General features: G+C 39.7%; 52 protein-coding genes and 4 tRNA genes. 30 read left to right on the forward strand and 26 right to left on the reverse strand.

Going from position 1 to position 55,010, the window contains the following annotated elements; translation table 11 throughout:
- Positions 1-224 precede the first annotated feature (224 nt).
- Positions 225-1,388: an acyl-CoA dehydrogenase family protein gene (locus AC1M9A_RS13205; RefSeq protein ID WP_481610381.1), complete on the forward strand. Its 1,164-nt coding sequence runs from the start codon at positions 225-227 to the stop codon at positions 1,386-1,388.
- Between the two features lie 52 nt (positions 1,389-1,440).
- On the opposite strand, the gene AC1M9A_RS13210 is transcribed toward AC1M9A_RS13205, so the two are convergent.
- Positions 1,441-2,043: a TetR/AcrR family transcriptional regulator gene (locus AC1M9A_RS13210; RefSeq protein WP_035269534.1), complete on the reverse strand. Its 603-nt coding sequence runs from the start codon at positions 2,041-2,043 to the stop codon at positions 1,441-1,443.
- A gap of 154 nt (positions 2,044-2,197) precedes the next feature.
- On the opposite strand from AC1M9A_RS13210, the gene AC1M9A_RS13215 reads away from it, so the two are divergent.
- The 6 genes from AC1M9A_RS13215 to AC1M9A_RS13240 all read left to right on the forward strand — a co-directional run bounded on the left by AC1M9A_RS13215 (position 2,198) and on the right by AC1M9A_RS13240 (position 10,783).
- Positions 2,198-4,003: an acyclic terpene utilization AtuA family protein gene (locus tag AC1M9A_RS13215; RefSeq protein WP_481610382.1), complete on the forward strand. Its 1,806-nt coding sequence runs from the start codon at positions 2,198-2,200 to the stop codon at positions 4,001-4,003.
- A 72-nt stretch (positions 4,004-4,075) separates the two neighbouring features.
- The gene (locus tag AC1M9A_RS13220; protein WP_481610383.1) at positions 4,076-4,957 is read left to right on the forward strand and encodes an SDR family oxidoreductase; all 882 of its coding nucleotides are present in this window, start codon (positions 4,076-4,078) and stop codon (positions 4,955-4,957) included.
- 31 nt (positions 4,958-4,988) lie between these two features.
- Complete coding sequence (locus tag AC1M9A_RS13225; RefSeq protein ID WP_481610384.1) at positions 4,989-6,602, forward strand: acyl-CoA carboxylase subunit beta; 1,614 nt, start codon at positions 4,989-4,991, stop codon at positions 6,600-6,602.
- A 145-nt stretch (positions 6,603-6,747) separates the two neighbouring features.
- Entirely contained in the window at positions 6,748-7,905 is a 1,158-nt protein-coding gene (locus AC1M9A_RS13230) for an acyl-CoA dehydrogenase family protein (protein WP_481588009.1), read from the forward strand.
- A gap of 14 nt (positions 7,906-7,919) precedes the next feature.
- A complete protein-coding gene (locus AC1M9A_RS13235; RefSeq protein ID WP_481610385.1) occupies positions 7,920-8,750 on the forward strand; it encodes an enoyl-CoA hydratase/isomerase family protein in 831 nt (276 codons plus the stop codon).
- An 83-nt stretch (positions 8,751-8,833) separates the two neighbouring features.
- Entirely contained in the window at positions 8,834-10,783 is a 1,950-nt protein-coding gene (locus AC1M9A_RS13240; RefSeq protein WP_481610386.1) for an acetyl/propionyl/methylcrotonyl-CoA carboxylase subunit alpha, read from the forward strand.
- 45 nt (positions 10,784-10,828) lie between these two features.
- Here AC1M9A_RS13240 and AC1M9A_RS13245 read toward each other — a convergent pair whose 3' ends face one another.
- The 6 genes from AC1M9A_RS13245 to rplM form a co-directional block, all read right to left on the reverse strand.
- Positions 10,829-11,479 carry a hypothetical protein gene (locus AC1M9A_RS13245; RefSeq protein WP_481610387.1) on the reverse strand — a complete coding sequence of 217 codons (651 nt, stop codon included), beginning with the start codon at positions 11,477-11,479 and terminating at the stop codon, positions 10,829-10,831.
- Between the two features lie 19 nt (positions 11,480-11,498).
- The gene (locus tag AC1M9A_RS13250; protein WP_481610388.1) at positions 11,499-11,933 is read right to left on the reverse strand and encodes a ClpXP protease specificity-enhancing factor; all 435 of its coding nucleotides are present in this window, start codon (positions 11,931-11,933) and stop codon (positions 11,499-11,501) included.
- Positions 11,934-11,954: 21 nt separating this feature from the next.
- The gene (locus tag AC1M9A_RS13255; protein ID WP_481610389.1) at positions 11,955-12,608 is read right to left on the reverse strand and encodes a glutathione S-transferase N-terminal domain-containing protein; all 654 of its coding nucleotides are present in this window, start codon (positions 12,606-12,608) and stop codon (positions 11,955-11,957) included.
- Positions 12,609-12,830: 222 nt separating this feature from the next.
- Positions 12,831-13,202 (reverse strand): hypothetical protein, encoded by a 372-nt coding sequence (locus tag AC1M9A_RS13260; protein WP_481592322.1) that lies wholly within the window; start codon positions 13,200-13,202, stop codon positions 12,831-12,833.
- 276 nt (positions 13,203-13,478) lie between these two features.
- Positions 13,479-13,865 (reverse strand): 30S ribosomal protein S9, encoded by a 387-nt coding sequence (gene rpsI / locus AC1M9A_RS13265; RefSeq protein WP_035270019.1) that lies wholly within the window; start codon positions 13,863-13,865, stop codon positions 13,479-13,481.
- Positions 13,866-13,877: 12 nt separating this feature from the next.
- Positions 13,878-14,306 (reverse strand): 50S ribosomal protein L13, encoded by a 429-nt coding sequence (gene rplM, locus AC1M9A_RS13270; RefSeq protein ID WP_035270016.1) that lies wholly within the window; start codon positions 14,304-14,306, stop codon positions 13,878-13,880.
- A gap of 211 nt (positions 14,307-14,517) precedes the next feature.
- Here rplM and AC1M9A_RS13275 point away from each other — a divergent pair, with 211 nt between their 5' ends.
- The 4 genes from AC1M9A_RS13275 to AC1M9A_RS13290 all read left to right on the forward strand — a co-directional run bounded on the left by AC1M9A_RS13275 (position 14,518) and on the right by AC1M9A_RS13290 (position 17,722).
- Positions 14,518-14,940: a hypothetical protein gene (locus AC1M9A_RS13275; RefSeq protein ID WP_481610390.1), complete on the forward strand. Its 423-nt coding sequence runs from the start codon at positions 14,518-14,520 to the stop codon at positions 14,938-14,940.
- 118 nt (positions 14,941-15,058) lie between these two features.
- On the forward strand, positions 15,059-16,027 hold the full coding sequence (gene pdxA, locus AC1M9A_RS13280) for a 4-hydroxythreonine-4-phosphate dehydrogenase PdxA (RefSeq protein ID WP_481610408.1): 969 nt from the start codon (positions 15,059-15,061) through the stop codon (positions 16,025-16,027).
- 30 nt (positions 16,028-16,057) lie between these two features.
- Positions 16,058-16,870 (forward strand): 16S rRNA (adenine(1518)-N(6)/adenine(1519)-N(6))-dimethyltransferase RsmA, encoded by an 813-nt coding sequence (gene rsmA / locus AC1M9A_RS13285; RefSeq protein ID WP_035270009.1) that lies wholly within the window; start codon positions 16,058-16,060, stop codon positions 16,868-16,870.
- Positions 16,871-17,722, forward strand: coding sequence for a symmetrical bis(5'-nucleosyl)-tetraphosphatase (locus AC1M9A_RS13290; RefSeq protein ID WP_481610391.1), 852 nt, complete (start codon positions 16,871-16,873; stop codon positions 17,720-17,722).
- Between the two features lie 75 nt (positions 17,723-17,797).
- Here AC1M9A_RS13290 and AC1M9A_RS13295 read toward each other — a convergent pair whose 3' ends face one another.
- The 4 genes from AC1M9A_RS13295 to AC1M9A_RS13310 form a co-directional block, all read right to left on the reverse strand.
- The gene (locus AC1M9A_RS13295) at positions 17,798-18,475 is read right to left on the reverse strand and encodes an LrgB family protein (protein ID WP_481610392.1); all 678 of its coding nucleotides are present in this window, start codon (positions 18,473-18,475) and stop codon (positions 17,798-17,800) included.
- A gap of 9 nt (positions 18,476-18,484) precedes the next feature.
- Entirely contained in the window at positions 18,485-18,856 is a 372-nt protein-coding gene (locus tag AC1M9A_RS13300; RefSeq protein ID WP_481610409.1) for a hypothetical protein, read from the reverse strand.
- A 42-nt stretch (positions 18,857-18,898) separates the two neighbouring features.
- The gene (hflX, locus tag AC1M9A_RS13305) at positions 18,899-20,230 is read right to left on the reverse strand and encodes a ribosome rescue GTPase HflX (protein ID WP_481610393.1); all 1,332 of its coding nucleotides are present in this window, start codon (positions 20,228-20,230) and stop codon (positions 18,899-18,901) included.
- A 68-nt stretch (positions 20,231-20,298) separates the two neighbouring features.
- Positions 20,299-20,436, reverse strand: coding sequence for a hypothetical protein (locus tag AC1M9A_RS13310; RefSeq protein WP_481610394.1), 138 nt, complete (start codon positions 20,434-20,436; stop codon positions 20,299-20,301).
- 172 nt (positions 20,437-20,608) lie between these two features.
- On the opposite strand from AC1M9A_RS13310, the gene AC1M9A_RS13315 reads away from it, so the two are divergent.
- Entirely contained in the window at positions 20,609-21,403 is a 795-nt protein-coding gene (locus tag AC1M9A_RS13315; protein WP_481610395.1) for a lysophospholipid acyltransferase family protein, read from the forward strand.
- 39 nt (positions 21,404-21,442) lie between these two features.
- Here AC1M9A_RS13315 and AC1M9A_RS13320 read toward each other — a convergent pair whose 3' ends face one another.
- On the reverse strand, positions 21,443-23,005 hold the full coding sequence (locus AC1M9A_RS13320; RefSeq protein ID WP_481610410.1) for a phospholipase D family protein: 1,563 nt from the start codon (positions 23,003-23,005) through the stop codon (positions 21,443-21,445).
- 171 nt (positions 23,006-23,176) lie between these two features.
- On the opposite strand from AC1M9A_RS13320, the gene AC1M9A_RS13325 reads away from it, so the two are divergent.
- Positions 23,177-24,187, forward strand: coding sequence for a metallophosphoesterase (locus AC1M9A_RS13325; protein WP_035270000.1), 1,011 nt, complete (start codon positions 23,177-23,179; stop codon positions 24,185-24,187).
- Positions 24,188-24,230: 43 nt separating this feature from the next.
- Here AC1M9A_RS13325 and AC1M9A_RS13330 read toward each other — a convergent pair whose 3' ends face one another.
- Positions 24,231-25,541, reverse strand: a complete 1,311-nt coding sequence (locus AC1M9A_RS13330) for an MFS transporter (RefSeq protein WP_035267948.1) — start codon at positions 25,539-25,541, stop codon at positions 24,231-24,233.
- A gap of 141 nt (positions 25,542-25,682) precedes the next feature.
- Positions 25,683-26,321: a PAQR family membrane homeostasis protein TrhA gene (gene trhA / locus AC1M9A_RS13335; RefSeq protein WP_092768508.1), complete on the reverse strand. Its 639-nt coding sequence runs from the start codon at positions 26,319-26,321 to the stop codon at positions 25,683-25,685.
- A gap of 103 nt (positions 26,322-26,424) precedes the next feature.
- Between trhA and AC1M9A_RS13340 the strand changes: the two genes are divergently transcribed.
- Positions 26,425-27,636, forward strand: a complete 1,212-nt coding sequence (locus AC1M9A_RS13340) for a class I SAM-dependent methyltransferase (RefSeq protein ID WP_481598022.1) — start codon at positions 26,425-26,427, stop codon at positions 27,634-27,636.
- Positions 27,637-27,657: 21 nt separating this feature from the next.
- Entirely contained in the window at positions 27,658-28,086 is a 429-nt protein-coding gene (locus tag AC1M9A_RS13345; protein ID WP_481610396.1) for a GNAT family N-acetyltransferase, read from the forward strand.
- A gap of 38 nt (positions 28,087-28,124) precedes the next feature.
- Here AC1M9A_RS13345 and AC1M9A_RS13350 read toward each other — a convergent pair whose 3' ends face one another.
- The 5 genes from AC1M9A_RS13350 to AC1M9A_RS13370 form a co-directional block, all read right to left on the reverse strand.
- Positions 28,125-28,454 carry a hypothetical protein gene (locus tag AC1M9A_RS13350; RefSeq protein WP_035267942.1) on the reverse strand — a complete coding sequence of 110 codons (330 nt, stop codon included), beginning with the start codon at positions 28,452-28,454 and terminating at the stop codon, positions 28,125-28,127.
- 113 nt (positions 28,455-28,567) lie between these two features.
- Positions 28,568-30,700: a 3-hydroxyacyl-CoA dehydrogenase NAD-binding domain-containing protein gene (locus AC1M9A_RS13355; protein WP_481610397.1), complete on the reverse strand. Its 2,133-nt coding sequence runs from the start codon at positions 30,698-30,700 to the stop codon at positions 28,568-28,570.
- An 11-nt stretch (positions 30,701-30,711) separates the two neighbouring features.
- Entirely contained in the window at positions 30,712-31,917 is a 1,206-nt protein-coding gene (locus AC1M9A_RS13360; RefSeq protein ID WP_035267939.1) for an acetyl-CoA C-acetyltransferase, read from the reverse strand.
- A 196-nt stretch (positions 31,918-32,113) separates the two neighbouring features.
- A complete protein-coding gene (locus tag AC1M9A_RS13365) occupies positions 32,114-32,539 on the reverse strand; it encodes a hypothetical protein (RefSeq protein WP_481610398.1) in 426 nt (141 codons plus the stop codon).
- Between the two features lie 125 nt (positions 32,540-32,664).
- The gene (locus AC1M9A_RS13370; protein WP_092768523.1) at positions 32,665-33,675 is read right to left on the reverse strand and encodes an AraC family transcriptional regulator; all 1,011 of its coding nucleotides are present in this window, start codon (positions 33,673-33,675) and stop codon (positions 32,665-32,667) included.
- A gap of 210 nt (positions 33,676-33,885) precedes the next feature.
- Here AC1M9A_RS13370 and AC1M9A_RS13375 point away from each other — a divergent pair, with 210 nt between their 5' ends.
- Positions 33,886-35,004 carry a CaiB/BaiF CoA transferase family protein gene (locus AC1M9A_RS13375; protein WP_481598018.1) on the forward strand — a complete coding sequence of 373 codons (1,119 nt, stop codon included), beginning with the start codon at positions 33,886-33,888 and terminating at the stop codon, positions 35,002-35,004.
- A 131-nt stretch (positions 35,005-35,135) separates the two neighbouring features.
- Positions 35,136-36,131 carry a DUF2804 domain-containing protein gene (locus AC1M9A_RS13380; RefSeq protein ID WP_481610399.1) on the forward strand — a complete coding sequence of 332 codons (996 nt, stop codon included), beginning with the start codon at positions 35,136-35,138 and terminating at the stop codon, positions 36,129-36,131.
- 54 nt (positions 36,132-36,185) lie between these two features.
- On the opposite strand, the gene AC1M9A_RS13385 is transcribed toward AC1M9A_RS13380, so the two are convergent.
- Positions 36,186-37,055: a metal-dependent hydrolase gene (locus AC1M9A_RS13385; RefSeq protein WP_481609288.1), complete on the reverse strand. Its 870-nt coding sequence runs from the start codon at positions 37,053-37,055 to the stop codon at positions 36,186-36,188.
- A gap of 158 nt (positions 37,056-37,213) precedes the next feature.
- On the reverse strand, positions 37,214-38,089 hold the full coding sequence (locus AC1M9A_RS13390) for a metal-dependent hydrolase (RefSeq protein WP_035267930.1): 876 nt from the start codon (positions 38,087-38,089) through the stop codon (positions 37,214-37,216).
- A 141-nt stretch (positions 38,090-38,230) separates the two neighbouring features.
- Here AC1M9A_RS13390 and AC1M9A_RS13395 point away from each other — a divergent pair, with 141 nt between their 5' ends.
- Entirely contained in the window at positions 38,231-39,286 is a 1,056-nt protein-coding gene (locus AC1M9A_RS13395; protein ID WP_481590896.1) for an AraC family transcriptional regulator, read from the forward strand.
- Between the two features lie 62 nt (positions 39,287-39,348).
- On the opposite strand, the gene AC1M9A_RS13400 is transcribed toward AC1M9A_RS13395, so the two are convergent.
- Positions 39,349-40,686, reverse strand: a complete 1,338-nt coding sequence (locus AC1M9A_RS13400; RefSeq protein ID WP_481610400.1) for a Na+/H+ antiporter NhaC family protein — start codon at positions 40,684-40,686, stop codon at positions 39,349-39,351.
- Between the two features lie 351 nt (positions 40,687-41,037).
- Here AC1M9A_RS13400 and trpA point away from each other — a divergent pair, with 351 nt between their 5' ends.
- From trpA to AC1M9A_RS13420, 4 genes are read left to right on the forward strand one after another with little or no spacing between them, the layout of a single operon-like run.
- Positions 41,038-41,841: a tryptophan synthase subunit alpha gene (trpA, locus tag AC1M9A_RS13405; RefSeq protein WP_180028610.1), complete on the forward strand. Its 804-nt coding sequence runs from the start codon at positions 41,038-41,040 to the stop codon at positions 41,839-41,841.
- Positions 41,838-42,734, forward strand: a complete 897-nt coding sequence (gene accD / locus AC1M9A_RS13410) for an acetyl-CoA carboxylase, carboxyltransferase subunit beta (protein WP_481610401.1) — start codon at positions 41,838-41,840, stop codon at positions 42,732-42,734. Before trpA ends, accD begins: the two co-directional genes overlap by 4 nt.
- Positions 42,731-44,020 carry a bifunctional tetrahydrofolate synthase/dihydrofolate synthase gene (gene folC / locus AC1M9A_RS13415; protein WP_481598014.1) on the forward strand — a complete coding sequence of 430 codons (1,290 nt, stop codon included), beginning with the start codon at positions 42,731-42,733 and terminating at the stop codon, positions 44,018-44,020. The genes accD and folC overlap by 4 nt, the downstream gene beginning before the upstream one ends.
- Positions 44,007-44,969 (forward strand): SPOR domain-containing protein, encoded by a 963-nt coding sequence (locus tag AC1M9A_RS13420; protein WP_481610402.1) that lies wholly within the window; start codon positions 44,007-44,009, stop codon positions 44,967-44,969. Before folC ends, AC1M9A_RS13420 begins: the two co-directional genes overlap by 14 nt.
- A 141-nt stretch (positions 44,970-45,110) precedes the next feature.
- Here the strand turns inward: AC1M9A_RS13420 and AC1M9A_RS13425 are convergent, their stop codons facing one another.
- Positions 45,111-45,752 (reverse strand): peroxiredoxin, encoded by a 642-nt coding sequence (locus tag AC1M9A_RS13425; RefSeq protein ID WP_481610403.1) that lies wholly within the window; start codon positions 45,750-45,752, stop codon positions 45,111-45,113.
- Between the two features lie 330 nt (positions 45,753-46,082).
- Here AC1M9A_RS13425 and secA point away from each other — a divergent pair, with 330 nt between their 5' ends.
- The 8 genes from secA (at position 46,083) to AC1M9A_RS13465 (ending at position 52,417) form a co-directional block, all read left to right on the forward strand.
- Entirely contained in the window at positions 46,083-48,797 is a 2,715-nt protein-coding gene (secA, locus tag AC1M9A_RS13430; RefSeq protein ID WP_035267914.1) for a preprotein translocase subunit SecA, read from the forward strand.
- 134 nt (positions 48,798-48,931) lie between these two features.
- Entirely contained in the window at positions 48,932-49,282 is a 351-nt protein-coding gene (locus tag AC1M9A_RS13435) for a hypothetical protein (protein WP_481610404.1), read from the forward strand.
- A 169-nt stretch (positions 49,283-49,451) separates the two neighbouring features.
- The gene (gene argJ, locus AC1M9A_RS13440) at positions 49,452-50,672 is read left to right on the forward strand and encodes a bifunctional glutamate N-acetyltransferase/amino-acid acetyltransferase ArgJ (RefSeq protein WP_481610405.1); all 1,221 of its coding nucleotides are present in this window, start codon (positions 49,452-49,454) and stop codon (positions 50,670-50,672) included.
- A 113-nt stretch (positions 50,673-50,785) separates the two neighbouring features.
- Positions 50,786-51,853, forward strand: coding sequence for a quinolinate synthase NadA (gene nadA / locus AC1M9A_RS13445; protein ID WP_481610411.1), 1,068 nt, complete (start codon positions 50,786-50,788; stop codon positions 51,851-51,853).
- 156 nt (positions 51,854-52,009) lie between these two features.
- Positions 52,010-52,086: transfer RNA gene (locus tag AC1M9A_RS13450), tRNA-Pro, on the forward strand.
- A gap of 47 nt (positions 52,087-52,133) precedes the next feature.
- Positions 52,134-52,210, forward strand: a tRNA-Arg gene (locus AC1M9A_RS13455).
- 37 nt (positions 52,211-52,247) lie between these two features.
- Positions 52,248-52,323, forward strand: a tRNA-His gene (locus AC1M9A_RS13460).
- A 17-nt stretch (positions 52,324-52,340) separates the two neighbouring features.
- Positions 52,341-52,417: transfer RNA gene (locus tag AC1M9A_RS13465), tRNA-Pro, on the forward strand.
- A 110-nt stretch (positions 52,418-52,527) separates the two neighbouring features.
- Here the strand turns inward: AC1M9A_RS13465 and yfiB are convergent.
- From yfiB to yfiR, 3 genes are read right to left on the reverse strand one after another with little or no spacing between them, the layout of a single operon-like run.
- Positions 52,528-53,007 carry an outer membrane lipoprotein YfiB gene (gene yfiB / locus AC1M9A_RS13470; RefSeq protein WP_481590901.1) on the reverse strand — a complete coding sequence of 160 codons (480 nt, stop codon included), beginning with the start codon at positions 53,005-53,007 and terminating at the stop codon, positions 52,528-52,530.
- 24 nt (positions 53,008-53,031) lie between these two features.
- Positions 53,032-54,249 carry a diguanylate cyclase DgcN/YfiN gene (dgcN, locus tag AC1M9A_RS13475; RefSeq protein WP_481610406.1) on the reverse strand — a complete coding sequence of 406 codons (1,218 nt, stop codon included), beginning with the start codon at positions 54,247-54,249 and terminating at the stop codon, positions 53,032-53,034.
- Entirely contained in the window at positions 54,242-54,757 is a 516-nt protein-coding gene (yfiR, locus tag AC1M9A_RS13480) for a regulatory sequestration protein YfiR (protein WP_481610407.1), read from the reverse strand. Before yfiR ends, dgcN begins: the two co-directional genes overlap by 8 nt.
- Between the last annotated feature and the right edge of the window lie 253 nt (positions 54,758-55,010).

Genomic DNA, 55,010 nt, shown 5'->3' on the forward strand with positions numbered 1-55,010 from the left:
GAGTAAGTCATCGCCAGCTCATTATTCTAAACACCCCCTTCAATACAAGGGGGTGTTTTTTTATATATATAAATTGAATTTGAAAATAATTAAAACCTTGTAATTAAATAAGAAGCTCCATTCAGTTAATTTATGCCAAAAGATTGATGATTCTTGCAATTAAAAAAACAACAATAAATGTCAGTATGCCTATGAGGATTTAAATAATTTCAGGGACATAGTTGATGCAATACAATCCGATCTATTACACAGATGAACACTTTGCATTTGCAGATGCAGTAAAAAAATTTGTAGAAAAAGAAATTATTCCCTATGTAAATGAGTGGGATGAAGCCGAATCTTTTCCACGAGAACTCTACAAAAAAGCTGCAGAAGTTGGATTGATGGCATCAGGTTTTGATGAAAAATACGGTGGTATCCCTGATACAGATGCATTCTATACTTTATTGGGGTGTGTGGAGTTGGCAAAGGCTGCATCAGGAGGGTTAATCGCTTCATTACTTTCACATATGATCGGTGCACCGCCAATCAATAGCTTTGCAAGTGAAGAGGTGAAAGCAGAGGTTTTGCCACAAATCTTATCAGGTGAGAAGATTTCGGCATTAGCAATAACAGAACCGGGAGGGGGGTCTGATGTTGCAGCACTTAAAACAAAAGCAGTAAAAGAAGGTGATTACTATGTAGTCAGTGGCGAAAAAACCTTTATTACTTCTGGTATTCGCGCTGATTACTATACCGTTGCCGTTCGAACTGATCCTGAAGGAAAAGGACCCAATGGTATCTCAATGCTACTGATTGATGCCCATACACCAGGTATTACAAAAACGAAGTTAGATAAAATGGGATGGTGGGCTTCTGATACCGCTCATCTACACTTCGATCAAGTTAAAGTGCCTGCAAGAAATTTGATTGGTCCTGAGAATATGGGTTTCTTTGTTATCATGAATAACTTCAATATGGAGCGTTTTTTCTTGGCTGCGAGTAGTTATGGTTATGCAAAAGTTTGTTATGAAGAAGCTCTAGATTGGGCTCAACAGCGACGTACTTTTGGTAAACGCTTGGTAGATCATCAAGTTGTTCGTCATAAATTGGTAGATATGGCAACACGTTTACAAACGACTCGCGCTTTACTTGAAGATACGGCATATAAAATGGGTCGTCCTGAACTTCAAGGGAATGAAATGATTGCACAAATTTGTATGCTCAAAAACGTAGCAACGCAAACTATGCAATTCTGTGCTGATGCAGCCGTTCAAACACTAGGTGGCATGGGCTTTATGCGTGGCATGAAATCTGAACGTATATATCGCGAAGTTAAAGTGAATATGATAGGCGGTGGAGCTGAGGAAATTATGAAAGATTTGGCAAGCCGACAGCTGGGCTTCTAAAAGAAATAAAAAGGTGGATTAAGCCACCTTTTTTAATTGATCAGATATAAAGTTAAGCATTCATTGCCATATCCCAGACGATATTGGTTAACTCATCAAGTGACATTTTCCCTTCTGGATTGTACCAAGTTACGGTCCAAGCGATTGAACCACCAATCAGTCTTCGCCAGATAAAAGGATCGTGCTTAATTTTGCCTTTGTCATGTAATACCTTGATGACACTCAGCCATATCCCTTCATAATCATTTCTTAATTTTAATAGTTTCTTCTGATTTTCCTCAGAAAGTGAAAACCATTCATAGACCAATACAGCCATAGCGGAACCTGTATCCCCAGAGATCGCATCGAGTTCAGCTTTAATCAGAGCCTTGAGTTGTTGCTCTGGATGGTCTGAAGTGGATATGGCACTTTCAAGGCAAGCGTGATTGTAAATGATGGTTTGTTCCATCACATGCGCCAAAATATCGTCTTTGGTTTTGAAATGATGAAATAAACTTCCAGATTGGATGCCAATAAACTGTGCGAGTTCACGAACAGTGGTTTTGGCATAACCTTGTTTATGGAATAAATAAGCTGCCCCCAAAAGTAAACGACCACGTGGTGTATCGTCAAAGCAGGCTATTGGTTGAATTTGGTCAATAGAGGTCGCGATCATCTTGTTATTTTATCCTATTTTGTTTTCTAAACGCGTTGCTTCCATGCAAATTTTAGCGCAATAAGCAGATTTGCAAATAATAATAACATTTTGCACTTTACAAACCAAGCGCTTGCTTGGTAGATTAAGCTCAAATTCTAAACAGAATAATGAGATGGTTATGACAAATATTCAGGACGAACAAAAAATTGTAAAAATTGGCTGTGCTTCAGGTTTCTGGGGAGATACCAACACAGCTGCATTTCAATTGGTACACATGTCGGATATTAACTATTTAGTATTTGATTATCTTTCAGAAATCACCATGTCTATCATGGCAAAAGCCAAAATGAAAGATCCTTCTCATGGATATGCATTGGACTTTGTTAGTCGTGTTATGACACCGCTCATCAACAAAATTGCGGACAAGAAAATCAAAGTTGTAAGTAATGCTGGCGGTGTAAATCCATTGGCATGCCGTGATGCACTTCAAGAAGTGATCAAAAATGCTGGTTTAGATTTGAAAGTTGCGGTGGTACTTGGTGATGATTTAATGGATCAGCACGTTGAACTTCAAAAACAAAATATAAAAGAAATGTTTAATGGTGAGGATCTTCCTCCACATGTCGCAAGTAGTAATGCTTATTTGGGTGCTGTAGGGATTCGTGACGCTCTGGATTTAGGTGCAGACATTGTGATCACAGGTCGTGTCGTGGATTCGGCTGTGGTGATTGGGCCTTTATTGCATGAATACAAATGGGATTTAGCGGATTACGATAAATTGGCACAGGCGGCACTTGCAGGTCATGTGATTGAGTGTGGTGCACAATGTACTGGCGGTAACTTCACAGATTGGCGTTTGGTTGAAGGCTTTGACAATATGGGCTTCCCAATTGTTGAAGTGAAAGCAGATTCATCATTTGTGGTGACTAAGCCAAATGGTACAGGTGGTTTAGTATCTCCGGGTACGGTAGGCGAACAAATTGTATATGAGATTGGTCATCCACAAGCTTATCTATTACCTGATGTAACGGCTGATTTTAGCCAAGTCAAACTTGAGCAAGTGGGTGTGCATCGTGTACTTGTGACAGGTGCAAAAGGTACAGCGCCAACACAACACTACAAAGTAAGCACGACCTATCCTGATGGTAACCGTGTATTAGTCAGCTTCTTACTTGCAGGCCAAGATGCAGAAGAAAAAGCTTATGCCGTTTCTAATGCAATTTTAAATAAAGTTGAGCGTGTAATGGCGCTTCGTTCAATTCCACCATTTACTGAAAAATCTATTGAGATTTTAGGTACGGAAACAACTTATGGTGCAAACCGACGTGTGCAAAATCCACGTGAAGTTGTGGTGAAAATTGCAGTTAAACATATGTTTAAAGAAGCATGTATGTTCTTTGCTTCTGAAATTGCACAAGCTTCTACAGGTATGGCACCTGCATTAACAGGGATTGTGGGGGGGCGTCCAAAACCATCTCCAGTAATTAAATTATTCTCGTTCTTGGTAGAAAAATCGAAATTAAATATCGAGGTGGATATCAATGGCGAGCGTCATAAAGTTGCTGTACCACATGGTGAGCCACTTGCTGAAATTCCAACCATCCCAGCAGGGGAAGTGGCAACTTTAACTGGTAACGAAATTGAAGTGCCTTTAGTTCAAGTTGCACATGCACGTAGTGGTGATAAAGGTAACTACAGCAACATCGGTGTACTTGCACGTAAACCAGAATTTTTACCTTGGATTCGTGCATCTTTAACTGAAGCCAATGTTGCTGAATATATGAAGCATGTATTTGAAGGCGGTGAAGGGGGCGAAGTACGTCGCTATGAATTACCGGGCTTAAATGCAATGAACTTCTTACTCATTGATGCACTTGGCGGTGGTGGCGTGGCAAGTTTACGTATTGACCCACAAGGTAAAGCCTTTGCACAGCAATTATTAGATATGCCAGTGAAAGTGCCTGCAGATTTACTGTAAGCATAAATTTGGGCATCGCCATGGTGCCCAATCTAAAACAATTTACATCAATTAAAAATGGAAATATGCGCAATGGGTTATCAATCAATTTTTAGAAATGATGCATTCGCTGGCAAAGTCGTGATTGTAACAGGTGGTGGCTCGGGCATTGGTCGTTGTACGGCGCATGAGCTTGCATCACTTGGTGCGCAAGTGGTGATTACAGGTCGTAAGATCGAAAAACTTGAAAAAGTGATTGCTGAAATCACTGAAGATGGTGGTCGTGCACATGGCATCGTGTGTGATAACCGCGAAGAAGAACAAGTTAAAAAAATGATTGCGGAAGTGATCGAAAAATTCGGTCGTATTGATGGTTTAGTGAATAACGCAGGCGGTCAGTTCCCATCAACATTAGAAAGTATTTCTGCCAATGGTTTTGATGCTGTCATCCGTAATAACTTACATTCGACCTTTTATCTTATGCGTGAAGCCTATAACCAGTGGATGGCAAAAAATGGTGGTGCCATCGTCAATATGGCAGCAGATATGTGGGGCGGTATGCCGGGTATGGGGCACTCAGGTGCAGCACGTTCAGGTGTTGATAACCTGACCAAAACGGCTGCGGTGGAATGGGGTAAGTCAGGTGTGCGTGTTAACTGTGTGGCACCAGGTTGGATTATCTCATCAGGGATGGATACCTATTCAGGCCCTGTCGCAGAATTCATTATCCCTAACCTTTCTAGCAATGTGCCTTTACAACGTATGGGAACAGAGTCGGAAGTATCTTCGGCGATTGTTTATCTATTATCTGACGCTGCTAACTTTGTTTCAGGGATGACAGTACGTATTGATGGTGCGGCTTCACAAGGTACACGCGTATTCCCATTATCATCTGCAGAAAATAGTGAGTCTTATAACGGCTTCCACCGTGCATTTATTCCAGATGTACTAAAGAAAAAAGACGAAAAGAATTAATCGAGATTATAAGGAACAAGGAGGAAACGGAATGGCAGTGATTCAGTCCGAAGTTGCAGTAGGAAGCGAAGTATTTGAACAGAATAAAGCGAAATTGCTCGAGCAAATCGAAGAGATTCGAGCGATTCAAAAAAGTGCGCTAGATCGTTCTTATAAAGCTAAGCCTAAGTTTGATAAAAAAGGAAAGATTTTACCGCATGAGCGTGTACGTATGTTGCTCGATGCAGATTCTCCATTTGTAGAGTTGTGTGGTCTTGTGGGTTACAAGATGCATGATGATAAAGATGGTTCAGAAGCAGGTGGCGGGATCATTGCAGGGATTGGTTTTGTAAATGGTACACGTTGTATGGTGGCTGCCAATAACAGTGCGATCAAAGGCGGTACGATTGCCCCAATGGGTGTACACAAAAGCCTTCGTTTACACCAAATTGCGTTAGAGCAAAAATTACCAATCATTACTTTGGCAGAAAGTGGTGGTGCAAACTTAAACTACGCAGCAGAAGTATTTACTGCCGGTGGTACAACATTTGCCAACCAAGCACGTTTATCTGCAAAAGGGATTCCACAAGTTTCTGTAGTCCATGGTAACGCAACAGCAGGTGGTGCATACCAACCGGGTCTTTCTGATTATGTGATTACTGTACGTAAGCAAACTGAAATGTTGCTTGCAGGTCCGCCATTATTATTGGCTGCAACAGGTGAAGTAGCGACTGCTGAAGAATTAGGTGGTGCAGAAATGCATGCTCAATTGGCAGGTACAGCAGAATACTTGGCAGAAAATGATGCCGATGGTATCCGTATCGCACGTGAAATCTTTAAGCATTTAAACTGGAAAGAGCAAGTTAAGCTTGAAATACCAGAATATAAAGAGCCACGTTACTCGGCAGAAGAATTGCTTGGCATCATTCCTTCAGATCCAAAACAACCTTTGGATATGAAAGAAATCATTGCCCGTATTGTTGATGATTCTGATTTCTTCGAGTTCAAAAACGAATATGACTCACATACAGTGTGTGGTTGGTCAAAAGTCGGTGGTATGCACTTAGGCATCATTACTAATAATGGCCCAATTACGCCACAAGGTGCAGCAAAAGCAGCGCAGTTTATTCAATTATGTGAACAAACCAAACGCCCAATTTTATTCCTGCATAACACCACAGGTTTTATGGTGGGTACAGATGCAGAACAAAACGGCATCATTAAACATGGTTCTAAACTGATCCAAGCTGTTGCGAATTGTACAGTGCCGAAGATTTCGATCATTGCACATGGTTCATACGGTGCAGGTAACTATGCGATGTGTGGTCGTCCACTTGGCCCACAATTTATTTTCTCATGGCCGAACTCTCGTGTTGCGGTGATGGGTGGTGCGCAAGCAGGTAAGGTACTTCGTATTGTTGCGGAAGCGAAACAACGTGAATCTGGCATGGAGCCAAATGAGCAAATGTTGGACTTCTTAGAGCAATCGACAGCAATGAAATTAGAGTCGCAATCGACTGCATTATTCAACACAGCGATGTTGCATGATGATGGCATTATAGATCCACGTGATACACGTAAATTGCTGATTTTCTTATTGCAAACCATTAATGAATCACAAGCACGTGAATTGAATCCAACACGTTTTGGTGTACCAAGATTCTAACTTTTATTACCTCACCCTAACCCTCTCCTAAGAGGAGAGGAAATAGCTTTCTTAAATGAAGTGAGAAAGCTCCTCCCTTTTTCAAAGGAAGGTTAGGAGGGATTAAAGATTAAAAACAAATATTGAAATTTTAAGGAAGACAAAAATGAAATTTACTGAAGAACATGAAGCGCTACGCCGTACAACACGTCAATTTGTAGAAAATGAAATCAACCCATATACAGCAGAATGGGAAAAAGCGGGTCGATTCCCAATCCATGAAGTATTCAAAAAAATGGGTGATTTGGGTTTATTAGGTATTTGTAAACCTGAAGAAAACGGTGGTTTAGCACTCGATTATTCTTATAACTTGGTGGTTGCAGAAGAGCTAGGTCGTATCAATGTTGGTGGTGTTGCACTTGCGATGGGTGTACAAACTGATATGGCAACACCTGCGATTGCTCGTTTTGGTTCTAAAGAATTACGTGATGAGTTTTTAACACCAGCGGTTGCAGGTGAAAAAGTTGCAGCGATTGCGGTATCTGAAGTTCAAGCAGGATCTGACGTTGCAGCACTTAAAACGACAGCAGTAAAAGATGGTGATGACTATATTATTAATGGTCATAAAATGTGGATTACGAACTCGCTTCAAGCAGACTTCTTCTGTTTGTTAGCGAATACTTCTGACGGTAAACCACACTTTAATAAGTCAATGATTGTGGTTCCTGCCAATACACCGGGGATTACTTTCTCTGAGCCATTAGATAAATTAGGTATGCGTTCTAGTACCACTGCACAAGTGTTCTTTGACAACGTACGTGTGCCACAACGTAACTTAGTGGGTCAAGAAGGCATGGGCTTTATGATGCAAATGCTTCAGTTCCAAGAAGAGCGTATGTGGGGGGCTGCAAACGCAATGGGCGGTATGTTGCAATGTATCGAAAAAACAATTCAGTACACTAAAGAACGTACGACGTTTGGTCAGCCGTTAATTGATAACCAATATATCCATTTCCGTTTTGCTGAGTTAATGACAGAGATTGAAGCACTGAAAGCATTAACCTATCGTGCTTGTGAACTTCATATCGAAGGTGAAAACGTGACTCAAATGGCGTCTATGGCAAAACTGAAAGCGGGTCGTTTAACGCGTGAAGTTGCAGATAGCTGCTTACAGTTCTGGGGTGGTAATGGCTTTATGGCAGATAACCCAGCTGCACAATTCTACCGTGATGGTCGTTTAGTATCTATTGGCGGTGGTGCGGACGAAATCATGCTTGGCATTATCTGTAAGATGATGGACATCCTTCCTGGTAAGAAAAAATAAGCAGGAGATCTGATATGACATTATCAAGTTCAATTGCCAATTTAGAAGTTGATGGCAGCATCATCCTAGAGCAAGACGGTGGCATCTTAACTTTATGGTTAAATCATCCTGAAAGCCGTAATGCCATGAGCCTAAAAATGGTGGAATCCATTCAGGCTGTATTTACAGCAATTAAAGATGATGTATCTGTACGTGCTGTAATTTTGCGTGGTAAAGGTGGTCATTTCTGTGCAGGTGGAAACATCAAAGATATGGCGGGTATCCGTGCTAAAGCCATGGAAGTCGGCAATAACACACCTTATACCGATTTTAACCGTACCTTTGGTGCAATGATTGAGCAAGTAGATCAAGCACCACAAACCGTAGTTGCTGTACTTGAAGGTGCTGTACTCGGTGGTGGTTTCGGTTTGGCATGTGTCTCTGATGTTGCAATTGCGCATGCAGAAGCACAATTTGGCTTACCTGAAACTGGCTTAGGGATTTTACCTGCACAAATCGCACCGTTTGTGGTGACACGTGTTGGCTTAACTCAAGCACGTCGTTTAGCCTTATTAGGTATGCGCTTTAAGGGTCAAACCGCTTTAGAGGTGGGGATTGTGCATCAAGTGGTTGCAGATGAAGTTGAACTTGCATCAGCACTTGAAGAAACCATTACCCAAATTAAACGCTGTGCGCCATTGGCATCGCGTGCAACCAAAGCATTATTACATCGTACCACCAAAGAAGAATTGGGGCCGTTACTTGATGATGCAGCACGTCAATTTGCAGATGCCGTGGCAAGCGCAGAAGGCATGGAAGGCACAATGGCGTTTATTCAAAAACGCCAACCAAGCTGGGCAGAATAAACCACATTCCAACGCCTGTATGAATGTGAATTAAAAAGGATACGCTCCTCAAGATCAGAGGAGCCTAAAAAATTGGTGGAACTATGGCGTTTACAAAAGTATTAGTTGCAAACCGTGGTGAAATTGCTGCTCGTGTAATGCGTACAGCAAAAGCCTTAGGTTACGAAACCGTTGCTGTGTATTCTGATGCCGACAAAAATGCGCGTCATGTACAAGTCGCAGATGAGGCGGTTTATATTGGCCCTTCAAAAGTATCAGAATCTTATTTATCGATTCCAAATATTATCGAAACGTGTAAGAAAACGGGCGCAGATGCTGTGCATCCGGGGTATGGTTTCTTATCTGAAAATACAGATTTTGCCGCAGCATGTGCAGAAAATGGCATTACCTTTATTGGTCCACCAGCAGGTGCGATTGAGCTCATGGGTAGCAAGCGTTTGTCTAAAATCGCCATGATTGAAGCAGGCGTACCCTGTGTACCGGGTTATGAGGGCGCCCAACAAGACATCGACTTTTTAGCAGATCAAGCAAAAAAAGTAGGTTTCCCATTGATGGTGAAAGCATCAGCAGGTGGTGGTGGACGTGGTATGCGTCTTGTACATCAAGAAGCTGATTTGCTTGAAGCGTTAAAAACAGCACGTTCTGAAGCAGAAAATGCGTTCGGTTCGGGTGAGCTGATTATCGAGAAAGCAGTCATTGCACCTCGCCATGTAGAAATCCAAGTCTTTGGTGATACACATGGTAACTACGTGTATTTATTTGAACGTGATTGCTCGATTCAACGTCGTCACCAAAAAGTAGTTGAAGAAGCACCATGCCCAGTATTGACTGAAGAAACGCGTCAAGCGATGGGGAATGCCGCAGTTGCAGCCGCTAAAGCATGTAACTACGTGGGTGCAGGTACGGTTGAATTCTTATTGGACCAATCAGGTGAGTTCTATTTCTTAGAAATGAACACACGTCTACAAGTAGAGCATCCTGTTACTGAGATGATTACAGGTCTTGATCTTGTGGAATGGCAACTTCGTGTGGCAAATGGTGAGACTTTACCGCTCAAACAAGAAGAATTGACCATGAATGGCCATGCCATTGAAGTGCGTTTATATGCAGAAGACCCACGCCAAGACTTCTTACCACAAACAGGTAAAGTATTGCGTTGGCAACCTGCAGATTTAGAAGGTGTACGTATCGACCACGGCATGATGCCAACTGATGAAGTTAGCCCATTCTACGATCCAATGGTGGCTAAAATCATCGTACATGGTAAAACACGTACTGATGCGATCCGTTTACTTGCTCGTGCCGTAAATGATTCTGTACTGTTAGGTGTAAACAGTAATAAGGAGTTTTTAGTTAACTTATTACGTCATCCACTTGTGGTGGAAGGTGATGTGAACACTGGTTTTATTCAACAGCATTTCCAAAGTGATGTGAGTTTGAATAAACAGAGTCTAAATTTAGAAAGCTTAGCATTGGTTGCAGCGTTGTTGACAAATGCATCTGCGCAAACAGATTGGAACACAGGAGTTTCTTCAGCATTACCACTGAAACTTCGATATGATGATCAAAAGTTAGATCTCATTGTGCATCGTGATGGTCGTTCAGTGAGTGTTGAAACCTGTGGTGAAAGCCAGTCGATTGAGGTTGTAGCGCAAAATACACAGCAATTGATTTATAGCATTAATGGAATTCGACGTCGAATCGACTATGTTCTTGATGGTAATTTTGTTTATTTAGATCGCGCGAATGGCAACGTCATGGTGGAAAATATTACCTATTTACCACCTGAGACTGCCGATGTGGCAGGGGATGGTAAAATTCGTGCCCCAATGGATGGTGCAATTATAAATGTCATTGCTCAACCTGGAGAGCGTGTAACTAAAGGGCAAACATTATTGATTCTTGAAGCGATGAAAATCCAACAGCAAATTAAGTCAGATGTCGACGGTGTTGTGGGTGAAATCGTAGGACAAGTTGGTCAGCAAGTGAAAAAACGTCAAATCTTGATGAATATTGAGGTTGATGCTGAATAAGCAATAAAAAAAGCCATCTAACGATGGCTTTTTTTATGACCAGATTTATGCAAATACTGTTTGTACTGCACAGTAAAGCACCCAAAGAATTGCAATCGCAACTACAGGTTCTAAAACTTTTGCCCAAGTTGGTGTAGCTACTACTTCTGGCTCAGCAACATCGTGGTGATCATGTTGAACTTGATTGACCATGTCATGAAACTCCTTCATCGTTTGGTCTAATGATATCTCTTCTTGAATGACAGGTTGAGAACCAATCAACTCATTTAGGTTATTTGTTAGCCAAACCCAATCTTTTGCTTTACCAGAGAGATGTTCAACTTGACCCTGAAGTAATTCATTCATGCCTTGTAGTTGATAATGACCTGTTACATCAAGTTGTTTAAGTTCATTAAGCTGTAAGGTCAAAATCTCTGATGTCGCGGTTTCAAGTTCTTGATGAGACAGCGTAGACTGATTATGTTGAGATGTCGTCAAATGCCGTGCGACTTCTTGAATATAAAGTTGGTCAGCGGCATGAATTTCTTGGTATATTTTTTTTTCGTCTTTACGCCATAGGCTGATGAGTTTACCTAAAGCTAAGATATTTAATTCATTGAAATATTCATGCCGTTGTTCAGCTGGATACTGTTTCAACAACTGAGGCTTTTGAATTTTGGTCTGCTCAACAAAATATTGTACTAAATCAAAAGCCATTCAACTCTCCTGTAAGTTTTTAATCCAAAATTCTTAAACTTGGTTTTTTCTTTGGTGCTTCATTTTCTTGATTTTGTTGCTGTTTAGATTCTATCGGATTTTCATCCGTTTGTGCATTGGCATATTCATCAGGATCAAAGAATAATCCTTGACCATTTTCTTTTGCATATAACCCGAGTACAGCATTGATTGGCACATAAATATCTCTGGAAACACCACCAAAACGTGCAGAAAAGGTAATCGCTTCATTGCTCATGTGTAGTTGATGTACAGCATGTGGCACGATATTTAAAACAATCTGGCCGTCTTGAACGAACTGTGTAGGTACATCGGTATAAGGCTGTGTGGCATCTACCAGTAGATATGGGGTGAGATTGTTATCGCAAATCCATTCATAAATCGCACGTGCTAAATACGGGCGAGTTGGACTTAATTTGATTTCTTGATCAGACATGTGACTCACTCTTTTGCTTTTTTAAGCGGATTTTAATTCAGGACTATAACGATTTTTTTCCTGAACCGTCATGGACTTAAGGAAGGCTGGACGACTGAAAACACGCTGGCAATATAAATAAAACGGGCGGCATTGTTGCTTTGGAAGCTCAATCCCCATCGTTCTTAACCGTATAAAAATCGGTGCCAACATGCAATCTAAAATTGTAAATTGTTCAGACATGAAATAAGGATAGTGCTGAAACAAAGGTGTCAGCGAGATAAGCGTATCTTTTAACTTTTTTTGAGCTGCCTTTTGTGCGTCAACATCAAGTGTGTCTGGGTGGCGCATCATATCATCTGCAAGTTTTAACCAGTCATTTTCAAAACGCCATATATATTGGCGTTGTTCTGCACGTGGAGCAGGAGCATCTGCATATAACTTATTCTGACGATAGCGATCATCTAAATATTCAGAAATGATGGATGTATTGAAAAGTTTTAACTCATTTTCAATCATCATCGGGAGTCGATTGTATGGATTTAAACTCGCAAGATCCTCGTTGTCTTCGTCGACAATAAATAAATTATGTTTAATTTGTTTTTCTGCCAGTAAGAAGCGAATCCAATGCGATCGAAAGTCATCTGCATGACTATAAATGGTGATGCCTTGTAATGGGGTGGTTTCGACTGACATATTCCAATCAAAGTATTAATGAATAGATAAGGATACTAAAAATGCACGCTAAAATCATCGTTTAATGAGCGGTGCATATTAAAACACTTGGATTTTATATTGATTCGTATTTATGTCTGGAACGTTTTTTATTAAATTCTATCCTTATATTGTTGAAATTCAATCTTTAACTTTTTTATCCAAAGCGATGTAAAAAGCCGATCTTTAAATCGGCCTTGTGCACTAATGTATGATTCCACTCCACCATTGACGGACGTCGCGATTGTTAGTTAATGCACTTGTGTCGCCTGGTCTAAGTTTATAGCCACACTTGTAAACCACTGAGAATTTTTGACCTAAAGATCGATGTACCAGACTGTTATTTTGTACAGGGTATCCATCTGAGCATCCAACTAACTCTAATGCTTTATTTATGTTTTCATATGAAGACATTAATCTTTGTATGGGTCCATCACAAACATGCTTACCCGTATTGGATTGCCAGCACACGGCTAAAGCATCTATCGATTGTGAGTTATTTGCTTGTGCAATATTGGATGTACCTAATATTGTAGCGGCTACGGCGAATGATAAACATATTTCCCTATTTAACATTTTTATCCTCTTAATTTAAAAAACTGCATGTAAGTATTTTTTAATAAAGTTGTAAAAAGTTAACAATCCTCAAATTGGGATAGATGATTAAGCATATATTTGTTTAAGTCAGTCAAAATAGAGCAATAAAAACTAGTGTCTTTTTATTGATATCAGAGTTTAATATTCATTTTAAAGTATCGTGTACGACTGATTTTCATGAGTAAGGGAAAATATAAAGATGAAAAAAAACCTTGGCATAAGCCAAGGTTTTTTTGTCCGAATTCGGAAAACGAATTAACGTTTAGAGAATTGTGGACGTTTACGAGCTTTACGTAAACCAAGTTTCTTACGTTCAACTTCACGAGCATCACGAGTAACGAAACCAGCTTGACGAAGAGCAGGTTTTAAAGTTTCGTCAGCAGCGATCAATGCACGAGTAATACCGTGACGGATTGCGCCAGCTTGACCACCGATACCACCACCAGCAACAGTGATGTAAAGGTCATATTTCTCAGTAGCATCTAAAAGCTCTAGTGGTTGACGTACAACCATACGAGCAGTTTCACGACCGAAGTATTGTTCTAAAGAACGGTTGTTAATAACGAGTTTACCAGTACCAGCAGATAGGAAAACACGTGCAGTTGCGGTCTTACGGCGACCTGTACCATAGTTAGTAGCCATGTGCTGTATCCCTTAGATGTCCAAAACTTGTGGCTGTTGAGCTGTGTGAGGATGCTCAGCACCAGCATACACTTTCATTTTCTTGATCATAGCATAACCAAGAGGACCTTTTGGCAACATGCCTTTTACAGCGCGTTGGAAGATTTCTTCTGGCTTGTGAGCAACTAATTTTTCAAAGTTAGTTTCACGGATACCACCAGGGAAACCAGTGTGGCGATAGTATTTCTTATCAAGTGACTTATTACCAGTTACTTGAACTTGCTCAGCATTGATAATTACGATGTAATCACCAGTGTCAACGTGAGGAGTATAAGAAGTTTTGTGCTTACCGCGTAAACGACGTGCGATTTCAGTCGCAAGACGACCTAAAGTTTTGCCAGAAGCATCAACAACGTACCAGTCGTGTTGAACTTCAGCTGGCTTAGCGCTGAGAGTTTTCATTAACCACTACCTATTATAGTTGGTTTGGACGGTGGAATCTGTCCAAACAAAAAGGAGAGCGAATTCTAGCGGAAAAACACTAGAACCACAATCAAAATATTAAGATTTCGAGGGGCATATTCTATTTAATTTAGATTGAAAAGTATAGCGGTTTATTTAATCAATTTCTTTTAGAATGAGGAAATAATCATAATAATAGTTCGGAGTTTTGATGAGTTCACAAAATAATAATGATCGTTTCTCTCCTCCTGTTCATCATTCAGATTTATCTTCACGCCATGATCAAATCAAAGTGAGCAAGGTGACGAAATTTTTGACCGGATTTTTATTCATTTTTCTCGGAATATATTTAGCGTTAGGCATGGTGTTTGGCACTATTTATGGAATCGATGTTTTAAGTGTCATTCTTATATATTCAATGTATGCACATTTTATGATTTTCCCTTGGATCATCTATTTAATCGGTGGCTTTGGTTTCTTGTGCATTAAAGATTCAGCATTTTATTCAGCGCGTTCAACGATTAGACGGATTCTTTTTTTGGGTTTGTTCTTCGTCATCGTGATTGTATGTGTATCCGAAGTCGCTCATGCTTTTGGTCTATTAGATGCAAGATTTCGTATGGATTGGCGCTAAAAGACTCAAAAGAACGATTAAAAAAATCAGAGGGCTAAGATTTTACCATTTTGGTATTGTTGAACATCGTACATTCGATCTGTATTAAAATAATAAAAATCCTTGAATGATGATCGTTATGCTTCCTTTGTATGTCACCAGCGGTGAGCCTGCTGGAATTGGTCCTGATATCTGTTTAAGCCTTGCGGAACGCCTGGATGAGCGTCCACTCGTCGTGCTTGCTGATATACAAATGCTCAAGCAACGTGCAGAAATACTTCATCTTGAAGTTGAAATGATTGAGTATCAAGGGCAACAAACATCGTCAAAAGTGGGTCAGCTTTATGTGGAACATATTCCTTTAAATGAAAGAGTAGTACTGGGTGAGTTAAATGCTCAAAATGCGAGTTATGTCTTAGAGCAACTCCGCCGTTCTGCAGATTATGCGATGTCAGGTAAAAGCGTTGGCGTGGCGACAGCACCTGTACAAAAGTCAGTGATTAATGAGGCAGGTATTCATTTCAGTGGTCACACTGAGTTTTACCAAGAGTTTGCTGGTGTGTTACGCGTGGTCATGATGCTGGCAACCAAAACCTTACGTGTTGCACTTGCAACCACGCACTTACCCCTTCGTGCGGTTGCGGATGCGATTACAGCTGAGCGCTTGCATCAGGTCATCGACATCCTGATTCATGATTTAAAATCAAAATTTAAAATCGAATCTCCCAAAATTTTGGTGTGCGGTTTAAATCCTCATGCAGGTGAAGATGGTTATTTAGGAGTGGAGGAGATCGAAGTGATTAATCCTGTACTTGAACGCTATCGTGCGCAAGGGATAGACATGAGTTTATGTCTGCCTGCAGATACCTTATTTACACCAGAAAATTTAAAAGATGCCGATGCAGTTTTAGCCATGTATCACGATCAGGGATTACCTGTGTTAAAATCACAAGGATTTGGTGAAGCCATTAATATTACTTTGGGCTTGCCGTTTATTCGCACCTCTGTCGATCATGGCACAGCACTCTCCCTCGCAGGTACTGGACTTGCGAAAAGCTCGAGCTTACATGTGGCTGTGGACTTAGCGCTCGATTTAGCGCGTCAGTGATCTTGTCTTAATTACACGTTGGAAATCTTTATGTATCAGATTAATGCCTTAAACCCGAAAGATGAAGGGCATCACACGCGTAAGCGTTTTGGTCAAAACTTCTTACATGACCAACGTGTCATTGCCAAAATTGTGCGTTCGGTGAACCCGCGTACTGGTGACAATATTGTTGAAATTGGTCCAGGTCTTGCTGCTTTAACATCGCCTTTAATTGGTGAATGTGATGCTTTGACTGTCATTGAATTAGACCGTGATTTAGCAGCTGGATTACCGGGTCGTGTACCGCATCCTGAACGTTTAACTATTGTGGAAACTGATGCTTTACGCTACGACTTCACTGAATTGTTTGATGGTCGTCCGTTGCGTGTTGTCGGTAACTTACCTTATAACATTTCTACGCCTTTGTTATTTCATCTCTTAGAGTTTGGTGACAAGGTCAAAGACATGCACTTCATGTTGCAAAAAGAAGTGGTCGATCGTATTACGGCATCACCAAATACCAAAGAATATGGTCGTTTATCAGTCATGATTCAGTATTACTGTAAACCAACATTCTTGTTTGAAGTGCCACCTGGTTCGTTCAACCCACCACCCAAAGTAACTTCTGCGGTATTTCGCTTAGAGCCGTATGATGTAAAACCAATAGTGGCGAAGAATGAAAAAGCCTTGGCACGTTTAGTCTCCCATGTATTTACACAACGCCGTAAGACACTTCGCAACAGTTTAAAAGGTATGTTGCAAGAGGAAGGATTTGAAAAAGCTGGTGTTGATCCAATGGCGCGTCCAGAAACATTAACACTTGCTCAATTTGTTGCACTTGCAGATCAAATGGTAGATGCATAAATGGCTGGTGAAAACATTCGATATAATTACGTGATTGGTGATGTTCAGGGCTGTTTTGAAGCTTTGAAAATGTTACTCAAGGAAATCAAATTTGATCCTGATCAGGATTTTTTATGGTTTGCGGGTGATTTAGTCGCACGTGGTGAAAACTCGATTGGCGCTTTACGTTTTATCAAGAAACTGGTCGATCGAGGCGTTGCTGCGACAGTCTTGGGTAATCATGATTTGACCTTGTTAGCGGGCGCAAGGGGCATTAAAGAGATTAAAGAGAAAGACAATACTCGTGATGTGATTGATGCGATTGACAGTGATGATTTAATCGACTGGTTACGCAAACAACCCTTATGTTTATGTCCAAATGAAAATATTGTCATTACACATGCGGGTATTCCACATATTTGGACAGTAGAGCAAGTGAAACAGTTTGCTCAAGAGGTTGAAGCGGTTATTGCGCATGATGATTTTGATGTTCTGGATGCATTTTTGAAAGAAATGTATGGTAAAGAACCTACATTATGGTCAGATGATTTAACAGGACATGAGCGCTTACGATGTATTGTTAATTATCTAACCCGTATGCGTTTGACTGATCCTGAGGGACGACTCGAATTTAGTTTTAAAGACGCTTTAGATGAGCCGATGCCAGCTGGCTATCAGCCATGGTTTGAATATGAGTCAAAAGCTGCTCAAACTCATCAAGTCATTTTTGGACATTGGGCTGCCTTACAGGGCAAAACAATATCTGCGCATATTCAGAATGTTGACGGTGGTTGTGTCTGGGGCAATCAATTAATGGCGTATCGTCTTGAAGATCAGCAAATGTTTGCTGTTGATAATCCTATGTTTGCATAGAATCTACTTTTGGTCTTTTTCGTCTAATAAAAAAGCCACTCATCAGTGGCTTTTTTATTTTCAGTTGTGGGTATATCAAGCGGTCGCTTTTAAAAAGTGAATAAAAGTAGGGAGCCAAACGGCTGTAAACGTTGCATTTACCGCCATACCAAATGCAGCATAACGACCAGCTACACTGCCTCGTTGCCAAGCTTGAGCTGTCCCAATCGCATGGGCTGCTAAACCGAGTGCTAAGCCTGAGGCACGCTCATCATTAATATGACGTAGTATGAGTGGTGAAAAAGCTGCGCCAATCACGCCAGATAAAATAACGATTAAAATGGCTAAGCTAATTGGTGCATGGAGTAAGGTCGCAATATTAATTGCGATTGGTGTTGTCACTGCACGTGTAGCGAAAGCCATAATGGTCGAATCTGCCATATGCAGTAGATACGCTAAGCCCATAGGCAATGCGACAGCACTGACACTAGCAAACACTAATATTCCTAAAATGCCTTTTAGTGGTAAATCGTCATAACGCATCGCTGCAAGTGGGATCGCGAGAGCCACTGTGACGTATCCTAATAAATGATCAAAAATCGGATTGACATCTTTCATATAGTGATCATAAGGAATACCAATAATCAGTAAGATGACGATCACAAAGAACATCCCGAACACAATGACAGGAATCTGTGGTACGACACGGTTACAGGGTTTTGAAATTAAATAGGCGAATAACGTAATAGCAAAGCCGATTAAAATTGCGAGCATATTTCTCTCCTATAACCAGCGTTTTGCCATTTTGGCGTAAACCCAAAGTGGAATAAGTGTACTTAACGTGAGTACGAGTAAAAAAAGAGGAATTTCTTTACCCATATGAACCAACATAACCAATGCCCCAGCACTAATCGGTAAAAATGCAAAAGCACTTTCTTTCATGATTTTATTATTTACATCGACAACTCTGGTTGGAAGAGTGCCAAATCTACGCCAAGCAAACAGTACAATCAGTAAGGAAAGCAAACCGACAAGATTGCCCAGTTCGGGATGATTCAATTGAGTCATAAGCCAAACTGAACCTTCTCGGAAGCCAATAATAAGCACTATGGTGCCAATCCATGCTGGCCAATCTATTGTTTTCATCCACTGCATCATGATTATACTTTTAACATTATTTATCACGTTTTAACTGATTTATGATTTGATTTCAAACTCTTCTAAGGGTCTTTTAAATTGTTGCGCTTTATCCCCAAGAATTTGATCAATTGGTAAATGTGCTTGTTTTATAAGCTGCTCTAATTTATGTGGCGCAATTTGAATATTTAAAATCAAATGACCTAGATCATCATAATGTTCAGACTGAATCACATTTAATTCATACAGTTGATTTCGTAATTTGCCATATTCAGGTTTGAGTGTGAGTTCAAATTGTTGTATTTGCCCCATTAAACATTCTTGAACGGCTTGTCGCAGTAAATCTAAACCTTGACTTGAGTGTGCTGAAACATAGACTCGATCGGGCAAATTGGGAGAAGCATAAATGATTTTCGGCTCTTCACCCGTTTGATCAATTTTATTGTATACGCGTAAAATTGGCACCTGAGCCCCAATTTCTTTCAGGACTTTTTCAACAGCATCAATTTGCTCAAGCTTTTCTGGACTATTTGAATCGATAACATGCAAAAGCAAAGTCGCCTCAAGTGTTTCTTCAAGTGTTGCTTTGAATGACTCTACTAAGGAGTGTGCAAGATTGCGAACGAATCCCACTGTGTCAGCCAAGACCAATGTTCCAATGCCATCCCAATTTAATCTTCTTAAAGTTGGGTCAAGAGTTGCGAACAATTGATCTGCTGCATACACATCACTTTCAGCAAGAATATTAAATAGGGTGGATTTTCCTGCGTTGGTATAACCGACAAGAGACACTGTTGGAATAGACGCTTTTTGACGCGCTGCACGACCTTGGATTCGTGTCTGGCGGACTTTTTCAAGTTTGTCTTTAAGCTGGTTTATGCGGAGGCGGAGTAAACGACGGTCTGTTTCTAATTGTGTTTCACCTGGACCACGTAGACCAATACCACCTTTTTGACCATCTAAGCCCATGCGACCACCCACTAAACGCGAAGCGAGATGATCTAACTGAGCCAATTCAACTTGTAGTTTACCTTCATGTGTTCGTGCGCGTTGTGCAAAAATATCTAAGATCAGGCGAGTACGATCGATAACACGACATTGAATAACACGCTCGAGATTACGTTCTTGAGATGGTGTGAGGGAATGATCGAAAATGACAATATCAGCTTCTACCGCTGCAACAAATTCGGCGATTTCTTCAGCTTTACCCGAACCAATAAAAAATTTAGGATCCGGTTTAATACGTTGAGCTTGTATATGTTCAAGAATCTCTGCACCAGCAGATTTGGCCAATAAACGAAATTCTTCTTGATCAAGATCTTCTAATATTTGGACATTAACACTCACCAAGACCGCTCGTTCATTTGCTTGATTTTGTCCAGTAACTTCCACTCAGCTAACACTCCACATCAAAACTCTAGTGTAGAGGAAATTGAACAATTGAGGGAAATAGATTTAAATTAACCTAAAGCAGTTTTGAACATGAGTATAAACGCCAGCATAAATAAAAAGACGCCACCGACAATTGATGCCAATGAGAAGAGTGCCGACCAGATGGGAAGGACTTGATTTGATGATGATTGAGTTGGAGTTTGCATAATTTTTCAATCTATAAATTCGATTTAAAAATTGTATTTTATTGAGTGTTTGAATTGAAATTGAATTTTCAAATCTATGTATACGGTTTTTATAATCAATGCATCTCTGGTGAGCTCAGTATAGAATGGAGCTATAGTGGATAACGCCTGTTATTATTTAGTGAAATAATTTATGACAACATTAACGCCTAAAAAACTCAATTTATTTTCAAAAACAGCGCTATATAGCCAAAAAATCATCTCAGGTACTGCTGCTGTCACTGAAGGGTTTTATTTAATTTTTAGGCATCAAATGTATAAAAATCCGAATAATCCAAACAATACTCGCTATGTACAACATTTTTGCCGTCGCTTATGCAAAGTTTTTAATATCGATTTACAAGTGCATGGCAACATTCCTCGTGAACCCGCATTATGGGTGAGCAATCATATCTCTTGGTTAGATATTCCTGTATTGGGTTCGAGTGCGCGTGTATTTTTCTTAGCAAAAGCAGAAATTGAAAATTGGCCGATTTTTGGGAAACTTGCCAAGGGTGGTGGAACACTGTTCATTAAACGAGGTTCAGGAGATTCGGTCCGTATTAAAGAGCAAATCACGGAATTTTTGAAGCAAAATATCCCTGTCTTATTTTTTCCAGAAGCAACCACGACTGATGGAACTAAAGTCAAAAAAGTGCATGGAAGACTTTTAGCTGCAGCTATCGAGGCTCAAAAACCAGTGCAAGTTTGTTTAATCTGTTATGTTAATCAAGAGGGGGAGTTAGATCAGGTTGCTCCCTTTATTGGAAATATTGGATTTACAGCGCATCTCAAAGCGGTATTGGAAATGCCTCAAGTCGTTGCACATTTAACAGCTTTGCCCACGATTGATGTTACTGGACATACAGTTGAAAGCTTAACGAGAGAAGTGCAACTCAGAATGCAGGAAGGATTGGAAGCATTACATCAAAAAGTACTCAAAGCTTAATCAGTAGAAGCAAAGCAGGGATCATGATGATCCCTGTTTTTACATGAATCCTTCGATTGGTAACCATGAGATAACTTTCAAACTTGCTTTTTGCCACCATTTCATTTTTGGTTCTTTGGTATAGATTTTAATACCATCAGGAGTCGCTTGTTTCCAATTAATATTATTTTGTGAATCTAGAACTAATTTATAGGCATATTTTTTTAGGTTCTGATCCATGGTTTTATGTACAGCTTGCGCTAGGGGCTGGCTGTTTAAAATGACGCCAATTTCAGTATTTAAATTGGCTGAACGTGGATCAAAATTAAATGATCCGATAAATACTTGCTTATCATCCAAAGCCATCATTTTTGCATGCAGGCTTGAGCGACTCAGCCCTTTAAGGCTCACTTTGGACTGCTTAGAAATTTCAATATTATTTTTATTTTGGAATTCTTCTGGCAAAGCAGGGAGGAACTCATATAACTCTACGCCGTTTTGCAGTAAATCCTGACGATATTTCGCATAAAATGCATGTACAAGCGCAACATCATTGGCTTTAAAAGAGTTGGTCAGTACGCGAACTTTAACGCCATCTTGTGCGATCGCACTTAAGCGTTGCTCACCCTTGCGTTCAGGAACGAAGTAAGCGGAAATGATATCGACACTTTTTTCTGGTTTCTCTAAGCGTTCAACCAGTTGAAAGTTGAGATGTTCTTCTTTCTTAGCTTTCGCTTTGATTTTTTCAGGAGAATCTTTGATGACTTCTGCTTTCACCCAATCCAGCTTAATTTCTTGATTGAGCCAACGATCAAAATCATGAGATTCACGAGTAATTTCAACATAACTACGTACAGCACCATCATCAAAGTGCTCTTGCAGTTGCTGTTTTAAACCTTCATAGCGCAATGTATATTGTTGATGATTGACAATATTTTTAACTGGATAGGCATATTCATGATTCCAGTACTCATCAAATGAGTGTGTAATATCACTTACTGCATGACCGACAAGCATGACATCAACATCTGAAAATTGATATCGGTCACTGACATTGTAGTATTGATTACTCATATTTCGGCCGCCAATCAGGGTAATTTGATTGTCAGCTGTAAACGTTTTGTTGTGCATCCGTCGATTGATACGTTTCAGATCCAAAATCATATCAACGGGTCTAAGGCGTCGGAATTTATAAGGATTGAATAACTTTACGTCAATGTTTTGATGTTGATCCAGCGCGAGATAAATACTTTCCATCGTCTTAGCGTTATTGTCATCCATTAACAATCTGACTTTTACACCACGATCAGCAGCTTGAATGATTTTATAAAGAGCCAATGCACCTACACGGTCGTTATCCCAAATGTAATATTGAAGGTCGAGTGTTTTTTCGGCTTTCTCAATTAATTGAAAACGTGCAGCTATCGCTTCGATTGGATCATATAAAACATGAAAACCTGTTAATTCAGGATTCTTAATTTTCAAAGGTTCGACAATTTGCGCCAATGAAGTGTCATGAGTGTCGATGTCATACGCATATTGAGGTGCAACAGCTTGTTGAGTGGGTAAAGTTGAGCATGCGGGTAAAGCAAGAATCAAACATGAACTCATAATGAAGCGCATTTTAAAAGATGTTTTCTTTTGGCGATTCAATTGTTGAGATTGATTCTTTTCCATGTGATTTGCTTGCATAATCTATTCTTTGAACTCAATGTGCTAAAGTATAAAGAGCACCATTTAAAAGATAAATGAACCACTCAGATTATTCGTCTGATTTAATGAAAGAGATTGAATATGTGGACAACAAATAACATCCTTGCTGCGTTCTATATTATTTTCTCGCTCTTCGCTATTTGGGGAGTCACGCAAGCATGGATGAGCCAATCTCGAACTGAAACCATACATCCATTTAAAGCCTTTGTTCATCTCTTGGCATTTTATCTTTCTTATTTACTTGTTCCGTTGTGGTTTTTTAGTATTTTTGCTACTTGGCAAGGTATATTTTCATTGCATGAAGGTGTGTTTATTTTCTTGTTGAGCAGTGTATTGATTTATGCACGTTTCATTGAGCCACATCGTGTAGTAGTGAATAACCTGAGTTACAAGTTAAGTTCGGCGCAACCCTTTAAACATCCGATTAAAGTGGCATTAATTGCAGACTTACATATTGGATTGTTTTCTGGGCATGAAAGACAACTGAAAATTATCGTGAATAAGATTAATCAAGCTCAACCAGATTTAGTGGTTGTGGCAGGTGATTGGACCTATGAACCAGAAAATAAGCTGGCAGAAGAGCTCCGAGTATTAAGAGAAATTCAAGCGCCTGTCTATTCTGTGAATGGTAATCATGATGAGCAATATCCAGGTCCACCGATTCAGGCATTATTAAAAGATGCGCTAGCTTCAAATCAGGTGATGGATATTGAAGGTAAGATTGTTGAGTTTGATGAGTTTAGATTGATTGGTGTGGGGGATTTGTGGGCAGGTAAGGCTGACATGCGGGATATGCCTGATTTACCACAAGATAAGCCGTGGTTAATTCTGTCACATAATCCGGATACGGTGGATATGGTGCCAAAATTGCCAACTCATCCGTTGATGTTGTCAGGGCATACTCATGGGGGACAAGTGGAGCTTCCGTGGTTGACAGATTACATCATGAAAAAAGTGTCTATCTTGGGTCATAAACGTGGTTTATATAAGCATGAACATGCCAATGTTTATGTGTCCGTAGGTACTGGCATGGTAGGTGTCCCATTCAGATTCAGAGTACCACCGATGATTGATATCATTGAGCTCAGCTAATAAAAAAACCGGCTTAAGCCGGTTTTTTTATTAGCTGAAAGCATCAAATTTGATTATTCACATCATCATGTTTCGTTTCGCGAATCATGAGGAAAGCAATCAGCGAAAGGATTGATGCAGCCGTCAAATAATAGCCTACTGCAGACAAACCATATTCAGTTGCCAATTTCGTTGCAATCAAAGGTGCGAAAGATGCACCAAAAATACCAGCAAGGTTAAATGTTAACGCCGAACCAGTATAACGCACCGATGTCGGGAAGATTTCTGAAAGTACTGTACCGATTGGACCATAGGTTAAGCCCATAATCGCAAGACCAATACATAAGAATAAGAACACAATCAGTGTGCTTCCTGACTCCAACATGTCCGCAAAGAAAATACCAAAAATAGCAGAAATTACACACACCGCGATCGAAGTGGTTTTACGACCGAACTTTTCCGCAAAAATTGCAGAAAGGGGAATAAATGCTGCAAAACAAAGCGTTGCAACCAACTGAAGTTGTAGGAACTCTTCACGAGAGTAACCTAATTGTTTTGTACCCCATTGCAAAGCAAATACAGTGGTTAAGTAAAAAACTACGAAAGTACAAATGGCTGCAATCGTTCCGAGTACAAGCATTTTTGAATGCTTTTTAAAAACTTGTACAAAAGGAACATTCACTTCTTTTTGTTTATCAAGCACGTTTTGGAATGCTGGCGTTTCATGCAACTTTAAGCGAATCCACAAGCCTACAATCACCAATAAGGCACTTGAAATAAATGGAATACGCCATCCCCATGACATGAATGCTTCTTCACTCATGAATGCCCCAAGCGTAAGGAAAGAGCCTGTGGCAAGGATGAAGCCGATAGGTGCACCAAGTTGAGGGAACATACCGTACCAAGCACGTTTGCCTTCTGGCGCATTTTCAGTTGCGAGTAGAACTGCACCTGACCATTCGCCACCTAAACCTAAGCCCTGACCTAATCGGCACAAAGCTAAAAGTAAGGGTGCCACAATGCCAATTTGCGCATAGGTTGGAAGTAAACCAATCGCAACGGTAGAAAGCCCCATGGTTAGCAAGGCTGCCACTAAGGTTGCTTTACGACCGATTCGATCTCCCAAATGACCGAATAGTGCGGCGCCGATAGGACGTGCGATGAATGCGATTGCAAAAGTTGCTAATGATTGAATCGTTGCTGTCATAGGATCTGTGCTTGTTGGAAAGAACAAGTAGGGGAAAATTATGACCGCAGCTGTTGCGTAAATATAAAAATCGAAGAACTCGATGGTTGTACCAACGAGGCTTGCAGTTAATACCCGAGTTTTAGAGTTTGCGGGCTGAGCTTGTTGTGATGCTGTATTAGACGCCATGAGAGACCTTACACTTACTAAAAATAAAAAACTTAGATTTAATAGCGTAATCTTTTTAAAAAAGGCGTAATTTCTTAAAAAAATACGAAATACCAGCTTGCTCTACGGTGTTAGGGTTGCTAGACGATGTAGTTAAAGTGGTTATAGCACGTAAAGATAAATAGACAGGAAATGTGATCCTGCACCTATCAATACAAAAATATGCCAGATAGCGTGAGTGTATCTTACCTTTTTTAAGGCATAAAACAATGCGCCTATGGTGTAAGCAAGACCACCAACAATAAGGAAGGTTAAACTTTGATCAGATAAATATGTGCGCATATCATCGATCACAAGTAATGCTAACCATCCCATTGCGAGATAGGCAAAAAGCGATATTTTTTGAAAATGGTGAATAAATACCAATTTAAATAAAGTGCCAATCGCCGCAATTACCCAAAGTGCAATTAATAAATAGTGAGCTTTTTGCGTTGGTAAAGCTATAGATAGAAAAGGCGTGTATGTTCCTGCGATGAGATAATAAATAGCCGTGTGGTCCAATTTTTTAAACCAACCCCGACGCTCAGGTGTTTCCGCAAAATGATAAAGACTAGACGCCGTAAAGAGTAGAACTAAACTAAGTCCATAGACCCAAAGCCCGATCCATTGTGCCATAGGATAAGCAGCACCTTTTATAATCAATAAAATGGCACCGATGACGGCCAAGACAGCACCAATGGCATGACTGATGAAATTAATTTTTTCTTCTAATGGATCATACGAAGCAGGAGATGCTTTCATTGTTCACTTACACATTTAATTATACATCTGTATCGTAATTGAATTTTGCTTTTCGCGTAAGACGCATTAAAATTTAATAGCATTTCTTTTTTTGGCACTGTTTATGACCGTTTCGGCATCCTCCACACCGCAAGAGCAACAATTTCTTGAAGCATTTCATCAAGCATTAGCTTCTCAGCGTTTTGATCGTATGATTCTGAGTCAGTATCAGGGCGAGATAGAAGCTTTAGAGAAGATGACTTTACGCATGATTCGATTACAAGATGAATGGATGCTGAATGTTCTGTATCGCTTTAAAACTCAAGATGTGACCAAAAATTTTCCAATTGATGAAGCTGATCCGTTGGTGAGTAAATTGGTCAGTGAATGCAAACAAGCCAATCTTTTTACATTGGACAGCGAGTTACAGCTCAAGAAAAATAAGAAAAAAGCGATCTTAACTCAAAGTAAAAAGGCTTCAGTCTCCAAGATCATTGAAAAATCACACGACCGTCAAAAACACCGTTTTGTTGAGCAAGAAAGTTATTTTCTTCAACCGTTGGGTATTACGGATCAAAAAGAACAAATTATTCCAAGCATGGCGCGTAAGTGGAAACAGATTAATAAATTTGTTGAGATTTGCTCAGGCGCATTAAACCAAATTCAAGTTGATCAGCAGCTCAACGTTGTCGATTTTGGCTCAGGTAAAGGTTATCTCACCTTTGCACTGTATGACTACTTACAAAAAAATGATTATAATCCTTATGTTACAGGTGTGGAACTGAACGAGAAAATGGTTCATTTCTGTGAAGATGTTGCCCGTAAATCAGATTTTAAGCATTTAGATTTTTTCCAAGGAGATGTACGAACTTACTCGCCTGAAAAACTCGATGTCATGATTGCGTTGCATGCCTGTGATGTAGCAACTGATTTTGCGATTCATACAGGTATTCGATTGAATGCGCAAATGATTATGTGCGCGCCGTGCTGCCACAAAGAGTTAAGACCTCAAATGCAAAGTCCCTCTGTACTAAAGCCAATGTTGCAGTTTGGTATTCATGAGGGGCAACAAGCTGAAATGCTGACAGATACAATTCGAGCGCTATTGTTAAAAGCCTATGGTTACGAGACAAAAGTTTTTGAATTTGTGGCTTTGGAGCATACCAGTAAAAATAAAATGATTTTAGCCACCAAGCGCAAAGACTTTAACGCACCAGATCAGCAAGTGTTAGATCAAATAATTGCATTAAAAAATATGTATGGTATTCAAAAGCACTCATTAGAGTTGCTTCTAAAAGGAGAGTGGGAGCAACAAAATATTGGTGAAAAGTGCTAACACACCTTTGGGAATTAACACATGAGTAATGTCTTCGATGTTCAAGTAGGTTCATGGTCGCAATTAAAGTGCTACGCGATGCAGATACGAGAGCAAGTATTTATTCTGGAACAACAAATTTCACCTGAAGACGAATGGGATATGGAAGATGAGACATCGATTCATTTCGTTGTTTTCCATGAAGGTGAGGCAATCGCCACGGCTCGACTACTTCAAAATCATAGTATTGGAAGGGTAGCAGTCATAAAGGCTTATCGAGGAAAAGGTTTTGGGGTTGAGCTCATGAAATTTATAATTGAGTTTGCTCAAAGGGAAAAGCGACCAACCTTGAATCTTTCTGCTCAAGTTCATGCATTACCATTTTATGAACGTTTAGGGTTTGAGCCCCAAGGTAAGGAATACTTAGATTGTGGTATTCCTCATGTTTATATGACGATGCAACTTGAATAAAAAAACGGAGCCAATGCTCCGTTTTTTCATCACAAATATCAATGACTATGTGAACCTGATTGATCATCATGTGTATGACTGTGTTCGCCCATTGCTGCGTGTTCTTCTTCAGTCATATTGTGTTCAGTTGCACTAGCTTGAGCAGCTTTGTTGGCTTCGATTTTTGCTGCTGCTTCTTCAGACATCACAGGTGATGCTTTGAATGCATGATGTTCACTGGTTTCTGTTCGTTGTTTACTTGGCATATAGTCAGGTTCATTTTCAATGGCTACATAGAAAATCACCATAAATATAATACTTAAAATGATCGCGATAATTAGCGCTTTCCAACCCCAAGGAGATTTTTCTGGTGAAGAATGATCAGTCATAATGCTATACCAAGTTGGGTAAAATGAATCTGAGAATATGTTACTTTATAACACATATTTATCGACAAGACCGAAAAAAACCTCTCCGAAGAGAGGTTTTTAGTTTATATCAATCAGATCGACTGACCAGACTGAACTTTGTCCTTGAGGAGTTGAGGTGCTTTAAAACGCTCACCATACTTCGCTTCAAGCTGATTCGCGCGCTCAAGCGCTTGTGCGAGTCCATATTGATTGAGGAACTGTAAAGCGCCGCCAGTCCAAGGGGCAAATCCTATGCCGAAAATAGAACCGATATTTCCATCAATGACAGACTCTAAAACGCCTTCTTCCAAACAGCGCAGCGTATCCAAGGATTGAACAAATAGGAAGCGATCAATCATTTCTTGTTCAGAAATATCTGTTTCTTTCGTCCAATGGTTTAAACCATCCCAAAGGTATTTTTTACCACTTTCTGGATATTCATAAAAACCAGCACCAACAGCTTTGCCTTTACGCCCAAACTCATGGATCATTTGCTTTAAAACATCTTCAGCAGGGGAGTGTGGTAAATCTTTGCCTTCAGCCTGAAGCGCTTTACGCGTTTCGTTGGTCACATGCTCAGACAAGGTTAATGCGACTTCATCTTGGATTGCTAATGGACCGACTGGCATACCTGCTTTTAAAGCAGCCATTTCAATTTTGGCTGGATGTACTCCCTCAGCCAGTAAACGCAAACCTTCGTTGACAAAAGTACCAAATACGCGGCTGGTGAAGAAACCACGACTATCATTAACAACGATAGGTGTTTTTCCAATTTGTTGAACATAATCATAGGCTTTAGCTAGTGTCTCAGCTGAAGTCTCTTTACCTTTAATAATTTCAACCAACTGCATTTTATCGACAGGGCTAAAGAAATGCAGTCCAATAAAGTTTTTCGCATCTTTACTTGCTGTTGCAAGACCTGTGATCGGTAAGGTTGACGTATTAGAAGCCATCACACCGCCGTCAACCAAATATTGCTCAGCTTCTTGAGTTACTTTGGCTTTGAGTTCTTGATTTTCGAATACAGCTTCAATGATTAAATCACAGCCTTGTAAATCGGATGCATTCGCTGTAGGGGTAATGAGAGATAAAATTTGTTCGCGCTTTTCAGCAGTCATTCGACCTTGTGAAACACGTTTATCTAACAGTTTTTGACTATATGCCTTACCTTTTTCCGCATTTTCAATCGATACATCTTTAAGGACGACTTGAATTCCCTTAATCGCTGTCGAGTAGGCAATGCCAGCCCCCATCATTCCAGCGCCTAAAACACCTACTTTGGTCGCTTGCCATTTTGCAGGCTCTTTAGGGCGGCTTTCACCTGATTTGATTGCATTCAGTCCATGCCAGAAAGTACCAATCATGTTTTTCGCAACTTGACCAGTTGCCAGATACGTAAAATAGCGAGACTCAATAGTTAACGCAGTATCAACATCTACCTGAGCACCTTCAACGGCAGCAGCCATAATGGCTTCAGGGGCTGGATAGCAACCTTTTGTTTTGTCACGCAACATTGCTGGTGCAATCGCAAGGACTTGAGCCACTTGAGGTGATGATGGCGTACCACCTGGAATTTTGTATCCTTTAACATCGAATGGTTGTTGAGATTTTGGATTTGCTTTAACCCAAGCAATCGCTTTATCTATGAGCTCTTGTTCAGAATCAGCCGTATCTTGAATTAAGCCTAAAGATTTTGCTTTTTCTACACCAAATTGTTTACCTTCCATCAGGAAAGGAAAAGCATTCTGCAAGCCGAGCAGTCGTACCATACGCACGATACCACCGCCACCTGGTAACAATCCTAAGGTAACCTCAGGTAGACCAAATTTCGCTTTAGGATCATTTAATGCAATACGAGCATGACAGCCTAGTGCGATTTCCCAACCACCACCGAGAGCTGTTCCATTTAATGCAGCAACAACTGGTACACCCAAGGTTTCAATATAGCGGAATTCCGCTTTCATTTTTTGGATCATGCCAAAGAATTCAGTGGCGTGTTCTGGTTGAGCTTGAATCAACTCATCCAAATCACCGCCTGCAAAAAAGGTTTTCTTTGCAGATTTAAAAATGATACCTGTAATGCCAGATTCGGCTTTCAGTTTTGCTACAGTCTCTTCCAAAGCAACTCGGAAATCTGCATTCATGGTATTGGCAGACTGATTAGGTGAGTCTAAGGTGAGAATAACAATGCCATCAGCATTTTTTTCAAATTGAATTGCACTCATTATTCTTCTCCTTATACCAATTCAATGATCGTTGCGATACCCATACCACCACCTACACACAGTGTAGCCAAGCCACGTTTTTTACCTTGACGCTCAAGTTCATCGAGCAACGTACCTAAAATCATGGCACCTGTCGCACCGAGTGGATGACCCATTGCAATTGCACCACCATTTACATTGACTTTTGCAGGATCGACATTGAGTTCATTAATAAAGCGCATTACTACAGCCGCAAACGCCTCGTTCACTTCAAATAAATCGATATCATCAATGGTTAAGCCAGCTTTTTCCAAAGCTTTGCGTGCCGCAGGTGCTGGACCAGTTAACATGATTGTTGGATCAGTTCCGACAAGCGCAGTTGCTAATACTTTGGCACGTGGTTTTAAGCCTTGTTCTTGAACCGCTTTTTCAGATGCAAGTAGAACAACAGCAGCGCCGTCTACAATGCCTGAAGAGTTTCCTGCATGGTGAACGTGATTAATCTTCTGAGCTTCTGGATATTTTTGTAATGCGACTGCATCAAATCCCATACCACCCATCATTTCAAAGCTTGGATTTAATTTGGCTAAGCCTTCAACGGTAGTCGTTGGTTTGATGAACTCGTCTTTATCTAAAACGACAACGCCAGCTTTATCTTTTACTGGTACAACTGATTTATTGAAGTAACCATTCGCTTGAGCCGCTGCTGCTTTCTTTTGGGAATCTGCAGCAAAAGCGTCTACATCAGCACGAGAGTATCCATCTAAAGTTGCGATTAAATCAGCACCAATCCCTTGTGGAACAAAGGTAGATTTCAGGTTTGTTTCTGGATCGAGTGCCCATGGCCCGCCATCGGAGCCCATTGGAATACGCGACATTGACTCTACACCACCTGCAACGACAACATCTTCCCAGCCTGAACGAACTTTCTGTGCAGCAAGATTGACAGCTTCTAGTCCTGAAGCACAAAAACGGTTGATTTGAACGCCTGCTACATCATCATTCCAGCCTGCAGCAATTGCAGCAGTTTTAGCGATATCACCGCCTTGATCACCAATTGGAGTTACACAACCCAGCACGATGTCATCGACTTTAGAAGTATCGAGTTGATGGCGAGTTTGAAGTTCATTTAACAGCGTTGTGAGTAATGTGATTGGTTTTACTTCATGTAAAGAACCATCTTTTTTTCCTTTTCCGCGTGGTGTGCGAATGGCATCAATGATGTAAGCCTCGCTCATAATAGTTCCTTTTTTATAGGTTGAAATTGTTATGGTGTTTTGAGTGTAGATGATCTATGTGATTGTGCAATGACGAGAACGGATGAGTCGTTTGATATTTTTGGTCACTGAAAAATTAAGTGTTTTAAATTGTGAAATGAAAGTTTTTGACGAATTAAAAAAAATTTGTATTGCGAATGCTTTGATTATAATTTTGCTATATCAAATCTTTGGCGCTTGATATGGCAAGCTTTACACCATAAGAACCTTCATCATCTTTATCAACATACCAACCACCGTTAATTACAGCGGGCACTTTTTTATTGATAATCTGCCCTTTCAGCTTTTCAGCTTCTAATTTACTTAAATAGACAACTGTTAGTCCGTTGATTTCAACTTTGATTGCATTTGGATCGTATTGGTTAAATGGTTCTGACAGAACATGAGCAGTACATTCATGAAATTTAGATACAGCTTTTTTTTGACCAGCTATTTTAAGTAAATTTTTTTGATATGCATTTTCTCCGACAATATTATAAGTGTACTGTATATCAGCTTGAGGTCGAGAGCTGTGCGATTTTACACTGTAAAAATAAATTGCTATTCCAATCAAAATTGAGATTAAGATTGCAGTAAGTGTCATCTTATTATTCCTTTAAATATTACGAATATTTTAATTTCAACTTGAATATTTTTGTTAAATAAGCACTTAAATCCATATGTAAAAAAAAGCCTGAACAATGTCAGACTTTTTTATGTTTGAATAAATTAATGATAACCATGTAATTGACGATACAGTCCTGGTGTTACCCCTGTCCACTTTTTAAATGCTCGGTGGAAGGTACTGGTTTCACTAAAGCCGACTTGTTGTGCCACATCTTCTAAAGTTAAAGATGGGTTTAACAGTAAGTGAATTGCAGCGTCTCGACGTAAGGCATCTTTTACACCTTGATAGCTCTTACCTTCAGCAGCTAAGCGACGGCGAAGCGTCTGTGGTGATAAATAAAGCATGGCTGCAACATCATTTAATGTTGGCATTTCTTCACCAATTTGGCTCTTCAATACTTCACGAATACGTGATGTGAGCGAATTGGTATTTTTGAATTTCACCAACAGTTTCGCTGGAGCACCTTTTAGAAACTCTTCCAAGGTGTTTTCATCTTGGCGAATTGGAAGATCTAAGTAGTCTGCAGCAAATGTGATTTCAGTACGAGCTGAATCAAATTGGATTACTGGCGCAAAAAATAACGCATCATATTCATCTGCATGTTGTGGGCGTGGATATGAAAAATGTACACGCTCTAACGGGATACGACGCTCAATGAGCCACGATGCCAAACCATGCCAGATCATGAGCATACTTTCAGTAATGAAATGGTCAGGATCCATTGTTTTTGGAATGAGTGGAACTAAGCGTGCTTCATGCTTATCGCGCTCTAAAGTCACAGACCACTCATCACCAAATAACTTGTAGAACTGTGATGATAACTCAAGCGCATCACCTAAAGTTTTGGCATGTATGATCAATTGACACATGATCGCAAAGGTCCCTAAGCGACGTGGCTGGATATCAAAACCAACGTGTTCATCTTGGGTGACCATCCACAGCATTTTAACAAAGCGTGTGTACTGCTCAGGAGAAATACGTGCTTTAGGTTGGCGGAGTAGTTCAGCTTCAATGCCGACATGTGAAAGTAAAGTGTCAACATCCATCCCTAGACGTTTTACCCCAGTCAGGGCTGCATTCACAAAATGGATACTTATCGTATCGCGACTCATGTTAAATCCTTCAGTCTCTTTGATGTTCACTGCTACTTGACCTAAATGACACAAAAAATAATTTAATTGGCAATTATCACTAGAGTAATTGCTCTTTTACATCATAAATTGCCGAAATGATCAAGGTAAATGGCTGAACATGACATTGTTAATCTTGTTTTATATTTCTATTATGGGTGAAAAATCAACATATTCTTGGTGAAAATAACAATGACAGCTGCATTAAAGGGATTGAAAGTTTTAGATTTTTCCACATTATTACCCGGACCCTTTGCGACCTTGTACTTAGCAGATCTAGGGGCAGAGGTGGTCCATATAGAGTCACCAAATCGACCAGACCTTGTCAGAATGTTGCCACCTTATGCAAATGGTCAAGCCACGGCGCACAGTTATTTGAATCGTAACAAGCAGTCGATTGCCCTAGATTTAAAAGATAGTCAGAGTATTGAACTCATTAAATCAAAAATTTCAGAATACGATATCGTCATTGAGCAGTTCCGTCCTGAAGTGATGCGACGTTTAGGACTCGACTATCAAACTTTATCTGAAATAAACCCACGTCTGATTTATTGTTCAATAACAGGATATGGGCAAACAGGTTCTTATAAAGATAAAGCGGGACATGACATTAATTATGTTTCACTTTCAGGGATTGCTGGACATTCAGGTCGACAGGAAAATGGACCACCACCAATGGGGATTCAAATTGCAGATGTCGCAGGCGGTTCTTTACACGCAGTGATCGGCATTTTAACAGCCGTGATCGAAAGGCAACGAAGTGGTTTAGGTCAATATATTGATATCTCTATGACGGATTGTGCGGTGACTTTAAACAATATGGCCGCGGCAGCTGTACTTGCAGGTGGGCAGAATCAGTACCCTGAAAATGAACATCTGAACGGGGGAACATTTTATGACTATTATCAAACGCAAGACGGGCGCTATATCTCAATTGGAAGTTTAGAACCTCAATTTATGACAGGTCTGGCAACTGTATTAGAACTGCCTATCTTATTGGAAAAAGGAACTTCATTTGATGTTGAAGATCGAAAAGCAGTCAAGACTGCCATCGCTGATAAAATCAAGGAAAAAAGTTTTGATGTATGGCGTAAAACATTTTCTGAATTAGACGTATGTGTAGAACCTGTGTTAAATCTAGACGAAGCTCTGACGTCAGATTTGGCTCAACAACGTGCTTGGACAGTAGATGTACCTCTAAGGAAAGATGCAAATGAGGTAGAAAAACAGTTGGCTTGCCCAATTAAATTTTCAAGATCCAAGGCACAGTATCATTATATCGGCCAAACCCTGGGTGAAGGGAACTGGTAGTCAAAGTATTGAATATATGAAAAAAAAGAACCGATCTGTATCGGTTCTTTAATCTATGTTTTCATACAGTAAATGAAATACTTTAGACTAAAGTCTATAATTGTCATGGAATGAAATTAGGCTGAGTCCCAATGGATTTAATTCAAGTAAATGGTCAACCGCGCTATGGGCGTTTTACAGAATTGCCAAGTGCAATTTCTGTCTCAAAATATATTTATAAAACGCCATATGGCAAAGTGCTCAAAGGATGGAGAAAAAAACTTAAATATAAGAAATTTAAGTTTTGTAGTATCCAACATGAGCATTACAGCATTGGGATGGCTATCGTCGATATCGCTTGGGCGGGACATGGTTTCATCTATATTTATGACCATAACACCGGACAAGTCGTCGAGTGGAATGCGATTAATGTATTGGCACACAGTACGGTTCTAGATGAACAGCCACTATTTAATCATAGCCATTTTCAACATGGAAAAATCCAACTCGATATCCAACATGCCAATGGTGTTCGTTATATCAAAGTGATCAAACATGGTGAAGAAAAACTGTCTGCACGAATCTTTTGTGCTGGAACAGATCCTTTGTCGATGTGCAGTCCTACTGGTATAAATGGTTGGACCTATACTCAGAAACTAACTACATTGGCCGTTGAAGGGTATTTCATTAATAAACAAAAAGAAAAAATTGAATTTAACTCACGAACTTTTGCTTCGCTTGATGATACTTGCGGTTTTCTAAGACCTGAAACGGCTTGGTTTTGGCTATCTTCTAATTTTTGGGATGCGCAAGGAAACCGTGTGGGTTTGAATCTTGCCTCTGGCGTGAATGAAAGCTTTGGCAATGAAAACTGTTTGTGGATTAATGGACGCCTTTATGCGTTGACGGATGTTCTTTTTGAAATGCAAAATGATCAGATGTGGATCATACGATCTATGGATGACAAATTACAATTGACCATTGAAACAGGCTGGCGCCGTTATGAAAATCTTAATCTTAGAATGGTAGGCAGCCAGTTCAGTCAGTGGCAATCTAAAATTACGGGTTTTATTATTTCAGATGATGGTCAGCATATTGAGCTTAATCAAGAGTATGGACTATTAGAGCAACATTACGCTAAATGGTAACGGCGTCATAACAACAAAAAAGTCCGATTGATCGGACTTTTTTTACATTCTTTTTTATATCGCAGCTTCCCAAAAAGCTTCACCTGCTTGAAGTGGATCTTGAGTTTCAGCGAGCGTATCAACCCAAACTTGGTATTGATGAATAATAGGGTGTTGATTTGGGTGAAAATCAGCTTTAAACCAGTCTAAATATTCTCGTTTTTTTGCCGTTAAAATGCCATCTTTTCCAAGCAACCATTTCAAGCCTTGAGCAAACATTTTTAACCTTTCAATTCGAGTAAAACCATCTTGTTTGAGAAGTCCATGTGTTCTTTGCATGGTAAATCCAAACATCATAAGCGTAACTAAAACCAAGGCGGTATAACGTGTAAGGTTTGAAGTCTGCGCTACCTCGATCATAACATCATAAGCAACATCGCGATGTTCCATTTCTTCAATACTATGCCATGCAAATAAACCCCGGACAAAAGGATGTGCATGGGCCATCGTACTTTTATGACTGAAAAATGTCGTTGCCATTAAAGCGGTTAAGTGTTCGCATGAAGCGGTGATCGCAATATTAAAACGATCAGGATACCTTTTTAACGCATGTTTGAAACGTTGATTGACTTGATGAATATATTTTTCAATCGGCATACCTTGCTCAATTAAAATTTTATTCATTTTGTCATGGGCAATACCGTGTTGCGCTTCTTGTTGAATAAAGTCTTTCACACGTTTGGCTAAGACAGGATCTTTAATATGCGGTTGAAATAGTCGGACACACTGTATGAAATATCGTTCTCCATCTGGAAATGTCAAACTCAAAGCATCAAATACACGTGTTTTAAAAGGATCGTTGTTAAACCAAAATCGTGGTACTTCGTTGAGTCGGAAATCAAGGTGCTTACGAATCACTGGATGGTATGTGGTAATTGCATTCATTTTATTTTTATCACTTATGCAGAAAGAACAAGTATGTAAAAAAAATCACATTAAGGTCATTATCTCTACAGGACAAAAGAAGAGAGAAGGAGATTAAAACTGTAAGTAATGTTGGCTAAATCAACCGAATAAAAATGATTTAGCCAGTAATAGAAATACTATCGAGCTGCTTGCCAGAATGCTTCACCAGCTTGAATTGGATCATTGGTCTCGGCTAATGTTTTTACCCATACATCATATTGGGCAATCACAGGATGTTGGCTTGGATGGAAGTCTTTTTTAAACCAATCTAGGTATGGACCTTTCATTCTCGTTAACATGCCATTTCGACCGATAAACCATGGAAGTCCTTTGACGGTCATTTTGAAACGGTCTAAACGACTAAATCCGTCATACTTCAACATGATATTGGCACGATAAGTTGTAAATCCAAGCATCATGAAAGTTGTAAATGCCAAAGCAAATTGTCGAGTAAGTTCTGGAACATCACCGACTTGTTTCATGACATCAAAAGCCACATCACGATGCTCCATCTCTTCGATAGCATGCCATGCTAAAAGCGCGCGCACATAGGGGTGAGCATCTTCAAGGGTTGCTTTTTGACTATAAAAAGTATCAGCCATTAATGCAGTTAAGTGTTCGGCTGCAGCAGTCATGGCAATATTATATTGAGGTGAACGACGTGTCAGTTCGAATTTAAAAATTTTGTTAAGAACCTTAATAAATTGATCGACAGGCATACCTTGATCTTTCATGACCTGATTCATCTTGTCATGCGCAATTCCATGCTGTGCTTCTTGTCGAATAAAATCTGCGACGCGTTTTTGTAATTCAGGGTCTTTGATTTTATCTCTAAATAATCGAACTGATTCAATGAAGTAGCGCTCTCCGTCTGGGAAAGTTAGACTCAATGCATCAAACATACGGGTTTTGAATGGATCTCCACCAAACCAAAAACGAGGAATTTCTGAGAGCTTGAAATTGAGATTCGTGCGTACGACAGGATCAACCTGATATTTTACCAATGCGTTCATCTTATTTTCATTCATCCGCTTTAGATCGTTTAAGTATGTATGGCATTGGTCTGATTGTTTTGACAGTACTTGCCATTTTTTATACATTTTACGACAAATGAAAATGAATAAAGTCAATTTTGCCTAAAGGAATAGTGCATCGTGAAAGATATTCAAATACCCAATGGATATTTCCATTTATGGCAAACATTTATTCAAGTGAAACAGCTCGATAAAGAGATAAAGACTGCGTTAAATCAGGATGTTGATACGCTGAATAAAATTTTGGCAGCACCGATTGCCATGCAATCATCATATTCTTTTTTCTTAAAACTTAACTCTCTCACGCAGGTTTATTTGAATCGCGCCAATTATATTTTTGAAATGGCTCAATATGTGAAACCTGAGCATTTTGGTGTGCTTGGATATATGGCGACACGAAGTGAGACGGTGGCGGAAGCACTGAACTATATTTTAAGATTTAGCCGCTTGGTGATTGATGGTGAAGAGATTACACCCATGCAGATTCACCAGAACGGTGAAATACTGATTTTAAGCTGGCCGTTTATTTGTGATGACTATAATTTTATCAATGAGCTGACGAATGCCATGATGGTTTCATTGGCAAAGCAAATATTAGTGCATGATACCTTTCCACTGTATAAAGTGATCATGGCGCATGAAGCTATCGCACCATTGTATGAATATCAAAAGTTCTATGGTTGTCAGGTAGAGTTCAGCCAAGTTGAATATCAGTTTCAAATTCGCACTCAGGGGTTGCAGCTAAAACCCCAACAAGCAGATCCTTCACTTATGCAATTGTTGGTTCAACAAGCGGAAGAGGCGATTGCATCAAAACCCGTGCAATCGAGTCTTGATCGGCAACTCCACTTAATTATTGCTGAGTATTTGCGTATTCGTCACGAAGCGCCAAAGATTGAAGATATTGCGACAGAATTATGTTTGTCGGTGAGGACTTTGCAACGACAATTAAAAGATCGCGGAACATCATTTAAACGCATACTTGAGCAAGAGCGGATGTCACAATGTGAGCGCCTATTAAATCAGGGGCTAGAGTTAACGGATATCGCAGTGCAACTCGGTTACTCAGATCAGTCTGCGCTTGCTAGAGCATTTAAAATGTATAATGGAATAACGCTGTTGCAGTTTAAAAAACAACTTAAACAACGACCAACTCACCACCATAATCTAAGTTAGATTATGGAAATAAAAAAGGTAAGCATGTAGCTTACCTTTAAAGACTTCACTTTTATGCCAGTCTAAAATTGATTCATCTGTATTTTGGGATATCTAAAAGCAATGGAGAGTATAGCAATCACCGCTAAGATCCAGCAGTAATAAACGTTTTGGATCATTTCCATTGGCGATAATTTTGCAATTGAACACGCCAATAATAATTGTGCGCCAAACGGAATTAAGCCTTGAACAACACAAGAAAAAATATCCAACAAAGCAGCCGAGCGTTTTGGGTCAACACCATATTCTTTAGCAACTTCACGTGCCATATCGCCAGATAGAATAATGGCAACCGTATTATTTGCCACAAAGAAATTAGACAAGATTACCAGAAGGCAGATTCCGATTTCACCAGCTCTTTGCGTTCCCACTTTGAATAAACGCGTAAGTTGATAAATGCGTTGTATTAGCCACTCTAAGCCACCTTCTTTTCGCATAAGGGCAGAAATACCACCGAGTAACATTGAAAGCAATGCGACTTCAAACATGCCCAAAAAGCCATCGTAAATCACAATATTTAATTTAAGTAGGTTAAAGTCGGGGGCTTGAATCAGACCGACGAGTCCAGACATAACAATGCCCAGCATAAGTACAGCCAACACATGTAATCGGGTAAAAGCCAAAGCAAATATGGCTAAATAAGGCAAAATCAGCCAAAAATTATAGTCATTGAAAGAAATTTGTTGCGTATCACGACTCATCACAAAATAAATCAAAATCGTGAAAAGTGCTGCTGGTACTGCAATCCATACATTGACTTTAAATTTATCTTTTAGTTCTACACGTTGGCTACGAGTTGCGGCGATAGTGGTATCTGAAATCATCGACAAGTTATCACCAAACATAGCTCCTCCAACCACAGCGCCAATCGCAACAACAGGATTTATATCGGTGACTTGAGTGAAGCCAAATGCGATGGGCGCACAAGCAGCGATAGTACCCATCGAGGTGCCCATCGCAGTAGCAATAAACGCTGAAATAACAAAGAGCATTGGCAGGACAAAAGCCGAAGGAATGAGAGATAAACCTAATTGTACTGTTGCATCAACACTACCAATGGCACTACTAATACTGGCAAAAGCACCTGCCAGCATAAAGACCATAAACATTAAAATAAGATTAGGATGGCTTGCCCCACGGATAAACTCATCTATACCTGTATTTAATTTGCCACGATAAAGTAATACCGCAAGAATGAGGGCAGGGATAGCAGCAATGGGTGCTTTAATTTGGTAGAAGGCAAACTCAGTGCCAATCAGAGTGTGATAAATACCGCTGCCCAAAAAAATGGCTAAAAACACAATAAGCGGTAGAAGGGCAAGCGCTCGCGGAGAAGCCTTGCCTGGGGAGATTGTGGTCATAACATAAGAAATAAAAGAGTAAGCATGTATAGTATAGAACAGCTTTGGCTAATTCAGAAAAGTTAAAATGTAAGTGCTAAGCTATTTGTTTTTAAACATTTTTAATCAATAAACATAAGTTCATATAAATATTCATGATTTAGAAAAAACAGAAAAAATCGAGCTTTTTGATCATTGTTAAAAAAATCAAAACATTGATAAATATGCACTTGGAATACTTAACTGAAAAGAGTGTTTGGTGCTTTTCATCACACTCTGTTCAATGAGTAAAAAATAGCGTTACAATGGGCCGTCTTGTATTTTACAAAACCAACTCCTCAATTCTATACAATTCAAGGAAAGTACATCCCTATGTCACGTTTAGCCACACGATTTGCACAGCTTAAATCTCAACAGCGTAAGGCTCTAGTTTCTTATGTCATGGCAGGTGACCCTCATCCACACGTAACGGTTCCTTTGTTACATCAAATGGTGGAAGCAGGTGTGGATGTAATTGAACTTGGCTTACCATTTTCAGATCCAATGGCCGATGGTCCAGTGATTGCACTTGCGGCTGAGCGAGCATTGGCAGCCGGTACAAATACATTGGATGCATTGGAAATGGTCAAGCAATTCCGTGAAAAGGACACAGATACACCAGTGGTGTTGATGGGTTATTTGAATCCTGTAGAAGTCATTGGATATGAAAAATTTGTATCAACTGCTCATGACTGTGGTGTGGACGGTATTCTTTTGGTGGACTTACCACCTGAAGAAGCACAAGTGCTCGATGTTGTCTTGAAAAAGTTTGATATGGATCAGATCTTCTTGTTGGCGCCAACATCTACAGATCAACGTATTCAACATGTCGCTAATCAAGCGAGTGGTTTTATTTACTACGTGTCTTTGAAGGGTGTAACAGGTGCAGCGACTTTAGATGTGAATGAAGCTGCTCAACGCATCGAAAAAATCAAGTCGATGACGGATGTACCTGTTGGTGTAGGTTTTGGTATTAGTGATGCAGCCTCTGCAAAAGCAATCGGAAGCGCAGCGGATGCGGTCATTGTTGGTAGTGCTTTTGTTAAACCATTTGCACAGACAACTCCTGATCAAGCAGTTGAACAGGCGGTCAATAAAGTCAAGGAGCTTCGAGCAGCGCTCGATGAGTTAGTATGAATCAAGAAGTTAAATCAGGGAAAACTTTAGCACCTGCAACACCTTGGACAGATCGTTCAGTACCAGGTATTCAAATCCCTGATCAACAGCAATCGTTAAAAGCGACGTTTACTGAGCCTACGATTGAATGTCCAGAGTGTCATGCTCTGGTGACTCGTACGGCGATGTCTTTCAATGCTTATGTTTGTCCTCAATGTGATGAGCATTTAAAAATGAAAGCACGTGACCGCTTAAATTGGTTCTTTGATAAAACCGCAAAAGAATTAGGTCAAGAGTTTGTTGCAAAAGACCCACTCAAGTTTGTGGATAGCAAAGCTTATCCTGTGCGTATGAAAGAAGCACAAGAGAAAACTGGCGAAACTGAAGCACTCGTGGTGATGGAAGGACAAATCAAAGGTTTAACTTTAATCGCTTGTGCATTTGAATTTGATTTCATGGGCGGTTCGATGGGTACTGTAGTTGGTGATCGATTTGTACAAGCAGCAGAGCGTGCGATTGAAACCAAACAGCCAATGATTTGTTTTGCTGCCTCTGGTGGTGCTCGTATGCAAGAAGGAATGTTATCTTTAATGCAAATGGCACGTACATCAGCTGCGATTCAAAAAATGAAAGATGCTCGTATTCCGTACATTGTTGTATTAACTCATCCAGTATATGGTGGTGTGACCGCATCTTTAGCCATGTTGGGTGATGTGCATATCGCTGAGCCTAAAGCAATGATTGGTTTCGCTGGTAAACGTGTCATTGAACAGACTGTACGCGAAAAGTTAGAAGAGCCGTTTCAACGTGCTGAATTCTTGCTTGATCATGGTGTAGTCGATCAAATTGTTCATCGTCACGCATTACGTGATACAGTTTATCGTATCGTAGCGAAATTGATGAATTTGCCTTGAACCTCACTGCTCCACTCAGTACAGATAATTTACAAACATGGCTCGATTATTGGAGCCATGTTCACGTTACAGGAATTGATTTAGGGCTTGAACGCGTCATTCCTGTGGCTGAAAAATTGGGCGTTACACACCCGCAAGCGAAAGTCATTACCGTTGCTGGTACGAATGGTAAGGGTTCAACAACCACAACCTTAGCTTCTATTCTGAATGCTCAAGGATATCAAGTCGGTCTGTATCAATCTCCGCATATCTATCGTTTCAATGAGCGTGTAAAACTCGCAGGTCAGGAAGTTTCAGATGAGCTTCTGATCGAAGCATTTGTTCAAGTTGATCAAGCACGACGTGAATGTGATTTAAGTTTATCTTTCTTTGAAGCAACAACCCTTGCAGCTTTTGTCATCTTCAAACAACAGAAATGTGATGTTTGGGTATTGGAAGTTGGACTTGGGGGACGTTTGGATGTTGTGAATGTCGTTAATCCAAATGTTGCGGTCATTACCAATATTGGATTGGATCACACAGATTGGCTGGGTGACACCATTGAAAAAATTGCTTTTGAGAAAGCGGGTATTATTCGTCCAGATATTCCAGTCATTTTTGGTGGGCAACAAATACTTCCAACATCAATTCAGGATAAAGTCATTGCATGTAATGCGACGCTGTCATGTCTAAATCAGGATTATTTTTATCAAGCAAATGGTGATGGTAAAACTTGGACATTTTCAAGTTCAGCACTGACCTTAAAATTACCATGTGGTCAGTTGGCCCTAGATAATGTTTCTACTGCCGTGGCTGCATTATTGGTCAGTGGATTGAAAATTTCTCAAACTGCACTAGAGCAGGGCATTATTCAAGCACATTTACCAGGTCGATTTGAAATAAGGGAAATCGCAGGAAAAACAGTGATTTTCGATGCGGGACATAATCCGCATGGTGTAGAATTTTTGTTAAAGCAATTGCGAAATTATTTAGAATACAATAAACAGTACACAGAAGTTATCGCTGTGTTTTCGATGTTAGCGGATAAAGATATAGATTCAGTCGTTAATTTATTGAAAAACACGGTATTTATGTGGAAAATTGCGCCGATGGATGTGCCTCGTGCAGCACCATTAAAACAATTAGAGTCAGCGCTTCAAGGTGAGACAGTACAACAGTATTCAAATGTACAGGTCGCATTTAAATCAGCACTTGAAGAAACAAAAAATAATCAGCTGATTTTGGTGTGTGGTTCGTTTCATACCTTAGAAGCGGTCTGGGAGTATTTAGAGAATGTCAATGAATAACAAACAACGCTGGATGGGTGGTGTTGTTTTATTGGGTGGTGGTGTTTTATTGGCAGCATTACTTCTAAAAGGCAAAGAAGAGATCCACCAAAATAATGTTGAACAACCGGTTGAAGCTGTTCAACAAAAAAAGAATGAACCTGAAGCAGTACAACTTCAACCTCTCACAGTTGATGTGGAAACTGAAAAGCGTTTACTTGAAGAGCAACGACGTGCTCGTGAGAAAGCTGTGGCAGAGCAAGAGGCTCGTGCTGCTGAATATTTAAGAATGCAACAAGAGGCCGAAGCTGAAGCCGCACGTCGCGCTGCTGAAGAATATGCTGCAATGAATGCTCGTCGAAACGCTGCTCAGCAAAGTTCAGACAATATTCCTCCTGAATTGGTTGAGGATGAAGCTGAAAAGAAAAAGCGTTTGGCTGAAGAAAATCGCATAGCTGAACAGAAGCGTTTAGCTGAGCAAAAAGAACAACAGGCGAAATCCTCAGAAGAACAAAATCGTAAAGCTGAAGCAGAAAAACGAGCAGCTGAAAAGAAAGTAGCAGAGCAAAAAGCTGCTGAGGAAAAACGTAAAGCAGAAGAAGCGAAGAAGAAAGCTGAAGCTGATAAAAAAGCTGCAGAAGAGAAAAAACGCAAAGCTGCTGAAGAAGCGAAGAAAAAAGCTGAGGCAGAAAAAGCTCGTGATCTGCTGGAAAATGGAGATCGTCAATGGATGGTTCAAGTGGCATTGGCTGCGAATGAGGCGAATGCAGATGCGCTTGCGGCTAAGCTTCGTGCCAAAGGATATAAGGTAACGAAGAGTCCAACGTCGAAAGGTATTCGAATTATGGTTGGTCCATCTAAAGATCGTGATTCGGCAGATGCGTTACGTAAGAAAATTAACAGTGATGCAAGTTTAAATATGAAATCAGCATGGGTGATTGATTGGGTACCACTGGATAAGCGTCAATAGTTTCTTGCTTTGTTTTAGAAAAAAGGATTCAAACTATAATTTGAATCCTTTTTAAAACAATACGTTAAAGATTATAAGCAATAATCAAAAAAAGCCTATCTGAGGATAGGCTGAACGCTGAAACTTGATGGCTCGTCAAAATTAATCAAGATCAGGTTGAGGTGTTAAACGTAGATAAGGTGTCACTGCCTTGTACCCTTTAGGGAAGTGTTGTTGAATTTCATTTTCGTCTTTAATAGAGGGAACAATCACAACATCTTCACCATGTTGCCAGTTTGCAGGGGTTGCCACTTTATAGTTATCTGTTAACTGTAATGAATCTATAACACGTAAAATTTCATGGAAATTGCGACCAGTTGACGCTGGATAAGTAATAATTAAGCGTACTTTTTTATTTGGATCAATGATCACAAGAGATCGGACGGTTAGGGTCTCGCTGGCATTGGGATGGATGAAATCATATAAAGTCGAAACTTTACGATCCTGATCAGCAATGATTGGGAAATTTACCGTGGTAGACTGAGTTTCATTGATATCTTTAATCCAACCATGATGTGATTCAACATCATCTACAGAGAGAGCAATCGCTTTAACATTACGTTTTTCAAACTCGTCTTTTAGTTTTGCTGTAAAACCTAATTCCGTCGTACATACGGGAGTGTAGTCGGCAGGGTGTGAAAATAAAACTCCCCAATGATCTCCTAAAAAATCATAAAAATTAATTACTCCTTCACTTGATTGCTGTACAAAGTCTGGAGCGGTGTCACCTAAACGTAATGCCATATAAACCTCTATTTTTATCAAAACCTTAATGTGCTGAAATTAATATGGCGGAAACTCTTTATAATTAAAAATAGTGTTTTTTTATTTAGTTATGAAAAAAACAGATTTATTTGAATGTCCGAAGGCAAATAAACGTTCATAAATTTGAATTTGAACGATATATATTTCTGATCAAATTTGCTACATTAACTCGCCGTTGCTCATGCGTCATGGAAAATAATCCAGAAATTTTTTGATTGCATTTGTTTAAAACCCTTGTACTTCAAATTTCTAGCACCATAATAACGTTTGAGAAAAATCATTTTGATAAGTAAGTTTTAGAGAGTCTATATGTTGGCAAGTCTGATCGGAGGAATCTTCGGTACTAAAAACGAGCGCGAATTGAAGCGTATGCGTAAAATTGTCGAGAAGATCAATGCGCTCGAGCCGACGATATCTGTGTTAAGTGATGCAGACTTATCTGCAAAAACAGAAGAATTCAAACAACGTTATAAAAACGGCGAAAGTCTTGATCGCTTGTTACCAGAAGCTTTCGCAGTATGTCGTGAAGCTGGTAAACGTATTATGGGTATGCGTCATTATGACGTACAGTTGATCGGTGGTATTACCTTACATGAAGGTAAAATTGCAGAAATGCGTACAGGTGAAGGTAAAACCCTAATGGGTACTTTGGCTGTATATTTAAATGCAATTAGTGAACAAGGTGTTCACGTTATTACAGTCAATGATTATCTGGCGCAACGTGATGCTGAGTTAAACCGTCCACTTTATGAATTTTTGGGATTATCTGTTGGGGTGATCTACTCCATGCAGAATCCTGTCGAAAAAGCAGAAGCTTATCGAGCAGACATTACCTACGGTACAAACAACGAATTTGGTTTCGACTATCTTCGTGACAATATGGTGTTCTCGTTAGCCGAGAAAAAACAACGTGGTCTTGCCTATGCGATTATCGATGAGGTTGACTCAATCTTAATTGACGAAGCACGTACTCCACTTATTATTTCGGGTCAAAGCGAAGATTCCTCACAACTTTACGCGGCAATGAATGCGATTCCGCCAAAGTTACATGCTCAAAAAGAAGAAAAAGTTGCAGATGGTGGGCACTTCTGGATCGATGAAAAGCAACGTTCAGTCGAAATCACAGAAGCTGGTTTTGAAGCCATTGAAAGTGAACTTATTGCGATGGGATTATTGGCAGAAGGTGAGAGTCTATATTCTGCAGCCAACTTAAATCTTGTTCATCATGTGACAGCTTCCATTCGCGCACATTACTTGTATCAACGTAACGTGCATTATATTGTCCATGACGGTGAAGTGATTATTGTCGACGAAAATACAGGTCGTACGATGCCTGGTCGTCGTTGGTCTGAAGGTTTACATCAAGCGGTAGAAGCGAAAGAAGGTTTAGAAATTCAACCTGAAAACCAAACGCTTGCAACGACCACATTCCAAAACTATTTCCGTTTATACCGTAAACTTTCAGGTATGACAGGTACAGCAGATACTGAAGCTGCTGAAATGAAAGAAATTTATGGCTTAGATGTGGTGTTGATTCCAACCCATCGTCCAATGATTCGTAAAGATCTGAATGACTTAATTTATTTGAATCGTAATGGTAAATACAATGCGATTATTGAAGAAATTAAGAAAATTCATGAAGCTGGTGTTGCACCGATTTTGATTGGTACGGCAACAATTGAAGCTTCTGAAATCTTATCGGATAAACTGAAAGAAGCGGGTATCGCACACGAAGTACTGAATGCCAAACAGCATGAGCGTGAAGCGGATATTATTGCACAAGCCGGCTCTCCACGTGCCGTGACTATTGCGACCAACATGGCAGGGCGTGGTACGGATATCTTGCTCGGTGGTAACTGGAAAGCGAAACTGGCGAAAATTGAAAATCCAACTCCTGAAGATGAAGCACGTTTAAAAGCAGAATGGGAACAAAATAACCAACTGGTGCTGAATTCTGGTGGTTTACATATTATTGGTTCTGAACGTCATGAATCTCGTCGTATTGATAACCAATTACGTGGTCGTTCAGGTCGTCAAGGTGATCCAGGTGTTTCGCGTTTCTTCTTATCGTTAGAAGATGATTTGATGCGTATCTTTGCGGGTGATCGTGTCGTCGCAATGATGCGTGCAATGGGTCTGCAAGAAAATGAAGCCATTGAACATAAAATGGTATCTCGTTCGATTGAAAACGCCCAACGTAAGGTTGAAGCACGTAACTTCGATATTCGTAAGAACCTGTTGAAGTATGATGATGTAAATAACGAACAACGTAAAATTATATACTCACAGCGTGATGAAATTCTGGCAGAAAGTACATTGCAAGAATACATCGAGTCAATGCATGAAGAAGTGATGAAAGGGGTGATTGAAACGTATATCCCACCTGAATCAATTCATGATCAGTGGGATGTCCCAGGTCTTGAATCTGCATTACGCTCAGACTTTAATATTGATCTTCCTGTGCAGCAATGGTTGGATCAAGATCGTCGATTAGATGAAGAAGCATTAGCACGTCGTATTACTGATGAGGTTTTACAACGCTATCGTGCGCGTCGTGAACAAATGGGTGCTGAATCTGCAGCAGTGTTAGAACGAAACTTTATGTTAAGTTCTTTAGATCGCCACTGGAAAGATCATTTAGCAGCGATGGATTATTTACGTCAAGGTATTCATTTACGCGGTTATGCGCAAAAGAATCCTGAGCAGGAATATAAGAAAGAAGCATTCAATCTGTTTGTAAATATGTTAGCTGTCATTAAGTCTGATGTTGTGACAGATCTTTCATTAGTACGTTTACCAACGCCTGAAGAGCTGGCAGAAATGGAAGCACAACAGCAAGCTCAAGCTGAAGCGATGCAACTTTCACTTTCTCATGCTGAAGTTGATGGTTTAACAGGTGAGCAAACAGTTAATACTCAAGAATTGGATCAGAATGAAGTTGAGATTACGCCACCTCAAAGCCGTAATGCACCTTGTCCATGTGGTTCTGGTTTAAAATACAAGCAGTGTCACGGTAAAATCTAAATTTCATGAAGCAGAACTTAGGTTCTGCTTTTTTTATTTTATTATAGTGCTTGGTCAGTTCATGTGAATAAGCATTGCCAATTTTCTCAGTTAATGCTATTTAATTTTGCATGATTGAATATATGGAAGCGACAATGAAAAAAATACTAAAACCGGCTCTATTTGCAGTTTTTGCTTTACCAGCTTTTGCATTTGCCAATGCTGATACGAAAACTGTACCTCTAGCGAAAGTTCAAGCAGCTGCGGGTGTTACTCAAGCACAAACTGAAGTTAAAAATGACTCCACAACGGTGATAAGTCCACGCACTGGTATTCGTTACACACTTGGTAATACAGCTGGTCGACCAATTATTCTTCAAACAGCTGCAATTGCACCAGCAACTCCAGTGACAGCAAATCGTATTGTTGCATCAAATCCAGCTCTTTCAAGTTCAAGTCAAGAAAAAGCAAAACAAGCTTTATTAGAACAAACTGTCTCTAATTAATTTTAGAATTTCGTACACAAGCCAGTCTTTGACTGGCTTTATTGTTTTTAGGGATCGATATTTATTTCAAATCATTCATTTCAATCAACCCTAATGCCTTATTCACTCGATTTTTTTTCTAATTTCTAATAAGCTTAGCCATCATTTTTTTTAATTCGGACAATCAAAAATGGCGGTGGGTGACGTATCAATGCCACAAATGCATGTGGTAAAGGGTGTGAAAATTGGCTCAGCAGAAGCGTATGTACGTTACCCAAATCGACGTGACTTGGTTGTATTTGAATTTGCACAAGGCACTCAAGTTGCAGGTGTATTTACCCAAAATGCTTTTTGCGCAGCGCCAGTACATATTTCAAAACTGCATTTGTCTCAAACAAATCCACGTTACCTTGTAATTAATACAGGCAATGCGAATGCAGGTACTGGTCCTACAGGTATGAAAAATGCAAAGGACACTTGTGCTGAATTTGCCAAAATTGCTGGTGTAAATGAGAACGAGGTTTTGCCATTCTCAACAGGCGTAATTGGTGAACAATTACCAATGGAGCGTTTGATTGCTGGGTTAAAACCAGCATTTGAGAGTCTAGAAGATGATGTATGGCCTCAAGCAGCATCAGGTATTATGACGACCGATACTTTGCCTAAGGGCGCTTCTGAACAATTTGAAATTGACGGGGTTGTTTATACAATGACGGGGATTTCAAAAGGTGCAGGAATGATCCGTCCTAATATGGCAACAATGTTGTCCTTCGTAGCGACAGACGCGCCTATTGCTCGTGAATTGGTTCAAAAACTATTAAAAACCACGGTTGAACAATCATTTAATCGCATCACGATTGATGGTGATACATCTACTAATGACTCTTGTATTTTTGCAGCAACTGGTCAAGCAGGTGGTGCTGAAATTACATCTGAAGAAGATGCTCGTTACTCTGTTGTTTTAGATGTACTTACACGTGTCATGAAGCGCTTGGCTCAGTTGATCGTTCGAGATGGTGAAGGTGCTACCAAATTTATAACTGTTTCAGTTGAAGGTGGTGCAAATACGCAAGAGTGTTGTGACATCGCTTACAGCATTGCACATTCACCTTTGGTAAAAACAGCGTTCTTTGCTTCTGACCCTAACTGGGGACGTATCTTGGCTGCAATTGGTTATGCTGGTGTCCCAGATTTAAATGTCGACAAAATCCAAGTATGGTTAGATGATGTCCAGATCTGTAAAGATGGTGGTGCAGCGGCAGATTACACAGAAGAGGCTGGTGCTAAAGTAATGAATCAATCAGAAATTACTATCCGCGTTGATTTGGGCCGTGGTTCTGCCAAAGATACGGTTTACACCTGTGATTTGTCATATGATTATGTCAAGATCAACGCAGATTATCGTTCTTAAATAAATTAAGCCTCCTGTTGAGGCTTTTTATTTATCAAATTTTAATGATTGGTCAAATCCAATCGGTGTGTAATTGCTTATATCGATAAGCGCTATGGATAGAGATGCAAATAATGAATGATGCAACCAATTTAATTGCAAATGATGCGAAAGCAATTGTTCAAGCTCATTTAGACCTGATTGGTGAATCAAACAATCAAGATTTAACACCAGAGTTAAAGCAGCAAAAATTTGCTGAGATCCAAGCCGAATTGGAAAAGCGTAATGCGGTATTGGTTGCTCATTATTATTGTGATCCAGTCGTACAGGAGCTTGCGGAGCTGACTGGTGGTTGTGTTTCAGATTCACTTGAAATGGCACGTTTTGGGCGTGACCATGATGCGACAACACTCGTTGTGGCTGGTGTGAAGTTTATGGGTGAAACTTCTAAAATTTTATCACCTAACAAAACCATTTTAATGCCTACCTTAGAGGCAACTTGTTCACTCGATCTAGGTTGTCCTGTAGATGAGTTTACCAAGTTCTGTGATGCTCATCCTGATCATACTGTTGTGGTTTATGCAAATACCTCAGCTGCGGTAAAAGCACGTGCAGATTGGGTGGTAACATCAAGTTGTGCTGTCGAAATTGTTGAGCATTTAGATAGTTTAGGTGAAAAAATTATTTGGGCACCTGATCAGCATTTAGGGCGTTACATTCAAAAGAAAACTGGAGCGGATATGTTGCTCTGGGATGGTTCTTGTATTGTACATGAAGAATTTAGAGCACGTGGTATCGCTCAAATGAAAGCCATCTATCCTGATGCTGCAGTTTTAGTCCATCCCGAATCACCAGAATCGGTGATTGATGTTGCTGATGCAGTAGGAAGTACCTCACAATTGATTAAGGCTGCAAAAGAACTACCGCATGAAACAATGATTGTTGCGACCGATCGCGGTATTTTTTATAAGATGCAGCAAATGGTGCCGAATAAGACTTTGATTGAGGCTCCTACGGCAGGTGAGGGAGCGACTTGTCGTTCTTGTGCACACTGTCCATGGATGGCAATGAATGAATTGGATGGCATTTTGCATGTTTTACAACATGGTGATCAAGAAGTCCATGTTGATCCCGCTTTAGCAGAGCGCGCTAAATTACCATTAGATCGAATGTTAAACTTTAGTGCGTCATTAAAGCGTTAATATTAGTCAAAATGCTTGATAAATATACATTTGAAGTGTTTTTTTGATTTTTTTTGAAGATAGGTGTTGACGTTATCCAGCGTCACGCCTAGAATGCACACCGTACCGAACGATACATCAAACGATAAGTTGAACGGTACAAAAGCTGAGATGAATCGGAGTATAGCACAGCCTGGTAGTGCACCTGGTTTGGGACCAGGGGGTCGTAGGTTCGAATCCTACTGCTCCGACCAATTCTTCAAGGCAAAGGTTTTCCAATGATCTCGCAATCATGGGTAATGCGCCTGTAGCTCAGTTGGATAGAGCATCCGCCTTCTAAGCGGATGGTCACAGGTTCGAATCCTGTCAGGCGCGCCATTGGTCGCTTGATTTTATAGAGCCAAATTTTGTGATGGTGGATGTAGCTCAGTTGGTAGAGCCCCGGATTGTGATTCCGGTTGTCGCGGGTTCGAATCCCGTCATTCACCCCAACACAAACCGATGTAATCGGAGTATAGCACAGCCTGGTAGTGCACCTGGTTTGGGACCAGGGGGTCGTAGGTTCGAATCCTACTGCTCCGACCATTTATTTCATTATAAATGGTCAGATAAAATATACCGCGTTAAGCGGTTTTTTTATGTCTGATTTTTGCTGTTAAAAAAAGATCCTATTAGGATCTTTTTTTGTTGAGTGTTTAAGGCACGATAATAACAGCAACGCGTCTATTTTCTGCATGGGCAGCGTCAGTATTTGCAGTATTAATAGGTTGGGTTGAACCGCGACCAATGGTTTGGATATGAGCAGGTTTAAAACCCTCTTCGATAAAAATAGTGCTTACGCTTCGGGCACGGCTTTCAGAAAGTTTAAAATTATAATCTGGATTGCCAATAAGATCGGTATGACCGACGATACGGACTTTCTTTAAATTGTATTTTTGTAGTTGTGCTGCGAGATGTTGAATCTGTTCACGATTTTTTTGAGAGATTTCAGCCTGATCGAAATCGAAAAGAAGTCGTTCGGGGAGTCCTAAACTCCAGCCTTCCTCTGTGAGGACGAAACCTTGTTGTTTTAACATTTTTACTTGTTTATAGCTTAAAGATCCCATACCCAAGCATGCACTTAATCCTATACAAAGAATGCTCATGATAAAAAGTTTGAAACTACGATTGAGCATAGGTATTAATCCTCAGTAAAAATTCTATTGTTGAAATATGTGCCAATGATGTTTTAGATTCTTCGCTTTGTACATCGCTTGGTCTGCTTGAGAAATTAAGTCCTCAGGGGTATGAGCTTCTTTAGCCAAAGCAATACCAAGACTAAAACTAAAATGGATTGATTGTCCGTTATATTTTAAGGGCTCATCAGAACATTTTATAAGATTTTCGGCAATCGAAATTAAGTGATCAACCTGACTGACAGGACTTAGGATAATTGCAAATTCATCCCCGCTTAATCTTGCGACAAAATCATTTTGACGTGTGTTTTGTTTTAATCGTTTTGCCATTTCTTTCAACACTTCATCCCCCACTAAATGACCATATTGATCGTTAATAGACTTAAATTTATTGTTATCTATAAAAATCAAAACAGTATTTTCACGTTTATCAGGCTGATCGAAAAGGCTACACAAAACTTTATAAAAGTAATGTCGGTTTGGTAATTGTGTTAATTCATCATGTTGTACTTGATAATTAAGCTGAGTATTTTCAGACTGTAACTGATTGTGCCAAGATTGAATTTCTTCTAATAGTTGATTAAATACTGAGTTTAGATGATGAAATTCTTGAATATCATTTTTTGGAAAGCGGAGATTATATGCTTTTTGTTGACTCACTAATTGTGCTGTATGAATAATTGGTGATATAGAATTCATAATATGACGATAGGTTGCATTAACCGACCACCATAAGGCGAAAATCATAAAAAGCATACCTAAAATCAAGGCTAAGCAAATCTTGATAATGAATAAAATGATATCTTGAGAACTGCCGAATAGATGAAGCTCACCGACCAATTGTCCATTGTGAGTAACTTCAATTTGAATCGGCTTAGAAAAAAATAATCCATCAAACCAAGTTTGAAGTTCTGAATGGCGATCTATCAGTTTACTGCTTTCAGTGATTTTAACTTTACTGCTATCCAATACTTGGATAAGGCGAATTGAATGTTGTTGTGTGTACTCGTGTAAAATATTGTCTAAAGTGTATTTATCTTGGAAAACAAGAGCAGGTTGAATGCGTTCCGCAATTGTGCGACTCACTAAGGTTAAGTTTTGATTGGCGTATGATTTCACCGTAAAAATTGAAATCGTTGCAAAAATTAAAGTGCAGATCAAAAAAGTAATCGCAAAAATTAAAAATTGTGATCTTCTAAATAGTGATTGGAGTGAAGTTAATCCAAAAAATTTATCAATCATCTGAATTACTCCATTTCTGTGCAAGAAGTAATACACGAGGATCAACGTGGATTTTGGTTTTTGCAAGACTGTCTAAATTGACTTTAAATTTTGTAATACCTGCTTTATTGCTATAGAGACAGAAAACACTTCCAACCTCGCAATCTTCATTATTTGTTGAAAATGAGAGAATTGACTTATTTAGTGATTCTCGGATGAGTTTTTGTTCGACTGTTGGAGAAGATTTAGAGAAAAATATAACATCACAATTGGTCATGTTTAATTCATAATCATGAATATTTTGTGCTTTGATATTTGAATTTTGCTTTTGAATAGTTTGATTAAACTCTGCTAATGCCACAGTGTTATCAATTAGACATAAATCTGGTTGTGGAGATGAAATTTTGGCATAGCTCAAAATAGATAGAGTCATTTGATAAATGTTCTGGTTGGAATTGGCATGGCTAAAGCTGCACATCAAAAGCAGTAGGGAGATCAATACGGCTTTTTTGATTTTAAATATAGCCATTTAGTAACATAGTTCTAGTCAGTTAAATAATAGTGACTATTCTAATCTAATTTTAATAAAGTTAAAGTGTTCGATTTTTTATCAATATCATACTGAATGATGTGAATTTGACTATTAAATGCCCACTCAACACTCATAATTTAAAAAAATACTAAAATATTGAAAAAAGTAGTTGCATTGGGGGAGGAATGCTGTAGAATGCACATCCATCGGCGGTGATGTTGATTAAAACTTGTTGAAAAACAAGGATTTA

This window comes from Acinetobacter sp. ANC_7634 (genome assembly GCF_056779875.1).

Bases quoted from the DNA above. Each gene is read 5' to 3' on its own strand.
- AC1M9A_RS13205 (WP_481610381.1), top strand. From the start codon at position 225: ATGCAATACAATCCGATCTATTACACAGATGAACACTTTGCATTTGCA.
- AC1M9A_RS13210 (WP_035269534.1), bottom strand. From the start codon at position 2,043: ATGATCGCGACCTCTATTGACCAAATTCAACCAATAGCCTGCTTTGAC.
- AC1M9A_RS13215 (WP_481610382.1), top strand. From the start codon at position 2,198: ATGGTTATGACAAATATTCAGGACGAACAAAAAATTGTAAAAATTGGC.
- AC1M9A_RS13220 (WP_481610383.1), top strand. From the start codon at position 4,076: ATGGGTTATCAATCAATTTTTAGAAATGATGCATTCGCTGGCAAAGTC.
- AC1M9A_RS13225 (WP_481610384.1), top strand. From the start codon at position 4,989: ATGGCAGTGATTCAGTCCGAAGTTGCAGTAGGAAGCGAAGTATTTGAA.
- AC1M9A_RS13230 (WP_481588009.1), top strand. From the start codon at position 6,748: ATGAAATTTACTGAAGAACATGAAGCGCTACGCCGTACAACACGTCAA.
- AC1M9A_RS13235 (WP_481610385.1), top strand. From the start codon at position 7,920: ATGACATTATCAAGTTCAATTGCCAATTTAGAAGTTGATGGCAGCATC.
- AC1M9A_RS13240 (WP_481610386.1), top strand. From the start codon at position 8,834: ATGGCGTTTACAAAAGTATTAGTTGCAAACCGTGGTGAAATTGCTGCT.
- AC1M9A_RS13245 (WP_481610387.1), bottom strand. From the start codon at position 11,479: ATGGCTTTTGATTTAGTACAATATTTTGTTGAGCAGACCAAAATTCAA.
- AC1M9A_RS13250 (WP_481610388.1), bottom strand. From the start codon at position 11,933: ATGTCTGATCAAGAAATCAAATTAAGTCCAACTCGCCCGTATTTAGCA.
- AC1M9A_RS13255 (WP_481610389.1), bottom strand. From the start codon at position 12,608: ATGTCAGTCGAAACCACCCCATTACAAGGCATCACCATTTATAGTCAT.
- AC1M9A_RS13260 (WP_481592322.1), bottom strand. From the start codon at position 13,202: ATGTTAAATAGGGAAATATGTTTATCATTCGCCGTAGCCGCTACAATA.
- rpsI (WP_035270019.1), bottom strand. From the start codon at position 13,865: ATGGCTACTAACTATGGTACAGGTCGCCGTAAGACCGCAACTGCACGT.
- rplM (WP_035270016.1), bottom strand. From the start codon at position 14,306: ATGAAAACTCTCAGCGCTAAGCCAGCTGAAGTTCAACACGACTGGTAC.
- AC1M9A_RS13275 (WP_481610390.1), top strand. From the start codon at position 14,518: ATGAGTTCACAAAATAATAATGATCGTTTCTCTCCTCCTGTTCATCAT.
- pdxA (WP_481610408.1), top strand. From the start codon at position 15,059: ATGCTTCCTTTGTATGTCACCAGCGGTGAGCCTGCTGGAATTGGTCCT.
- rsmA (WP_035270009.1), top strand. From the start codon at position 16,058: ATGTATCAGATTAATGCCTTAAACCCGAAAGATGAAGGGCATCACACG.
- AC1M9A_RS13290 (WP_481610391.1), top strand. From the start codon at position 16,871: ATGGCTGGTGAAAACATTCGATATAATTACGTGATTGGTGATGTTCAG.
- AC1M9A_RS13295 (WP_481610392.1), bottom strand. From the start codon at position 18,475: ATGCTCGCAATTTTAATCGGCTTTGCTATTACGTTATTCGCCTATTTA.
- AC1M9A_RS13300 (WP_481610409.1), bottom strand. From the start codon at position 18,856: ATGCAGTGGATGAAAACAATAGATTGGCCAGCATGGATTGGCACCATA.
- AC1M9A_RS13310 (WP_481610394.1), bottom strand. From the start codon at position 20,436: ATGCAAACTCCAACTCAATCATCATCAAATCAAGTCCTTCCCATCTGG.
- AC1M9A_RS13315 (WP_481610395.1), top strand. From the start codon at position 20,609: ATGACAACATTAACGCCTAAAAAACTCAATTTATTTTCAAAAACAGCG.
- AC1M9A_RS13320 (WP_481610410.1), bottom strand. From the start codon at position 23,005: ATGCGCTTCATTATGAGTTCATGTTTGATTCTTGCTTTACCCGCATGC.
- AC1M9A_RS13325 (WP_035270000.1), top strand. From the start codon at position 23,177: ATGTGGACAACAAATAACATCCTTGCTGCGTTCTATATTATTTTCTCG.
- AC1M9A_RS13330 (WP_035267948.1), bottom strand. From the start codon at position 25,541: ATGGCGTCTAATACAGCATCACAACAAGCTCAGCCCGCAAACTCTAAA.
- trhA (WP_092768508.1), bottom strand. From the start codon at position 26,321: ATGAAAGCATCTCCTGCTTCGTATGATCCATTAGAAGAAAAAATTAAT.
- AC1M9A_RS13340 (WP_481598022.1), top strand. From the start codon at position 26,425: ATGACCGTTTCGGCATCCTCCACACCGCAAGAGCAACAATTTCTTGAA.
- AC1M9A_RS13345 (WP_481610396.1), top strand. From the start codon at position 27,658: ATGAGTAATGTCTTCGATGTTCAAGTAGGTTCATGGTCGCAATTAAAG.
- AC1M9A_RS13350 (WP_035267942.1), bottom strand. From the start codon at position 28,454: ATGACTGATCATTCTTCACCAGAAAAATCTCCTTGGGGTTGGAAAGCG.
- AC1M9A_RS13355 (WP_481610397.1), bottom strand. From the start codon at position 30,700: ATGAGTGCAATTCAATTTGAAAAAAATGCTGATGGCATTGTTATTCTC.
- AC1M9A_RS13360 (WP_035267939.1), bottom strand. From the start codon at position 31,917: ATGAGCGAGGCTTACATCATTGATGCCATTCGCACACCACGCGGAAAA.
- AC1M9A_RS13365 (WP_481610398.1), bottom strand. From the start codon at position 32,539: ATGACACTTACTGCAATCTTAATCTCAATTTTGATTGGAATAGCAATT.
- AC1M9A_RS13370 (WP_092768523.1), bottom strand. From the start codon at position 33,675: ATGAGTCGCGATACGATAAGTATCCATTTTGTGAATGCAGCCCTGACT.
- AC1M9A_RS13375 (WP_481598018.1), top strand. From the start codon at position 33,886: ATGACAGCTGCATTAAAGGGATTGAAAGTTTTAGATTTTTCCACATTA.
- AC1M9A_RS13380 (WP_481610399.1), top strand. From the start codon at position 35,136: ATGGATTTAATTCAAGTAAATGGTCAACCGCGCTATGGGCGTTTTACA.
- AC1M9A_RS13385 (WP_481609288.1), bottom strand. From the start codon at position 37,055: ATGAATGCAATTACCACATACCATCCAGTGATTCGTAAGCACCTTGAT.
- AC1M9A_RS13390 (WP_035267930.1), bottom strand. From the start codon at position 38,089: ATGAACGCATTGGTAAAATATCAGGTTGATCCTGTCGTACGCACGAAT.
- AC1M9A_RS13400 (WP_481610400.1), bottom strand. From the start codon at position 40,686: ATGACCACAATCTCCCCAGGCAAGGCTTCTCCGCGAGCGCTTGCCCTT.
- trpA (WP_180028610.1), top strand. From the start codon at position 41,038: ATGTCACGTTTAGCCACACGATTTGCACAGCTTAAATCTCAACAGCGT.
- accD (WP_481610401.1), top strand. From the start codon at position 41,838: ATGAATCAAGAAGTTAAATCAGGGAAAACTTTAGCACCTGCAACACCT.
- AC1M9A_RS13420 (WP_481610402.1), top strand. From the start codon at position 44,007: ATGTCAATGAATAACAAACAACGCTGGATGGGTGGTGTTGTTTTATTG.
- AC1M9A_RS13425 (WP_481610403.1), bottom strand. From the start codon at position 45,752: ATGGCATTACGTTTAGGTGACACCGCTCCAGACTTTGTACAGCAATCA.
- secA (WP_035267914.1), top strand. From the start codon at position 46,083: ATGTTGGCAAGTCTGATCGGAGGAATCTTCGGTACTAAAAACGAGCGC.
- AC1M9A_RS13435 (WP_481610404.1), top strand. From the start codon at position 48,932: ATGAAAAAAATACTAAAACCGGCTCTATTTGCAGTTTTTGCTTTACCA.
- argJ (WP_481610405.1), top strand. From the start codon at position 49,452: ATGGCGGTGGGTGACGTATCAATGCCACAAATGCATGTGGTAAAGGGT.
- nadA (WP_481610411.1), top strand. From the start codon at position 50,786: ATGAATGATGCAACCAATTTAATTGCAAATGATGCGAAAGCAATTGTT.
- yfiB (WP_481590901.1), bottom strand. From the start codon at position 53,007: ATGCTCAATCGTAGTTTCAAACTTTTTATCATGAGCATTCTTTGTATA.
- dgcN (WP_481610406.1), bottom strand. From the start codon at position 54,249: ATGATTGATAAATTTTTTGGATTAACTTCACTCCAATCACTATTTAGA.
- yfiR (WP_481610407.1), bottom strand. From the start codon at position 54,757: ATGGCTATATTTAAAATCAAAAAAGCCGTATTGATCTCCCTACTGCTT.